Source organism: Sphingomonas sp. CCH10-B3 (assembly GCF_001556185.1).
Taxonomy (GTDB): domain Bacteria; phylum Pseudomonadota; class Alphaproteobacteria; order Sphingomonadales; family Sphingomonadaceae; genus Sphingomonas; species Sphingomonas aquatica.
In genome coordinates this window covers 1-55073 of record NZ_LSIJ01000046.1, presented here as the reverse complement: position 1 = coordinate 55073, position 55073 = coordinate 1, and the positions used below count along the sequence as shown (strand labels likewise).

The following is a 55073-nucleotide window of genomic DNA, read 5'->3' as shown; positions in this document are numbered from 1 at the left end:
CCCGCTTGCGGGAGGGGCCGGGGGTGGGCCGTTGCTCACCTCCAGCGATTCCGTGCGCGGCAATATGCGCCCCCACCCCCAACCCCTCCCGCAAGCGGGAGGGGGGAGACGAAGAGAAATGACCGACACCGCCCTCACCAACCGCAAGGCCGAGCTGCTTTCGACCAAGGTCGAGCATATCGACATTACCAGCTTCGATGCGCGCCCGATCATCGATTCGATGGGCAAGATGAGCTTTACCAGCCGCGACCTTGCGCGGGCGACGGGCATCTACAACCAGATGCTCGCCGATCCCGACTGCACCATTTGCCTGGTGATTGCGGGTTCGACGTCGGCGGGCGGCTGCATGGACCTTTATGCCGAGCTGGTTCGCTCGAACATGGTCGATTGCGTGATCGCCACGGGTGCGACAATCGTCGACATGGATTTCTTCGAAGGGCTCGGCCACAAGCACTATCAGGCGCTCGAAGTGCCCGACGACGACACGCTGCGCTCGCTCTACATCGACCGCATCTACGACACTTATATCGACGAAGAGCAGCTGCAGGACTGCGACTTCACGATCAACAAGATCGCCAACGAGCTCGAGCCCAAGGCTTACTCTAGCCGCGCCTTCATCCGCGAAATGGGCAAATATCTCGCCGAGCATGGCAAGAAGGACAACAGCCTCGTCAAGCTGGCGTACGAGCATGACGTGCCGATCTTCTGCCCGGCGTTCGTCGACAGCTCGGCCGGCTTCGGCCTCGTCAAGCATCAGGTCGATGCGATGAAGGCGGGCAAGCCCTATATGATGATCGACGCGATCGCCGATTTCCGCGAGCTGACCGACATCAAGATCAAGGCAGGCACCACCGGCCTGCTGATGATCGGCGGCGGCGTGCCCAAGAACTTCATCCAGGACACCGTCGTCTGCGCCGAGATCCTCGGCCATGAGGATGTCGAGGTGCACAAATATGCCGTGCAGATCACCGTCGCCGACGTGCGCGACGGCGCCTGCTCGTCGTCGACGCTGCAGGAAGCGGCGAGCTGGGGGAAGGTCAACACCGGGATCGAGCAGATGGTGTTTGCCGAAGCCGGATCGGTGATGCCGCTGCTGGCGTCGGACGCCTATCACCGCGGCCATTGGAAGACCCGCGCCAAGCGCGCCTGGGGCAAGCTTTTCGCCTGATCTTGCCTTTGCCTCGATAGCAACTAGCCTCTCCCCCGGAATAGACATTCTCGGGGGAGAAAATATGCACAGTCCGATTCTGGCGCCGATCGTGGCGCTCGTGGCGTGGACGCTGGTGGTGTGGGCGTGGATGTATGCCACCCGCATCCCGGCGATGAATCGCGCCCGAATCGATGGGACCAAGATCGTCGGCACGACCGGTGCGGGCCTGCGCGCCGATCTCGTTGCCGGTGGCGAGGAGCGCGCGAGCTGGGTCGCGGACAATTACAACCATTTGCATGAGCAACCGACCATCTTCTACGCGATCGCGTTCGTCCATGCGCTGATCGGGACCGGCGACGGCCTTAATCTCCAGATCGCCTGGGCTTATGTGGGGCTGCGCGTCGTTCACAGCCTGGTGCAGAACAGCATCAATCGGGTGCTGATACGGTTTTCGATTTTCGTGCTCGCGTCGCTGTGCGTGATTGCGCTGACGCTCCATGCGGCGATGGCACTCTTCGGGCACCACTGACACAGTCGCGAAGCGAGCAGAAGCCACCGCCCCGGACCAATTTGATCTTGCAAGACCAAAGGGTAACGCCATGATCTGTCATGATTGTGGCGTAGCTTCGCGTTGTTGGCGTCCCCCTTTTTGCCGGAGAGGATAGAGCATCATGCCCGCACTGCGCATCATCGGTAACGAACTGCTCGATCAGGAAGAGTTTGAATCCGGCGGCTATGCCGAAAAGCTGCAGTTCGACGATCATGAGAGCCGCACGCGGCTGACGGCGCCATCGCCGTTTGCAGTAGCGCCCGCCGATGGAGCCACGGCAACGCCATCACCCATGCCGACGGCGAGCGACGACATCACGCCGCTGCCTCCGATTGCCTTCGGCCAGCCGCTGACCGTCGATATCCGCCACGTTTACTCGGGCCGGATCGGCTACAAGGAGTTTCTGGGGCCGACGGGCGACATCGCCGTCGTCTCAGGGGTGAAGGACTGGAGTACGTTCAAGGCTTCTGCGCGGGCGCTCAATTTCGTTGCGCCGCGCACGGGGCAATTCGCCAATCTGACCGGCCCTTCGGCGCTCGACGACGGCAGCCGCATTGTGGCCTATCAAAAGGCCGTGGTCGCCCGGCAGATCAATGTCGGATTCGAACTTGTCGCCGCGCCCGGATCGAGTCCCTCGGTGCTGGAGCAATTGGGCTCGGCGTTCAAGGCCTCGGCCGGCGTGCCGCTGTTCCTGCCCTATGCTGGCGCACTGCTTGCAGCAGGCCAGATTTTGCCGTTTGTGGGCGACCTGATCGAGCAATTGTCGCGCCCCTCACCCTGGTCGTCGAATGTCGATATCAACTTCGGGTTGCCCGGCACCCGACCGACGCGCGCTGAATTTCAGGCCGTGGTCAAGAACAAGCAGGCGCTTGCCGGATACCGCTATGAAGACGGCAAGGGCATGGTCGACGCGAGCGGCAGGCCCTACACCGGCTCCGAGCCCTATATCGTGATCGCGATCTATGGCGGGTCGATGCCCGAACTCGAGTCATTTACGCCATCGGTAATGTCAGCCGAGCTGGCACAACGCTTTTATCAGGCAAATTCGGGGATCGGCGGCGCCTTTGACGATTTACTCGGGATCATCAAGGTCGCGTCCGATGTGAAGTATCGGCAGGACGCCGAGGCATTGCAGAAGCGCCTGAGCGGCCTGGATGCCGAAAGCGAAGAGGCGAAAAAGCTCGAAGCTCAGCTCAAGGCCGTGCTCGATAACATCATCGACCCGACGTTGCGGCCCAAGAAGCCAGCCTGACTTAGCCGAACAGCCGCGACAGGCTCTTTTCGAGCATCATCAATTGCCACAGCGTGCGGCCGTGCTCGGCGCGGCCCGCGCGGTGGTCGGCGGCGAGCCGCTCGATCGCGGGCAAGGCAAACCAGCCGGTCCCGGCCAGCACCGATGACTGCGCCAGCGCCGCTGCTTCGGCAGCCAGCGGTCCGCGGAACCAGTCGCTGATCGGCGTCACAAAGCCCATTTTCGGGCGATAGAGAATGTCCTGCGGCAAATGGCGTTCGAGCGCGTGTTTCATCACCCACTTGCCCTGCCCGCGCTTGATCCGCATCGACACGGGCAAAGTCGCTGCGAATTCGATCAGCTTGTAGTCAAGCAATGGCTCGCGCGCTTCCAGGCTGACGGCCATGCTGGTACGGTCGACCTTGGTGAGAATGTCACCCGGCAACCAATGCTTGAAATCGGCATATTGGGCAGCGTCGAGCGGTTCACGCGCCGGGGCATGGCGCATCGTCTCGATATAGCGGTGCTCGGCCCGGTGCCCACCGAGCGCGGTCCGCGCCGTGTCGCTGAACAGCAGATCGCGCAGGACGGGTGGCGTAACGCCGACCGAGCGCGCATAGGCCGTCGCGCCGTCGTCAGCGAGGCCGAGGAAGGTCGTCTTGGCGCGAAACGGTCGCGGCGCCCAATCAGCCTTGGGGTAATAGCGTCCCAGCGTCCCGAACAGCTGCGCGCGCAAAGTGGCTGGAATTAAGCCGCGCAGCCGTTCCTCGGCGACCTGAAAGCGATAGCGGCGATAGCCGGCAAAGGCTTCATCGGCGCCGTCGCCCGACAGCGCGACCGTGACAGTCTCTCGGGCGAGCTCGCATACCCGATAGGTCGCAAGCGCCGAGGCATCGGCAAAAGGTTCGTCGAATGCGGCCGCCAACGTATCGATGAGCGCGAAATCATCGGCGGCGACCACGCGCTCGCGATGATCGGTCGCAAAGCGCGCGGCGATCTGGCTCGCGTAGCTACGCTCGTCATGGTCAGCAGCATCGAACCCAATCGTGCAGGTCTTTACCGCGCGGCGCGATAGCTCCGCCATCAGCGCGACGACGGCAGAGCTGTCGACGCCGCCCGACAGGAACGCGCCCAGCGGCACATCGGCGACCATCCGCAAGCGCACGGCTTCACGCATATGGGCGAGCAGTTCCTCCTCGACCGCCGCCGCCGATGCCCGCGTGCGGTTGGAAAAATCGAGGTCCCACCACTGGCGCTCTGCCGGCACCGGCTTGCCACGCTCGACGAGCAGGAAATGCCCCGCGGCGAGCTTGCGCACGCCCGCGACGAGGCACATGTCGTCGGGGACATAGCCGAACGCCATATAATCCTCGACCGCGCGGACATCGGGCGTGCGGCGGACAAGGGGATGCGCGAGCAGGCCTTTCAACTCAGACGCGAAAGCGAGCCCGCCATCCGACAGCATGACGTAATGGAGCGGCTTCACGCCCATCCGGTCGCGCGCGAGGAACAGCCGCTTGTCGCGATCGTCGTAAAGCGCGACGGCGAACATGCCGTTCAGCCGATCGAGCATCGCCGGCCCCCAGGCCGCCCAGCCATGCAGCAGCACTTCGGTATCGCTGTCGGTGCGAAACTGCGCGCCTTTCGCTTCCAGCGCGGCGCGCACTTCGGCGAAGTTGTAGATTTCGCCATTAAAGCTGACGGTCAGCGTCCCGTCGGCGCTGTGCATCGGCTGCGCGCCGCCGCCGAGATCGATGATGGCGAGCCGCCGGTGTCCCAGCCCGATCCCGGGGGCGGTCCATACCCCTGCCCCATCCGGTCCGCGATGCGCCTGCGCGTCGGTCATCGCAGCGATCCGCGCCGGGTCGATCGGCTTGGGAGTGCCGGGGTAAAACAACCCCGCAATGCCGCACATCAGTGGATGCCCGCGCTGCGGTCCGCGACGCGGTCGACGGGGCCCAGCGCCGCAAGGAAGCGCGCGATCGCCGCTTCGCCACCCGGCTCCTCGGCTGATACATGGACCGCGACCGCCGCTTGCCGCCCACCGAGCAGCCGCGCGCGCAGCGTTGCCAGCTTCACCGCCACCGGACTTGCCGTCAGCGTGCCGCCGACGCGGTACCAGCTGGCAACGATGCGTTCGATCGGCCCGGGCGCCGTGATCCGCATCGCCGCGCCGCCAGCAATCGACGGCAAGGCCGATACGCGCACCCAACGATCCTCTTCGCGAAGCGGGCCGACGCCGAACGCAATCACTTCATGCCCTTCGCGCTGCGCTCCATAGACGGCAATGGCAAGATCGACCTGATGCCCCTGCGGATCGGCGTAGCGACCGATCAGGAAATGGTCAGCGCCCGGGTAATTGGGCGACCAAGCCGCGCGCGTGCTGGGCGGCATGTGCCGCCAGCCGGGTATTTCAGGCAAAGCCACGCGCGTGGGAAGCGTATCGACGCGCCCCGCCGTCAAGCTGCTCCACGCTGGAAATGCTGCCGCAATCGTCACGACCAGAGCCGTAGCGAGCCAGGGGTCAAGGCCACGGCGGGGCGCGGGCAACTGCGTTACATCGATCCACGCCGCATCGGGGTCACGATCGAACCAGCGCCAGCCGATCGCGAGCACCGCCGCCATCACGATCCCGAAGAACACCCAACCATAAACGATATGGTCAAACCCGGTCGCCGCCTCGACCGATGTCAGGTGCGCGGCATAGATCGTGCCGAACGCGCGCAGCCCGTTGGCGATCACCGGCACCACCAGCGCCATTGCCAAAAACGCTGCGCGTCGCGCCCAGCTCATGTAGCAGACATTGGCGACAAGCACGCCATAAGCCAGCATCGCGATCACAAATTTGGCGCCGGAACAGGCCTCCGCGACTTCGAAATAGCCATTGGGAATGGTGATCAGCACGCCATCGACCTGCGCGGGCACGCCCGCCAGATGCAGCAGCGGCAGCGTCATCGCGACCGTGACTTGTTGCAATGGTCGCTCCAGCCCCTCGCCGAACGGCACGCAGAAATAGGCATAGAGCAGCGGGAACAGCAGCCCGCGCGCAATCTGTGGCCCCAGCAGCGTCACCACCGCGCCTTGCAGCATCGTGACCAGCCCGAAATGCCGTGCAAGCGCGACTCCACCCGCCTCGCCCGCCAGCCACGCCAGCCCGCCGGCCGCGACGATCGTGAGGCCCGGCGCCCATGCGACAGGCGTTAGCGCCGCAAGCTCGCGGCGCCGCTGCCACACCAGCCAGCCGACGACGGGGCCAATGAACAGGCAGTGGCCAAAGGTCGTGCTTGTCCACCAGATCCGGATGAGATCGGCGGCATCGCGAGCGAACAGCCCGATGAGCAAGGCAAAAGTGCCGAGCAACATCGACAGTTGCCGCCGCCACGCCTGTGGCGCGGGCGCAAAATCGTCCGCCCTCAACGCAATGGTCATACCGCGCCCATGCGTTCCCTGACCGGGCCGAAGGACCGTCCCAGGATCGGATCGAGCGCCGCCAGCCGTGCCGGCCAGCCATAACGCTTCAACACCTGCGCGCGGGCCGCCTTGCCGAGCGCATGGGCCTTGGCCGGATCTTCGATCAGCGCCGTGATCTGGTCGGCCATCTCGCCTACGGTCGTGCCGATGCGGATCGTGTCGCCATGGTCGATGCCCTCAGCCGCTGCCGCCGATGCGACCAGCGGCCGCGCCATTGCCATTGCCTCCAGCACCTTGTTCTGCACGCCGCGCGCGAGCAGCAGCGGTGCGACGACGACATGCGCCGCCGCCAGCCAGCCGCGCACATCGGGAACTTCGCCAGTGACGATGACACCGGGCAGTCTGGCGAGCGCGCGGACCGCCTCATTGGGGTTGCGGCCGACAATCACGAAACGCGCGGCCGGATGCTTCACCTGAATATGCGGCAGCACCGTCTCGGCGAACCAGCGCACGGCATCGACATTGGGCCGATAGTCCATCTGGCCGGTAAAGACGATCAGCGACCCGGCAACCGTTTCAATGCGCTTGAAGTGCGCGCCGGGGTCAAAAAAGGCCGTGTCGATCCCGTTTTCGACGACATGGACGCGCTCGGCCTTGGTCCGTTCGCGGAACAGCGCGGCTTCGGCTTCGCTGACGAACAGGCTGGCGGCGGCACGGGCGGCAACACCGCGATCATGTTGCAACAGCAGATTGGCCTCGCGCTGCATCATCCAGCGCATCGGGCCGCGTGCATTCTGGGCATAGGCCGCAAATTTCGCCGAATCCATGTCGCAAAAGTCCATGACGACCCGGAACCGGCCTGAAGACGGCAGATATTGCGCCATCTGGCTCGAAAAAACGAAGATGGTGTCGATCGAATGACGCGAGATCACGTTCTGCACGGCTTCGGCAAAGACCCGGCTTTCGAACGCAGCCAGCGACACCGGACGCCGCCACAGCAGTGCCTGAAGTGCGGCGATCCACTGCGGCTTTGATCGGAAGATGATTGACCGGCTTGCCGTAAACGGCACCAGCCCGCCCTTGCGCTTTAGGTCATTGGATGTGTCGGCAAAGGCAATCAGGTGAACGCGGCTACCCCGCGCGAGATGCCTGAGCATGTGGAAGCCGCGAATCTTGTCGCCACGGTCGGGCGGAAAGGGAATGCGGTGCGCAAGGAAAAGGACGTCGCCCATTCAGCCGAGCCCGGCAGCGATCATCGGTCCCGCGCGGTTCGCGATCCACAATGGCAGCTTTTTCCAGCGCGCGATCTTGGCCTGGTAGCGCGGATTGAGCGGATTGACGTCGCGCGCGACCTGTCCGTCTGCGCTGCGCTTGAAATAGCGCAGCGGCACGCCCTCAAAACCCCAGTGATGTTTGTAGGCGGCAGGGCCAGTGCCGGTTTTCGACCGGCCAAAGTCGAACCGCGTGCAACCGCGCGCGCGGGCATGGCTCATCAGCGCGAAATACATCCGCTCATTTGCGCGCAGCGCACGCGCGGCAAAGGTGCCCCCGCCCCAATAGGGATAGGCCGTTCCGCCAAAATAGAGCGTTAAGACGCTTGCCACCGGCACCCCCTGCTGCAGCACGACGGCTATATCAGAGTCTGCGCCAAAATGAATGAGCGCTTCACGAAACAATTTCCGTGGAAAAACAGGCGTACCCAGATTTCGGACCGATTCGGCATAGACGGCGAAGTGCTGCGACTGTGCCCGGTCGTCGCGCGCGAACACGACTTCGAGGTCGGCAGCGAGCCCCTTGCGCACCTCCGCGCGGTGCTTGCGCGGGATGGCGGCAAGCTCTGCCTCGTCGTCGGCAGCCAGCGGCCGCGCGAAATTGAGATAGGTGGTGTCGTCGACCTGCCAGTCGTCCCCCGGATGCGGCCCGCCGCGCATTTCCATCGTCGGGCAGCCAAGCTTTTGCGCGAGCGACCAACCCGCTCGGGCAAGCGGCGCAATCGCGTCGTCGGTGTCGGCAAGAATACCTCCGCCGACCCCAAAGCCCGAAGACACCAGCGCGCGCCCGAACAGCATCGAGCGAATTTCGGTCAGCGGCAGGATGCCAGCGATTGCGCCATTCGCGCGCTCGGCGATCAGGCAATGCGCGCGCTGGCCGCAGCCGATCGCGACCGCGCGCTGCCATGCCGTCAGGTGAAAGGGAGTCGCCCCAGAATGAGCGCGCACGAAATCATCGATCTGCCCACACTCGCGCGGGTCGCCCAAATCGGCCATGCGAAGGCCGAGCGGCGTCGCGAGCAGCGGCAGCGTCATGCGCGCGCCGCTTCGGCGGCGACGACTTGATCGACGCGTCCCCATTCATGTTGCTTGATTAGCGTGCGCAGCTTGCCCGCCATCGCGCCGAGCCGACTGTAATGGCGCAGCCGCGACTTCAGCGGCGCCTTGGCCACGCGCGGCTGGCCCGGATCGATTTCCCAAGGGTGAAAATAGAAGACCGCCGGGCGCGCGGCGGCGTTGACCTGACGCACGGCCCAGCTCGAAAAGGCGCCGGGGAACAGCCGGAAAAAGCCGCCGCCGGTTGCGATCCGCTTGCTGCCGACTTCGGCGACCGTGACCGGCAATTCGATAAGGTCGCTGTCGCCGAGCGGGCGAAAGGCAAAGCGCGGCGCATCAGGCCAGCCATAATGATCATGCGCCAGCGGCGCGACACTCGACGAGTAGCGATACCCCGCCTCGGCGAGGATCGGGTGCGCCCAGGGCGTGCGGTGATCGATCGAAAAGCTCGGCGCGCGGTAGCCGGTGACTTCGGTGCCGCCCGCATCCTCGATCACCGCGCGCGCGCGGGCAAGATCGGCGCGGAACTGGTCAGGCGTCATCGTGAAGACGCGCTGATGATCCCAGCCATGGCTCGCAATCTCATGCCCGCCGTCGACGATGCGGCGGATCAACGCCGGGTAGCGTTCGGCCACCCAGCCAAGCGTGAAGAAGGTTGCCCGCACGTCGCTTTCGGCAAACAGCGCGAGTACGGCATCGGTGTTGCGCTCAACGCGCGGCGTCAGCCGGTCCCAGTCGGCCTTGTCGATCACCTTTTCGAAGGCGCCGACCTGGAACCAGTCCTCGACATCGACTGACAACCCGTTGAGCATTGCCACCTCCTTAACCAGCGAGGCCGCGATACGCCGCCAGATCAGGCCGGTGGCTGTCGCTCTCGATCCAGTCGATCAGCAGCGTCAGGATACGCCGGAGCGCGGCCTCCTGCTCCTCGATGCGCGCTTCAAGCGCGGCGATGCGGGCATCGGTTGCGGTTTGCGCATCGCGATCCCGTCGCGCGTCATCCGCGACGGCGGTGATCCGGTGTCCTTGCAGCGCAACGAGTTCGTCCAGACTCGCGATCTGGTCTGCCAGCCGGGCGATTTCCGCATCGCTGACGGACGAACCCGGGGCGGCCGCGAGGTCGGGGCGCGGTGCCTCGGAGTCGCGCACGACCGCACGGACAATGGGCAGCGGCAGCGGGGGCGCCGCTTCCGGTTCAACCTCGGCAGGAGCAGGCTCATTGGCGGCAGGTGCAGCAGGCACCGGCGCCTCGGCGGCGGCCTTGATCGCCGCATCGCCATTCATGTCGGCAACCACGAGGTCGACTGTGGCGCCATCGATCAGGTCGAGCTGTTCGATTGCACCGTAGAGCATCACGCGCCCGGCTAGCTGGTTCAACCGCCGCGGCACACCGTCCGACCCGGCATAAAGCGCGGCATAGGCATCCTCGGTAAAGCTTGGCCGGCCATGCCACCCGACAATCCGGAGCCGGTGCTGGATATAGGCAGCGACTTCGCTTGCGCCCATCGGGTCGAGATGATGCGTCGCGATCACGCGCTGGCGCAACTGCTCGAGCCGTGCCGAACCCTGCAACCGCTCGCGAAACTCAGGCTGGCCGAGCAGGAAAATCTGGAGCAGCGCATGGCCGCCCGCCTGAAAATTGGACAGCATGCGCAGTTCTTCGAGCGCATTGGTGTGCAGCGCCTGCGCCTCGTCGACGATCAGCAAGGTGCGGCGCCCGCCGCGGGCGACCGCGTGCAACCCGCGCTCGATCGCACTCAGCAGTTGCGCCTTGACCATATCGGTCGGATCGATGTCGAGCCCGCTTGCCACCATGCGGAGCAAGTCGTCGGCCTCGATCTGGGTCGACACAATCCGGATCGCATGCAACCGCTCGCGATCGATCGTCGCCATCAGATGCCCGACCAGCGTAGTCTTACCCGCGCCGATATCGCCGGTCACGACGATGAAGCCTTCACCCTGGCTCAGCCCATAGCCAAGATAGGCCATCGCCTTCTTGTGCGTGGCCGATTCGAACCAGAATTTGGGATCGGGCGTCAGCTGGAACGGCCGGCCGCTCAATCCATAATGCTCATCGTACATCGTTACCGTCCCGTCCCGGATACGCCGGGTCGTCAGAAGGAATAGCGGCCACCGATCAGCGCCTGAATCGACGTGATCGACGGTGCCTGATCCTGCCCGAAATTATAGATGCCGACCGAACCAAAGGCATTGAACCGCCCGAACTGCCGGTTGATCGTGCCCGTCGCACCGACATTATAGACGCCAATCTGCGTGCCGATCCCGCTCTTGTAGTAATTGGCGAAGATGTTGCCGTCGATCGACGTCCGCGTATCGAGCTGATGGTTGATATACGCCTGAACGTAATAGCTTTCGTCTTCAAAGCCGTCGATCGTGAAGCCCGGCCCGGCGTTTGACGCCAGGTAATCGCGGTTCGCATAACCCGCACCGACGCCGAAATTGGTGCGACCGCGCGTGACCGACACCACTGCATCAACGCCACGCGACCGGAAAGCCGAGGTCGACACCGATTGCAGCGCGCTGTTCAGGCAATTTCCGGCCGCGCCGCCTTGCGCGCCGAACACGCAACCGTTGAAACCTTGGCCGATCGTGTTGCTGCCCGGATTGAAGCTGGTCGGGATGTCGCTCAGGCTGCTCTGGAGTTGGCGACCGAAGGTCTGGATACCGTCATAGCCCGACACGCGCACGGCGACCGTTTTGGACGCCTGATAGGTCAGGCTGCCGACCGCGCTGAAGCTGCCATAGCGTTCGCCGGCATGGACTTCGAGCTGGGTGCGCTGATTGGGCCGCCAGACCACGCCCGCGTCGTAATAGAGCCCGTCGAAATCATAATCGATCCGGCGCTGGCCATTGGGATCGATCTGGAAGCGACCGCGATTGTCGACCACCGGCTGACCGGCGGCATCGAACAGCGCGTCGCGGTGCGAGATGTTGATGTTCTCATAGCCGACGCCCGCCGTCAGCGCGAGCGTGCGGCTGACCGGATAGAGCACGTCGAGCCGACCGAATTTGCCTTCATAGACCTGATCGAGCTGGCTCGCATCGTCGCGCGACCAAGCGCCGCTCAGGGTGATCCCGACCGGCAGCACGCTGCCCGACTTCAGGTTCAGGCTGGCCTGGGCCTGCTGGCTGCGCGAATCGTCGAAAACGTCGAGCCGCTGGCCATTAACTGGGCTGACGATGCTCGGCGCCTGTACCTTGGTATAGCCGAAGCGATAACCGCCGCTGACGCCGAGTTCGCCGATGTGCGAGCCGAACGTCGGCCCGGCATAGACGGCATAAAGCTGGCTGATATTGGCGACATTGCCCTGCAGGACGCCGGGCGCCGCGCCGCGAATGTCCGAGCGGGTGCGGGTCGCGAGCGCACCGCCTTCGATCGTCAGCGGTTTGGCGACCCGGACGGCGGCACGCAGCAGGCCGCTGTGGATATCGGTGTCGGCCAGCCGGTCGTCATAGGCAAAGCGATGTTCGTAGCGATAGCTAGCCTGCACCTGCACACGCCGTGTCTGCACCGTCGCGTCGATGCCCGCGGCGAGCGTGGTGTAGGTCAGCACATCGTCATTGGTGAGATCAGCCGTCACGATCTGCGACGCCTCGATATAGGGCGTGATCTGCCTTTCGCGCGCAGCGGCAGGCACGGCGAGCATCGCCGTCCCCACTGCCGCCCCGATCATGAGCTTGCGCATCATGCGTCCTCCATCCCGTAATAGCTGCCGAAGCGGCGCCCGCCGGGGGCATGGGCGACGGCGTTGAGCACCAGTTGAATTTGTTCGCACCCGTCGAGCAGGGCGACCGCTTCGCGCAGGTCGCTTTCGCTGGTGCGGTCGGCGCGGACGACCAGCATGATCTGTCCGACATGCAGCGCGAGCGTGGCCGCGGGCGATGCAGCGAGCGCGGGCGGCGAATCGAACACGATGATGCGGCGCGGATCGGCCGCCAGAATGGCGTCGAGCAGCTGCGGTGTGCGCGCGCTCGCCAGCAGTTCGGTATCCTGGTTCGATCGCGTCCCCGCGGGCAGCAAGCTGAGCTGCGGCACATTGGTGCGGACGATATAGTCCTCGACCTCGGCAGTCGGGTCGGCGAGCACATCGAGCAGCCCCGGGCGATCCTCAAGACCGAGCCGCGCCAGCACATCGGGCTTGGCGACATCGGCATCGACCAGCACCACTTCGATCTCGCGTTCGGCAGCAAGGCTGAGCGCAAGGTTGATCGCGCAATAGGTCTTGCCCTCATGCGCATTGGCGGATGACACGAGGACCGCACGCGCGCGCGTGCCGTGCGAGGCCGCCACCGCGCGTGCGGTCAGCAACAGCTGGCGCTTGACCAGCCGGAATTCCTCGGCGAGCGCATTGACCGGCGCACCGGGGACCAGCAGCCCCTGCTCGGCGAACCGTGCGGGGTCGATGGTTACAACCGGCTTGGCAGCGCTGGCAAAGCGCGGCGCTGCCCGCGGATCAGCGGGCGGTGTCACCGGGGTGGCCGGCTCGGTGACTGCACGCAGCTCGGCTTCGCTCACGGCATCGGCCGGGATCGGTCGCGGTCCAACATCGCGCGTGCGGAAAGCGGCGTCGAAATCATACACGTTCGCCGCGCGTTCGAGCAGCGACGGGCGACGCTGAGTGGCCGGATCGCTCATGCCGTCAATCCCCGCTGAATGAATTCGACCCCGATCAAGCCGACAAAGGCAACGACGAGCCCGGCCGTGCCGCTGGCGAAATACAGCAGCCGCTGGCGCCGCACGACGCGCTCGGCGCTGGTCACCATTTCGCTGATCGCGCCAATCACCGGCAGGCCGGTCGCGCGTTCGAGCCGGGAAGCCGTCGAAAAAGTTGTCTTGAGCTGGCCAAGCGCAAAGGCCGCGCCGACACCGGCGCCGATGCCGGCGATCAGCACACCGGTCAGCAGCAGCGGGCGATTGGGCGCCGACGGCGCACGCGGCGCCGCTGGCGGATCGATGACGCTGAACTTGACGGCATTGGTCTGGTTTTGGACCTGGCCGCGCAACTTGATCTCCTCGCGGTCGGCGAGCAGCTTGTCGTATTGGTCCTTCAGCACCTGATAGTCGCGCTCGAGCTGCGCTTGCTCGGCGGCTGCCGTGGGGTCGCCAGCGAGCTTCGACTGAAGCTGGTTGAGGTCGTTCTGGATCTGCGCCTTGCGTGCGCTGAGCGCGGCGACCTGCGCCTGCTTGTCCGCCTGCAGCGACCGCAGCGATGCATAGATCGGATTGGGTGTCCCTGCTCCGCCCGCGCTCAGCGGCTCGTTGCGGGCGGCTGCCTGCGCCACGGCAAGTTGGCTCTTGAGCGCGACCACATCGGGATGCTGGTCGGTCCAGCCCCGTCCGCGTGCCTCGGCCAGCTGGCCAAGGATGGCGTTGACCCGCGCGCGCGCCGGCCCGGCCGCACCGCCCGCCGCGCCCGGCGTGTTGGCCGACTGCCCTGCCATCTGGCTGGTCAACGCCGCGAGGCTGCTTTGCGCTGCGGCAAGATCGGTTTCGACCTGCGCCATCTGGCTGCGCGCGGTCGCGATGCGATCGTTGAGCGAGCCGGTACCCGGCAGCGACCCGAGATAGCGGTTCTGGAAATCGGCGCGCTTGGCTTCCGAATCCTGCAACTGTTTCTGGCGCTGGGCTAGCTGACCGTCGAGGAACTGCAGCGTCGAGCTTGTCTCGTCACGATCGCCCGTCAGATTTTCCTCGACGAAGATATCGATCAGCTTCTGGACGATCTGCTTGGCGAGCTTTGGGCTCGGCGCGGTTGCCGAAATCTCGACGAGATTGTCTTGCTGCGCGACGACCTTGATCGCCGCTTGCAGCGCGGCGACGCGGTCGGCGACGTCGCGATCGGTTGCGACGCTGTTGGCCATGTCGGTGCCACGCACCACCTTGGCGAGGTTGATTGCCGAGGTCAGCGTCTGGCGGACCCGGTCGAGGTCCTTGGCCTGTTCGTCGGGCGAAATGCCGATCTTGCCCGGGAGCAGCGACTGGACCTGGATCGAAACGCGCGCCTTGGCGGTATAGGTCGCCGGGATCTGGGCGACCGCGAACCAGCCGAGCACGCACACCCCCCACGCAACCGCGAGCGCCAGCCAGCGCCGCAGCCAGATGCCGTGAAGGACGATCCGGATTTCGTCGTAAAGGCCGTTCATTTCATCAGGCCCCAATCAGAACATGCTTTCCGGGATGATGATCACGTCCCCGGGTTGCAGTTTCACATTCGCGCGCGAATCGCCGTTCTTGAGCAGGCTCGACAGGCGCAGCGCATATTCCTTCTGCTTGCCGGTCGTGCGGTCATAACGGATCAGCTTGGCGCGGTTGCCGGCGGCGAACTCGCTCAGGCCGCCCACCGCGATCATTGCGTCGAGCAGCGTCATGTTGGCGCGATAGGGAATCGAGGCAGGCTTGCCGGTCGCGCCGACGATGCGCACCTGCTGGCTGAAGGTCCCCGAGAAATTCTCGACGATGACCGAGACGATCGGATCCTTGATATACTCGCCGAGCGCGAGCTTCAGGTCGTCGGCCAGCATCGCCGGCGTCTTGCCGACCGCGGGCATGTCGTTGATCAGCGGCGTGGTGATGCGACCGTCGGGACGAACCTGCACCTTCGCGGACAATTCGGGATTGCGCCAAACAAAGACGTTGAGCTGATCGAGTGGCCCGATGATATACTCCTCGCCCGGTGCCTCCTGCGTCGCGACATAAGATGCCGGCGGCAGTTCGGGCCGCCCGCCACCACCGACGCAGCTCGACAGCAGGGTGAGCGACAGCGCCGGAGCGGCGCCGAACTTGGCAAGCAAACGCATCTGCATCACTGCAAAACCTCCTGTCTGCGCGCGCGACCGGTGACGTCATCCGATCGGGCGTGCAGCTACAGGCTCGGCTATGCGATCAAGAGGTGAAGATAGCGTTAGGATTGTCTGAAGAACCGGCCACAATCTCGGCTGGGGCGGGGTGCCCCAGAAACGCCGTCGGGCTCGCCGAGCGGCCATAGGCACCAGCGAGGAAAATCGCCACGACATCGCCGATTTCGGCTTTCGGCAGCGCGATCTGATCGCCCAGCCGGTCGAGCGGTGTGCACAGGCAGCCGACGATGCTGACCGTTTCGGCCGGTAGCTCGCCGAGGTGATTTGCCAGCGCAATCGGATAGTTACGGCGCACTACCGTACCGAAGTTGCCACTGGCGGCGAGTTGGTGATGCAGCCCGCCGTCGACGATCAGGAAGGTCTCGCCCCGGCTGACTTTGCGATCGACGATACGCGTCAGATAGACGCCTGCCTCAGCGACCAGCCAGCGCCCGAGTTCGATCGCAAACCGCGCGCCTTGCAGGCAGGCGGGCAGTGACGTCATGGCGTCGCCCAGCGCCGCGCCAATTGCTTCGACATCGACCGGGCGATCGCCGGGGAAATAGGGCACACCGAAACCGCCGCCGATATTGACCAGCGGCGGCACGACGCCGATCGCCTCAGCCAATCGCACGGCGAGCGCAAGCGTTGCCGCCTGGGTGTCGATCAGCGCCTGAGTGTCGAGCGCCTGCGAGCCAGCGAAAATGTGGAAGCCGCGCCAATCGGCACCACTGTCGAGGATGGCGCGTACCAGTGCGGGCACTTCCTCCGGCTCGACGCCGAAGGGCGAGGCGCGCCCGCCCATCTTCATGCCCGAGCCGCGCAGCTCGACATCGGGATTGACCCGAACGGCGAGCCGCGGCTGCACGCCGATATCGGCACCGATCGCGATCGCGCGTCTGGCTTCGCCGCTGGATTCCAGATTGATCGTGACACCCGCCGCGATCGCTGCGCGGAGTTCGTCATCACGTTTCCCGGGACCCGCGAAACTCACCGGCTTGCCGGGCGCGGCCGCCTGCACCATCGCCAGCTCGCCCGCCGAGGCAATGTCGAGACCGTCAACCAGCGGCGCGACCGTCCCAATCAGCGCGGGATTGGCCTTGACCGCATAATGGATCGCAACGCCCGACGGCAACGCGGCGCGCAGCCGCGCGACACGGGCAGCGACGATCGCAGAATCATAAACGAACAGCGGCGTATCGCCAGCAATCTCAATCCATTCAGCAGCACTCTTCCCGGCAATTCGTAACTCACCCCGTTGCTCAGCGAATTCGGGCGGGATCGGTCCCATCGGCTTCATGGCGCAATCTCCTGCCGGATCGCCGCGCGATCGAGCTTGCCATTGGCGTTGTGCGGCAAGGCGTCGCGCCAGTCATAACGGCTCGGCTGCATGAAGTTGGGCAGTTCGGCGCGCAGCCGTGCCCGGATTGCGGTTTCGGCCGCCGTGGCATCACCTGCCGCACGCGCGACCACCACGATCGCTTGCCCCAGGCGCGGGTCGGGCACGCCGACGGCGACCGCTTCAGCCGCTTCACCGCCGCGCAACACCGCCTCTTCGATCTCGGTCGGGCTGATGCGGTTGCCCGCACTCTTGATCATCTCGTCATCGCGGCCGACGAAGCGGAACAACCCTTCAGCATCGCAAACAACAGTATCGCCCGACCACACCGCTGTGCCGCCATAGCGGCTCCACGCCGGCGCGGGGCGAAACCGCTCGGCCGTCCGCGCCGGATCGCGCCAATAGCCTTGCGCGACCAGCGGACCGGCGTGGACAAGCTCGCCGGCTTCCCCCGCCGTGGCCTGCGTGCCGTCGGGTCGGACCGCCATGACTTCGGCGAAAGGAATGGCACGACCGATCGACTCCGGGTGCGTGTCGACCAGCGACGGCGGCAAATAGGTCGAGCGGAACGCTTCCGTCAGCCCGTACATCGGATAGAGATCAGCCGCCGCGAACCGGGCGCGCAAGCCGCTGATCAAACTTGGCGTCAAGGCGCCACCCGAATTGGTCAGCCGCCGCAGCCGCGCCGCAACATCATCGGGCCACGCTGCCTCGAGCAACTGGACCCAGAGCGGCGGCACGCCCGCCAGCGTCGTGATGTCGTGCCGCTCAACCGCCTTGATGACATCACGCGCGGTCAGGAAATCAAGCGGAATGATGCACCCACCCGCTGCCCAGGTCGAAAACAGCTGGTTTTGGCCATAATCGAAGCTGAGCGGCAGCACGCACAGCGTCCGATCTGCTGGCATCAGGCCGAGATAGTGCGCGACGCTGATTGCGCCGAGCCACAGATTTGCGTGGCTGAGCATCACCCCCTTCGGCCGCCCGGTCGATCCCGACGTATAGAGGATCGCGGCAAGGCTGTCGGGGGCAGCGTTCGACGGCGGCATGACGTCATCGCCTGCGATATCGCCTTCATCGACAAGGTGGCAATCTGCGGGCACATCGCCTGCCTCCAGCGTCGCGGCACGCGCCGACTGCGTAACCAGCATCGCCGCGCCGCTGTCGTCCAAGATATGCGCCACCTGCGCTCGCTTGAGGACGGGGTTGATCGGCACATGCACCAACCCCGCGCGCGGCACCGCCAGCGGAAGGATGCAGGCCGTGCGCGTCTTGGGGAGCCAGCTTGCGATGCGGCTGCCCGGCGGCATGCCCAATGAGGCGAGCCACGCCGCCGTCTGTCCGACCCGCGCTTCCAGTCCGCCGAAATTGAGCGTGCCGTCGCGATCCTCGATTGCGACGGCATCGGGCATGCCGTGAGCCGGCAACGTATCGATTGGTCGCGGCACGGGATCGAGCAAAATCATGACGCCTTGATAGTCGGCCTGCCCGCCAAGGGAAGAGTCTTGACACAATGCCGCACCAGCCAGCGCAATGCGGCGGGTTGGCAGCAGGCCACCGAGTGATTAGGTCACGCAACCGTCATGTGGCGTCGGGGGGCAGGGTTTGGAAACGATTGTGCAGGTGGAAACGGTAGTGCGCAACGTGCTGAGCGATGTGCTCGGGATCAGTGCCAGCCGTGCGGCCGCATTCAACGCCGACACCGGCCTGTTCGGCGCGCTGCCCGAATTTGATTCGATGGCGGTCATGTCGGTCCTGACCGAGATCGAGGACCGGCTGGGAATTTTGATCGAGGATGACGAGGTCGATGGCGAGATGCTCGCGACCTTTGGCGGGCTGACCGCCTTCGTCGCCGCCAAGCAGTCGCGTTGATCGAGCATTATGACTGGCGCGGCGGACGCGAGGCGATGCTCCGCTTCGGTCCCGTTGCAGGCCCGGTCGTCATCCTGCTGTTGCCGCTGTTCGACGAGCATAACCGCACCCGCACTTTTGGCGTGGCAATCGCGCGCGCCCTTGCCGAGGCCGGGATCACTACGGTGCTGCCCGACCTGCCGGGTCAGGGCGAAAGCGACGTGCCGACCGAGCATGCTACGCTGGAAGCGTGGCAAGAGGCCCTGCAGGCGATCGTGGCGGCGCAGGGCGCTGTCCGGCAACCCGATCTGGCGGTGATGCGCGGAGCGGCAGTGCTGGACAGCGCCTTGGGCGTCAGCAGCGTCTGGCGGTTCGCGCCGATCCCGGGTCGCGCCATGCTCAACGATCTGCGCCGAGCCGAGGCGGTGAGCGGGCGCAAGGATTGGTCGGGTTTCGGGCTCGACAGTCCACCCGCCAATCTGGTCGGCAACGAATTGGGCTGGCCACTCTACGCTGCGCTCGACGCGCACACGGCGCTGGAGCCACGCGACGTACCGTTGCGCACCGTCAGGCTCGAAAGCGATCCCGCAGTCGCCAACCTGAAAGTTCCCGGACCCCCGCTCTGGCGTCGCGCCGAGCCAAGCCACGATCCTGCGCTCGCGCTCCGACTGGCGCAGGACCTTGCAGAATGGGTGCGCCAGTGCGCCGATTGATTGCCTTCCCTTGCGGCGGCGAGACGTTGGTCGGCTCGCTTGATGAAGCGGCAGAGTCGACAGGATTGCTGATCGTGTCGGGCGGCAACGAGATCCGCTGCGGCGCGCATCGCGGCATGGCGGCGCTGGCGGCTCGACTGGCGGCCGACGGCGTGCCCGTGTTCCGGTTCGACCGGCGCGGGATCGGTGATTCGACGGGAGAGAATGGCGGCTTCGAAGGCTCGGCCGAGGATATTGCGGCGGCAGTGGCGACCTTCCGCGAGCACTGCCCCGCGCTGAATCGGCTGGTCGGCTTCGGCAATTGCGATGCAGCGAGCGCGCTGGCCATGTTCGGGCGTGACGCCGGGCTCGACCGGCTGATCCTTGCCAATCCCTGGATCATCGAGGCAACCGATGATCTGCCGCCCGCGGCCGCCATTCGGGCGCGCTATGCCGATCGGTTGCGCGATCCGGGCGCGTGGCTGAGCCTGCTGCGTGGCGGCGTCGATTTCGGCAAGCTTGCGAGTGGCTTGCGCAAGATTTTTCAAACAGGCTCGAAAGAATCCAGCGCGCTTGAGCAAGCCGTTTTCGCAGGCCTCGCGATCCACGACACAACCATCATCCTCGCCGAACGCGATGCCACCGCAATCGCCTTTCGCGCAGCGGCACGGCGGCGGCGCTATGCAGGTGCGATCGTTACGATCGACACCGCATCGCACAGTTTTGCCGGCAGCGCCGACAAGGCCGCGTTGTACGACGCTATCCGTTCGGCGCTGAACTGATTATTCGGCCGCTGCTGCAAGCTCTTCGAAGTCCGCCTCGGCAAGGAATCGTTCGGCATCGAGCGCCGCCATGCAGCCGGTGCCTGCCGCCGTAATTGCCTGGCGATAGATTTTGTCCATCACGTCGCCGCAGGCGAATACACCGGCCACGCTGGTGCGCGTGGTGCCCTTCTCGACCTCGATATAGCCGTCATCGTCGAGCGCGACATGGCCGCGGAACAATTCGGTCGCCGGATGATGGCCGATCGCGACGAACCCGCCCTCGACATCGAGCCGCGATGCCTCGCCGGTCACACGGTCGAGCAGGTCGATCCCGACCAGCCCCTCCGGCGTCCCGCCGCCGACGAAGCTCCGGACCTCCTTGTTCCACAACACCTTGATCTTGGGATTGGCGAATAGCCGGTCCTGCAGGATCTTTTCGGCGCGCAGCGAATCGCGGCGATGGATCAGCGTTACATCGTCGCTGTGGTTGGTCAGGTACAGCGCTTCCTCGACAGCGGTGTTGCCGCCGCCGATCACCGCGACCTTCTTGCCGCGATAGAAAAAGCCGTCGCAGGTCGCGCAGGCGCTGACGCCCTTGCCCTTCATCAGCTCCTCGCTGTCGAGGCCCAGCCACTTCGCCTGCGCACCGGTCGCAATGATCAGGACGTCGCCTTCATAGATGTCGCCGCCGTCGCCGATCAGCCGGAAGGGACGCCGCGACAGATCGACCTCGACGATCGTATCGTACATCAGCCGGGTCCCGACATGTTCGGCCTGCGCCGACATCTCGTCCATCAGCCATGGGCCTTGGATGACGTTGCGAAACCCGGGGTAATTCTCGACATCGGTGGTCGTCATCAACTGGCCGCCCGGCTGGATGCCCTGAACGAGGATCGGCTGCATCCCTGCGCGCGCGCCATAGATAGCAGCCGACAGTCCGGCCGGGCCGGAGCCGATGATGAGCATGCGAGTCGAATGAGTGGTCGGCATTACGGTGTCCTGTTGGCGCGTTGGCAACCGGATGTAGGGATGCCGGTGGCTCGCTGGCAACATCATGTTCGCGACAGGACGCGCAATCGTTACAAGCGCACCGATTGCAGTGGCAGTCGACCGGGCGCTCTGATGGTCAATCGAGGTGGTAGCGAAGGAGGGACTTGAACCCCCGACCCCAGGATTATGATTCCCGTGCTCTAACCAGCTGAGCTACTTCGCCCCAATCGGCTCGCCGCGAAGGCGAGCGGGCCGCATAAGGGCTGGCGCGCGGCGGGTCAAGACGCGAACATGTGGCGCGACAGCGGCTCCCATGGCCCGCCGCGATACCACCAGCTCGCCAGCCCCGTGATGGCAAGCGGGCGCGGCGCAAATTCCGCCGAGAGCTTGGCGAGAAGCGCCTTCGCTTCGGCCGGTGTCACTTTATTCTGGATCGTCACATGCGGTCGCCAGCCCGCGCGGTCCTGCGGCGTCAGCATGGTGACGAAGGCATCAGCGAGTCGGGCGCGAACAGCCTCCAGCTCGGGCGATTCGATGCGGAAGGCGACACCCTGCCCGAGATTGATCAGCCCCGCGATGCGTGCGCGGGGTGCCGGAACACCGCGCGTTTCCGCCGCCAGCCGCTGTTTGAGTTCGGCGGCAAGATCGGGCGCAAGATGATGGAACATCGTAAGATGTGCCGCGATCACATTGCGTTCGGGTGGGAAATGCGTACGCCGAAGCCCGTCCAACCAGGCGAAGTCTGGGGCACCGAACAGCGCCGAGACGATGATCGGCGCCCTGCCCTCGGTCAAATCTCGACCTGGCTGCCGAGTTCGATCACGCGGTTGGTCGGCAGGCGGAAAAACTCCATCGCGCTTTCGGCGTTGCGCAGCATCCACGCGAACAGCTTTTCGCGCCAGATGCTCATCCCCGGCTTTGCCGACGGCAGCAGGGTCTGGCGCGCGAGGAAGAAGCTGGTGTCCATCATCCGGAAATCGGCGCCGCAGCGGTGCACGTTGGCAAGCGCTGCCGGGACATCGGGCTCCTCGACAAAGCCATATTGCAGGATCATCCGGTGGAAGCCGTGGCCGAGATCCTCGATGCTGCACCGCTCATCGGCGGGCACGGTCGGCACATCGGCGATCTTGACCGTCAGCAGGATGATGCGGTCGTGCAGCACCCGGTTGTGCTTCAGATTGTGGAGCAGCGCGTGCGGCACGCCAACCGGGCTTGACGTCATGAAGACAGCCGTCCCCGGCACCCGGGTCGCGGCGGTTGCAGCAGACCGGATGAAGACGCTCATCGGCATCGCCGTCTCGCGCATCCGCTCGACCATCAGCTTGCGCCCCTTCGACCACGTCGTCAGCACCACGAAGATCGAAAGGCTGACGGTGAGCGGGAACCAGCCACCCGCGGGAATTTTGGTCAGGTTCGCAGTGAAATAGGCACCGTCGACAATGAAGAACAGCCCGAGCAGCGGCACCGCGCGCACCATCGGCCAGTTCCACAGCCGCGTCAGCACCACGGCCAGCAGGCAGGTGTCGATCAGCATCGCGCCGGTTACCGCGACGCCATAGGCCGACGTCAGCTGCGACACGCTGCGGAACAGCAGCACCAGCAGGATCACCATCGTCAGCATCGCCCAGTTGATCAGCGGCACATAAATCTGGCCGAAGGTGTCGGCATTGGTGTGATCGATCCGCAGCCGCGGCATGAAGCCAAGCTGGATCGCCTGCTGCGTGACCGAGAAGGTCCCCGAAATCACCGCTTGGCTCGCGATCGTCGCGGCCAGAACGGCGAGCACCACCAGCGGCAATTGAAGCCAGTCGGGCGCGAGCAGGAAAAAGGGGTTGTGGAGCGCGGGCGCCCCCTCGCGCATCAGCAGCGCCCCCTGCCCCATGTAATTGAGCAGCAGCGCCGGCAGCACGAAGAACAGCCACGACACCTTGATCGGATTGCGCCCGAAATGCCCCATGTCGGCGTACAGCGCCTCGGCGCCGGTCACCGCCAGCACGACCGAGCCGAGCCCCAGAAACGCCCGAACCGGCTCGCTGGCGAAAAAGGCCAGCGCATAATGCGGCGACAGTGCCCAGAGGATCGTCGGGGTCTGGACGATGCTGGCCGCACCGAGCGTGCCGATCACTACGAAATAGACGAGCATGACGGGGCCAAACAACATGCCCACGCGCGCGCTGCCGCTCCGCTGGATCGAAAACAGCAGGACAAGGATCGCCACCGCGAGCGGCAGGACCCAGCCTGAAAAGCCGGGTGCGGCGACGGTGATGCCCTCGACTGCGCTCAGCACCGACACGGCCGGGGTAATCATCGCGTCGCCATAGAAAAGCGCGGTTGCCAGCACGCCGAGCAGCACGATGCCGGTCGACCAGCGCTTGGTCTTGGTGCGGCCCGAAACCAGCGCGAGCAGCGCAAGGCTGCCGCCTGCTCCGCGATTGTCGACCCGCATGATGACGCCGACATATTTGAAGGTCACCACGATCATCATCGACCAGAAGATCAGGCTGACGACGCTCATCACATGGAAGAAATCGGGCGTCAGCGGATGATGGCCGGCGAAAGTCTCGCGGAGCGCATAGAGCGGGCTCGTGCCGATGTCGCCGAACACGACGCCCATCGCGCTGATCGCGAGTGCAGCCGCACCGCGTTTGCCGCCGGCCTTCGGCGGGGCCACCGTCGCGCTGTCGGGGGTGGTGGTCACCGGTGGATCGGTCCGGCCGAGGAAGCAAAATCGGTCATTGACGGTGCGTTGCGAGCCCCAAGGTCACTGGCGGCGCGCCTAGCACTTGCGCTTGCCCCCCGCAACGGGACATTGGGGCCAAGCGCGGCGCTGGACCGTGCGCGAGTCTGCAGTTGGAGTGGATGACAATGCGAGTCGGTGTCCCCAAGGAAATCAAGAATCACGAATATCGCGTGGGGCTTACCCCGCCGTCGGTCGCCGAACTTGTGCGTGCCGGGCACGAAGTCGTGGTCGAAACGCGCGCCGGCATGGGCATCGACTTCGAAGATGCCGACTATGTCGAGGCCGGCGCCCGCATCGTCGGCACCGCAGCGCAAGTCTTCGCCGACTCGGACATGATCGTGAAGGTCAAGGAGCCGCAGCCGGTCGAGATCGCGCTGCTCGAAGCACGCCATACGCTGTTCACCTATCTCCACCTCGCGGCCGACAAGCCGCAGGCCGAAGGGTTGATGAAATCGGGCGCGACCTGCATCGCCTATGAAACGGTGACCGCGCCCGATCGCTCGCTGCCCCTGCTCAAACCGATGAGCGAAGTGGCAGGCCGCATGTCGGTGCAGGTCGGCGCGCATTATCTGGAAAAGGAACAGGGCGGCCGCGGTGTCCTGCTCGGTGGCGTCCCCGGCGTGGCGCCGGCGCGCGTCGCTATCCTCGGCGGCGGTGTCTCGGGTGTGAATGCCGCGCAGATGGCAGTCGGCATGCGTGCCGACGTAACGATCTATGACATCAACAACGCCCGCCTTGCCGAACTCGACATGTTTTTCTCAAGCCAGATCAAGACCGCCTATGCATCGTCGGCGGCGATCGCAGCGGCGGTGCGTAACGCACATCTGGTGATCGGCGCGGTGCTGGTGCCGGGAGCGGCTGCGCCCAAGCTCGTCACGCGCGAGATGGTCAAGACGATGAAGCGCGGGTCGGTGATGGTCGATATCGCGATCGACCAGGGCGGCTGCTTCGAGACCAGCCACGCGACGACGCACGAGGACCCGGTGTTCGAAGTCGATGGCGTGATCCATTACTGCGTCGCCAACATGCCAGGCGCCGTCGCCCGCACCTCGGCGTTCGCGCTCAACAACGCGACGCTGCCGTTCGCGCTGAAACTCGCCAATCTGGGCGCCGAGGCCGCAATGGCCGCCGACCCGCATCTGGCGAACGGCTTGAATGTCTCGGGCGGCAAGATTCGGCACCAGGCCGTGGCTGATGCGCTCGACTTGCCGATGAACTGAGGTGGGACGAGCCGGGGTGGATGAGCTTCCCGAGTATCGCACACGTGCGTCGCTGCGTGAGGATTTGCACCGCATCGGCCTGCGCGGGGGCGATACCGTGCTGGTCCATGCGGCGATGCGCCGGGTGGGGCCGATCCTCAATGGGCCAGATACTCTGACACACGCGATGCTGGACGTCGTCGGTCCCACCGGCACGATCATGGTCTATACCAGTTGGGAGAGCCGCCATGAGTATCTGCTCGACGAGGAGGGATGCGTGCTGCCCGAATGGCGCGATCATGTCCCGCCCTTTGATCCGGCAACCGCGCGGGCCATCCGAATCAATGGCGCGATCGCCGAATGCCTCAGGACAACCCCAGGCGCATGCCGCAGTTCTAACCCGAGCGCCTCGATGGCGGCAATCGGCGCGCGGGCCGACTGGCTGACCGCGGATCACCCGATGGACTATGGCTATGGTCCCGGATCGCCACTTGCCAAGCTGGTTGAGGCCGGCGGACGAATCCTGATGGTCGGCGCACCGTGGAGCAAATGCACGGCAATTCACTATGCTGAACACCTCGCCCGCCTGCCCGCCAAGATAGTGGTGCGTTTTGAAGTCCCGCTCGCCACACCTGCTGGGACGCAGTGGCGCTTCGTCGAGGAGTTTGAAACCGATGATCCGGTGAGCGATGCGTTGCCTGCGAATCACATTCACGCGATTGTCTCGGCCTTTGTCGAGCGCGGTAACGGTTCACGCGGGACCATTGGCGCTGCGCCGTCGCTGTTGATGGAGGCGCCGCTGCTGGTTCGCTTTGCGGTCGATTGGATGGAGGCCGCGACCGGCTCCGCCTCGGCCTAGCTGCGGCCAATCCGGATCTGGCGAGCGGGTCGCATGTGTCGGGCCGCAAAATCCGGTCTCAGTGCGTCGCGGAAGCGCTTGATTTGCCGATGAACTAGAAGAATTCGTCGAACAGGAGGTGGAGCTCGATCTTCTCGCGATCGGGCGCCACGCCATAAGCCTCGAACATGGCCTCGGCGAGACCGAGATCGAACTCGCGCAGACTGTTCCACAGGATCGCCAGGTCTTGATAGCGGTCCGCGACCCCGACGCGGCCCACATCGAGGCATCCGGTGACCGTGCCGTCATCGTCGAGGAAGATATTGTCGAGCGAGAAGTCGCCGTGCGTAACCACCGGATCGGCATCGAGCAGCAACAGGCGCTGAAAATGGTCCCACAACTGCTCTGCGGACCAGCCTTCGCGCTCGGGATCGAGGTCATCGAGATCAACCCGGCCCGCGACGACATTCGCGGCTGCATCGGCGCTGCGCAGGTCGAGGCTCGCGTCGAACGGGCAGGTCGCAATTGGCTCTGCGTGCATCAGACGCAGGAACGCTGCGATTGAGCGCATCGCAGTTTCGCGACGGTCGGGATGGTCCTCGAGCCAGCCATAGGCCGCACGGCCGGGCAGCGCGGTCGTCAGCAGCCACGCGCCAGCTTCGGTCTCGGCATAGCCGACGATCGCGGATACCTGCCAGCGCCCCTGAAGCCAGCGCAGCCGGGCATATTCGTCGACGATGTCGGTGGCGACCCGGCTACCGCCTTGCTTCAGGAAGAGCACCGGACGTCCAACAGCATCGAGCTGGTGGATCACGGCGCCAGATTCGCCTACCAAACTGGGATTCGCACGATAGCCCGCAACAATTTCCGCGAGCGACGATGGCAGTTCCACGCCGCGCGCGCTCAGCCGCGGCCGATCAGCCGCTTGGCGATCATGTCCGCCACGGCCGCTGCGGGCTCGCCGCTGCGGTCGCTTTCGTCCCAAACTTCGTTGAGCCGGTCGGGGATCTTGTGGATGCGCGCTTCGACTTCGGCGCGGTCGCCCTGCCCCATATACTCCAGGCAGACGTTGATGATCCCGCCCGCGTTGATGACGTAATCGGGGGCATAGGTGATGCCGCGTGCGTGCAGCCGCCAGCCATCCTCGGGCGTCGCAAGCTGGTTGTTGGCGCCGCCTGCGATTACCTTGGTTTGCAGCGCCGCGATCGACGTTTCGGTCAGGATGGCACCGAGCGCGTTGGGGCTGACGATATCCGCCTCGATTCCCAGAATCTCTTCGGCGGGCACGACCGCCGCCCCCAGTCGCGCCGCGAGCGCCTGCGCGCGCTCAGCATCGACATCCGCCAGCGTCAGCCGCGCGCCATCCTGCGCCAACAGCTCGGCAAGCCCGCCCCCGACCGAGCCGACGCCCTGGATCGCGACGTGGACATCCTGCATGCGGTCAGCGCCAAGCCCGCGCAACGCCGCTGCCTTGACGCCGAGATAGACACCAAGCGCCGTCGACGGCCCCGGATTGCCGCCCGCACGCCCCGACGCGACCGGCAGGCCAGTGACGTACTTGGTCTCGCTCGAAATCGTGACCATGTCCTTATCGGACATGCCGACGTCTTCGGCCGTGACATAACGCCCGCCGAGTGAATCGATCGCGCGACCAAAGGCCTTCAGAAGCGCATCGGTCTTGGTGCGATTGGCGTCGGCGAGCACCACAGCCTTGCCGCCACCCATTGGCAGCCCCGCCATCGCGTTTTTGAAGCTCATCCCACGCGACAGCCGCAGCGCATCGGTGATCGCTTCGTTGCTGTCGGCATAGTGCCAGAAGCGCACGCCGCCGCCCGCCGGCCCGAGTTTGGTCGAGTGAATGGCGATCACGGCCTGCAGCCCCGATGCCGGATCAGTGACCAAATGCACGCCTTCGTGCGCGTCGAAATCGGGGAAACCCCAGCGGTTAGGCACGCGTGACCCCCCAAGGGTGCGGAAAGTGGGGCGACCGACGGGACTTGAACCCGCAACTTCCGGCATCACAAGCCGGCGCTCTAACCAATTGAACTACGGTCGCCATGAAGGCCGCGCCACTAGCGGTCCCAACGGGGCAGCGTCAACCCTATCAAAAACGCCCTTCGACCGAAAGCCGGTAGCCGTCGTTGTCGGCCCGAAATCCACTCGCGACCAGCCGCTCGGTCACGGCCGCATCGGTTGGCGCGACGAGCAGTTCGGCGCGGTAGCGCCCGTCCCCCTGCACCAGCAGCCGCACCCGCTCATTGCCAGAGGCGCTGGCGAGCGGCACCAGCAGCGCCCCGCCCTCGCAGCGCGCATTGCCGCTCATCCCCTGCGCCAGCGCGAGCCCGGCCAGACCACCGCCCAGCTCGGCCTTCACGCGACCGTCGGCTTGCTGGCAGGCGCCATTTTCGAAGCGAACGGTCACGTCGCCAAGATCGAGCTTGGTCACCGGCAACGGCGCGAAGACATCGCCGGGCGCGACGCTGGCGGTGACGTCATCAACGCCGATGCTGTGCCGCGACACGCTGATCCCGGCGCGCAGCGCTTCGCCCGCAACCGGCGGCGGCCCGGTAAGATCGACCCGCGCGCGCCCGACGAACAATTGCCATGGCGACAGAAAGGCGTGGACATCGCCGAGCTCGACGTTGCCGAAATGCACTTCGCGCAGCGTCGCGAACCATACCGGTCCGACTGAAGACCGTGCCGAAAGCCCGGCATTGCCGAGCCCCGTCAAGGCAAGCGCCAAGCGCATCGGAAAGGTCGCGATCAGTGCCACGACGAGCATCGCCCCGAACAGCACCAGCGGCTTGGTGGTCAGCCGGATCCGCATCAGATGCCCCGCAGCTTCCAGGTGATCTGCGCCGAGATCGTGTGGTCGCCATTGTCGGTCGTCGACAGCGAATCGACGATGAAGCCGTCGCGCTCCATGTCGGCGATCCAGCCGAACAGCGCCGCCGGCTTGGCAGAGGCAATGCCGATCAGCAGCGCATTGTTGGTCTGCGGCGACACCGTCGTCAGCACGAAGCCGGCCTGGGTCGCACGGTCACGCACGGTTGCCTCAAGCGTCCCGGTCATTGCCGGCGCGCCGGCCTGGAGCAGCGGCTTGAGCGCCGCCATCTGGCTTTCGGTCGCGGCCAGCCGCAGCACGGCGGTGGTGTGGCGCGATTTGGCGCCAGCAAGGGCGTCGTTCACCGGGCGGATCACCGCAAACCAAATGAACGTCAGCACGGCCAGCACGGCGGCCGTCAGTACCAGCCATTTTTCGCGCGGGCTCAGCCCTGCAAACCATTGGCGCTGGCTGGCCGTCATCGCGGGGTCACCGTCAGGTCACCCGACACGCGACCATTGCCACCCGAAAAAGTGCTCGGCGTCACCACCAGCCCGCGCGCGCGGATGCGGTTGATCAGATCGGTCACTTGCCCCTCATTCTGCGTCACCAGCGATGCGCGCATCTTGCCTGCCGCATCGAACGACAGCGCGCGAAGTTCGCTGCCCGGGACACTGCGGATTGCGTCGAAAACGATTGCCGCTGTTGCGCTGAAACCGATCCCGCCGCCGCGCAGCCGCACGAGCCGGGCATCGAGCTGGCGGCCGGCATCGTTGACCGTCTCGCCACGCGGCAAGCCGCCGCGCGCGATCAGGTCGCTCTTGCGGGTGAGTTCGTCGGCGGCAAAGCTGTAGCGCGCGATTTCGACCAGCGCGATTGCAAGCGTGACCAGCAGGATCGCCGCAACCAGCCAACCGGCGCGACGCGCCACACCCCAGTCGAACGAAATCGCTTCGCGCCGGGCAAAGGCACCCTGGCGCAGATCGAGCGCGGGTCGCGCGATTGCCGCGACCACGGCCTTTTCGAGCGCGTCACGATCGATCACGCTGGGCGCGACACCGCCGGTGACGATCTTGGTCAGGCCGGGTTCGTCGGCAAAGCCGCTCGCCGGGCCGCGCACGACCCCGTCACCGCCGAAATCGGCACGGACATAGCCTTCGGTCGGGCGCGGCAACAGCATTGGCGCCGGGATCATGGCCTGCGGGTCGAGCCCTCGCTCGGCGAGGCCCGCCAGCCAGTCGCGCATCCGCTGCGACGCCACGACGCCAATCGGTTTGTCATCGGTCCCTTCGTCGCCGACCGCGACATGCAGGTCGGTGATGGGCGTCGCACTCGCATCGGTGACGAGCAGTCGCGCCGCCGCCACCGCTTGCGCGGTCGATCGCGCCGGCACGTCGGCCCAGTGCAGCGTTACGTCTTCGGCGGGCACGATCACCGTCAGCGGTACATCGTCAGCCTCCGGCACCCCCTCCCCGCGCGCGACAATGGTGTCGCCATCGATCGCGATCCAGCGGTGCGAGGCTTCGGACGAGCTCGGCAGGAACAGCGCGCGCGCCATCACGACGGATCGCTCCACGCGCGCGAGACCAGCCGAACCGGCGGCTCGGTCGCGTCGATGAGCGCGGTTTGCGTCAACTGCGTGCCCCCCAATGCCACGTCGATCTTCAAGCCGAACCACTGCGTGGTTACTGCCGTCTGCTGCTGCACTTCGGGGCCTGCCGTCGTCCCCTTCAGCGCCGCCCCCTGCCAGAAGGCAACCGTGCTGGTAAAGCCCTGCGGCGGCCGTTCAAGCAAAACCGCACGCGCCCGCCCGATATCGAGCGTATCGGGCAGCAGCATGGCGAGCAATGGCGCCTGTTCGGGCAGCAATGTGTTGACGTTGATCCGCGTCGGCTTGGCGACCGGCAGCGCACAGACCCACGGCCGCAGCTTGGCATAGATCGCCGGGCTCATTCCTTTCACGGCGCGCAATTCGCTGGGGTCGGCCATCATCGCATTCGCTGGCAGATAGCGCGGGATGAAGCCCGAATAATCGGAGTCCTCGCCGCCATCGGTCTGGCGGATATTGTCGGTGTCGATCCAGTCGGCGGCTGCGGCGGCAATCTCACGCGACTGCTGATCAGGGATGCCGATCAAGCGCATCAGCCGACCGAACTGGTCGACCGACGCCGGCCGCGTCACCAATGTGTCGACATCGCTCTGCTGGACAAGGCCGTTGAGGTTGAAGCAATTGCCGCCATCGGTCGCCGTCGCAGTGGCGATGCCGCCGGGCACCGGCAGCGGATAGGGCTTGCCCGCCCAATCGCCTTGCAGCGTCACGCGCGCCGCATCGCGGGCGAGCACCGAATTGATCCGCACCATCGCCGCGGTTTCAGCGGCCATCGCAAAGGCGCGCGCCTGATCAATCGCCACGCTGTTCGCGCCGAGGCGAGTCGCCAGCCGCATCCGCTCCAGCGCATGTCCGGCCAACACCGCGATCACAGCAACGAGCAGCAACACCGTCAGCAGCGCGGCGCCGCGTTCATGCGGGGGCGTCCTATTGGCCACTGCCCGGTCCTTCGGGTAGCGGCGGCGCATAGCCGGTGCCGACCAGCATCACGAGCCGGTAGCGACGCCCGTCGCGCCGGCCGATCTGCATTTCGAGCGCTTCGGGCAGTGGCGCCTCGGGCTTCGACTGCCAACGATCACTCCAAGCACCATTGATGCGGAAGCGAAGCGCGACCTGATCGACGCCACCGAGCAAGACGGCAGGCGGCAGTGGATCGGCACCGTCGAGCATGGGATAGGCAACCCGCTCGATCGCACCACCGCGCAGCCGATATTCGACCTTCTGCACATCGGGCCGCGGCGCTTCGTCGAGATTGGTCCAGCCGCCGCGCACCACCGCCAGCACCGGATCCCCCACGCCGCCTTCAAACGGCAGCTGCGGGCCCCCTTGCGGATTACGGGTGGCGCGCGGCAATGCCTGGGCAAGATCGGCAGTGAGGATGGCGTTGAGGCGGCTGAAGGCGGCGATGTCGTCGAACTTCGCTTGAGTGACCCCCTGCGCGCGGACGCTGAACGACAGCACGGCAACCCCGGCCGCCGCGAGCAGGCCGAAGATCAGCAGCGAGATCATGACTTCGACTAGCGTGAAGCCGTTTTCGGCGGAACGCCGCAGAGACTTGAAGCCGTGTTCGGCGGAACGCCGAACGGGCGTGAAGCCGTGTTCGGAGGCGCGACGGGTCACGTCCGCCCTCCCGGTGGCGGCTGCTGCCCGGGGGGCAGGCGCGGCTTGCGGGGCGCCGTCGCAGGCGGGCGGATCACGGTGAGGCGCCCTGCGGCGCTGCCATCTGGATCTGTGACGGTCACGTCGATCCGCATGGCGCCCTGATCACCGATCGGTGCCGCCAGCCGCTGCCAGCGCCATACCCGCCCGCCGTTGGTTTCGGTGCCCGCAATCGTCCCGCGCGTCGGCGGGCGTAGATCGGTGAGCGCCTCAACAGCGACGTTACGCGCGACGATCTGCGCCATCAGCGTATTATCGAGGATCGCCGCGCTGCGAATCGTCGCCCCTTCCAGCCGGATCAGGGCAAGCCCCGCAAGGCTGAACACTGCCAGCGCCACCATCATTTCGATTAGCGTGAAGCCGTCTACGGCGGAACGCCAAAAGGGCGTGAAGCCGGGTTCGGCGGGGCGGCGCTCAGCCATCGATCGCCACCGCTCCGTCGATGCCGATCTTGACGGTGGTCGTCGCGTCGCGCCCGCGCTGGAGCCGGATCGTCATCGGCGTGCTGCCGAGCCCGGTTGAATCAAAGATCACGCGGTCGCGCCCCGATGGCGCCGTAATCTGGGGGCGGATGCCGTCACCCCAGCGCGTCACCTGGAACGGCTTTTCGCTCACCGGCGTCCATGCGCCCGCCGCCCGCTGGTCAAAGCCATAGCCGCCATCGCTGACCCACACGCTGACCGACCGCCCCTCGACGATCGCCAGATCATGCGCGGCACGCACCCGCGCGGCAAAGCGTTCGGCATCGTCGCGCAGCCGCCCGCGCGGATCGGGCAGCGACAGCACCACTGCCGCCGACACCAGCCCGATCAACGCGATGACGATCATCAGCTCGACCAGCGTGAAGCCGTGTTCGGCGGAACGCCGACGGGGCGTAAAGTCGTGTTCGGCGGAACGCCGAAGTGGCGTGCCCCCCTCGCCGCGATGCCGTGACGCGTTATTGCCAGCTGCCAATATCGGCATCGACGCCCTCGCCCCCTTCGCGGCCATCGGCGCCATAGCTCCAGATATCGATCTGCCCGTGGGTGCCCGGCGACGAATAGAGATAGTCGCGGCCCCAGGGGTCCTTGGGCAGCTTCTTGATATAGCCGCCCTTCTGGTAACGCGACGGATCGGTCAGCGACGCCGGGGGCGACACCAAAGCCTGCAACCCGTCCGACGTGGTCGGATAGGTAAACTGCTGGAGCTTGTAGACTTCGAGCGCCTGCTCGATCGTGGCGATGTCCGACTTCGCCTTCTGGACCTTGCCCTGATCGCCGAGCGGGATGACGTTGAGCGCGACGATGGTCGCGAGCAAGCCGAGAATGACGATCACTACCATCAGTTCGACGAGCGAAAAGCCCTGTTCTCGGGAACGCCGGCCCGTTCGGCGGCAGTTGGGATTGGGGCGCTGTACCATGATACTCCTCATTGCCCGGCCAAAGTGTTGAGCTGCAGGATCGGCAGCAGGATCGATAGCACAATCGTCGCCACAATGCCGCCCATGATGATGATGATCGCGGGTTCGAGCATCGACAAAGCCGTGGCGGTAAAGCGGTCGAATTCACGTTCGAGATAATCGGCCGCGCGCTCCAACATCTCGTCGAGCCGCCCCGCAGCCTCGCCCGACGCAGCCAGATAGGTCAACAGCGGCGGAAACACGTTCGAGCGGCGCATCGCCGCCGACAGGCTGCCGCCCTGGCGGATCGAATCGGTGATCTCGTCCGACGCCTGCCGCAGCCGCGCATTGTGGATCGTGCCCGAGGTAAGCGCGAGGCCTTCGAGCAGCGGCAAGCGGCTCGCGACCATCGTCGACAGCGTCCGCGCCATCCGCGCAGCGTGGAGATCGCGCAGCAAGCGCCCGAGCAGCGGCAGCCGCAGCAGCCAGCTGTCGAAGGCGAGCTTGATCTGCGGCTCGCGCAGCGCCTGGCGGAACCCCAATGCCGCGACGATTGCGAACAGGATGATCGCCCACCAATAGCTCGCCAGGAATGCCGACAGCGCGATGACGATGCGCGTCAGCAGCGGCAATTGCTGGCCAACCGTGTCGAACTGCTCGACCACCTGCGGCACCACGAAGATCATCAGGGCCGCGACAACGGCCATTGCCACCACCGCGAGCACGGCGGGATAGGCCAGCGTCGTGATCATCTTGCCGCGAATTTCTGCCTGCCGCTCGAGCAGCACCGACAAGCGTTCGAGGATTGTCGGCAGCGCGCCCGAGCTCTCGCCTGCCGAAACCATCGCGCAATAAAGCGCCGGAAAACTCTTGGGTTCGCGCGCCATCGACTCGGCGAGTCGCCTTCCCTCGACCACGCCGAGATGGACGCGCCCGACAATGTCGCGGACATGCGGCTGCTCGGTCTGGCGGACGATCGTCCGCAGCGATTCTTCGAGCGGACTGACCCGGTTGAGCGTTGCCAGCTGGCGCGTAAACAACGTCAGGTGCTTGGTCGACATTCGGGGGGTGCGGCCGAGCTGCGCCATGATCGACGGCGAAGCGGCGGGCTTGTCGGCGGTGCTCGCCGGATCGATCCGCACGACATAGAGTTTGCGGGCGTCGAGTGCGGCTTGGGCGCGTTCGATCGTATCGGCCTTCACCGCGCCGCGCTTCTCACGCCCGCCGGTGTCGATGGCGATGTAATCAAAGTCGGCCACGGGGGTGCTTACGCCTCGGCCATGTCGCTGCGCGACACGCGCACGGCTTCCTCGGGCGTGGTCAGGCCGTCGCGGACCATCTGCCGCGCCGCCGATCCCAGATTGGGCGCGTTGATGAAGGCGTGGCGGGCGATGATCGCTTCGTCGCCGCCGTCGTTGATCAGGCGGCGGATCGTCTCGTCGATGCGGATCGCCTCGAACACGCCAATTCGACCCTTGAAGCCGGTGCCGCCGCACTCGTCGCAGCCGACCGGTTCATAGACGATCGCCCCCGGATCGAAGCCGAGCAGCGAAGACACCGAGCCTTGCGCCTGCACTGGCCGCCGGCACGACGGACACAGCCGCCGGACCAGCCGCTGCGCGATCACGCCGCGCAAGGTGGAGGCGAGCAGGAACGGTTCGACCTTCATGTCGCGCATGCGGGTGATCGCACCAATCGCGTCGTTGGTGTGGACCGTCGACAGCACGAGGTGGCCGGTCAGCGACGCCTGCACGGCGATTTCCGCCGTCTCGCGGTCGCGGATTTCGCCGACCATCACGACATCGGGATCCTGGCGCAGGATCGCGCGCAGCCCGGCAGCAAAGGTCAGCCCTACCTTGGGGTTAACCTGCGTTTGTCCCACCCCGTCGATCGCATATTCGACCGGGTCCTCGACCGTCAGGATATTGCGCGTGCCATCATTCAGCAGCCGTAGCGCCGCATAGAGCGTCGTCGTCTTGCCGCTGCCGGTCGGCCCGGTCACCAGCACGATGCCGTTCGGCTCCGAAATGGCGGTGCGCAGCATCGTGTTGATCGCCGGGCTCATGCCGAGCACGTCGAGATTGATGCCGGCATTGTCCTTGTCGAGGATACGCAGCACCACGCGTTCGCCTGCGCGGCTCGGCAAGGTCGACACGCGCACGTCGAGCAGCTTGCCGCCGAGCGACAGCCCCATGCGCCCGTCCTGCGGCACGCGACGTTCGGCGATGTCGAGGCGCGCCATCACCTTGATGCGGCTGACGACGACGGGCGCGACATGCGGCGGCATCCGCAGCGTCTCGCGCAGCACGCCGTCGATTCGCATACGCACGACGAGGCCGCTTTCATAGGGCTCGATATGGATGTCCGACACGCCGTTGCGCGCGGCATCGGCGATGATGCCGTTGATTAGCCGGATCGCCGGCGCATCGTCGGCGGTGTCGAGCAGATCCTCCGCTGTCGGCAGATTGCCGGCAAGCAGATCGAGCTCGTCGCCCAGCCCGAGGGAGCCCGCTGCTGCTGCGGCTGCCTGCCCGTCCATCGCATAGCGATCGGAGAGCATCCGGTCGAAATCCTCCGGACTTGCGAAAGTGACGTCGAACGGCCGCGCGAGATGACGGCGCAGTTCGAGCAGCACCTTGGGGTCGGCACCTTCGCGCAAGGCGACCGAGAAATGCCCGGCCGCGCCGGGTTCGAGCACCACCCCGAAGCGGCGGGCAAAGGCATAGGGAATGCCGACCATCGGCTCGCTGACGGCAGCCGCGTCGGCAAGCGAGATCACCGGCCCTTGCGCGTCTGATGCAGTTCCCGGCCGCAGTGTCACTTGGGAGCTCCATTCTTGCGCGACAGCGGGTCGGTCGCGCTCGGCATCATTGGCACGGCAATCCGCGGATCTTCGATACTGCCCGCCTTGGGCGCCGCCGGCAGCGGCGGCTCGGCGCCCATATAGTCACGCACGAGCTGGTCGATGCTGGGCTCGGCGTTGGGGTTCTGCAGCCCCTGCTGGAGACGCAGATAGCCGTAACGCTGTTCGGTAACCCGCCGCGAATCCTCCGCCGTGCGCAGGATGGTCGGGCGGATGAAGATCATCAGATTGGTCTTGTTGCGCTGCTTCGCCTTCGACCGGAACAACTGGCCGAGCGCCGGAATATCGCCGAGCAGCGGGATTTTCTCGATCGTGTTGCGCTCCTCGTCCGACAGCAGCCCACCGATCACGGCGATCTGCCCGTCGTCGACCGTCATCGTCGTTTCGACTTCGCGCTTGTTGAGGATGAGGTCGCTGTTGTCGCTCGAAACCGGCCCCGAAATCGAGCTTACCTGCTGGCGAAGGAACAGCTTGATCGTGCCGCTCGAATTCACCTGCGGCCGCACTTCGAGCTGGATGCCGACATTCTCGCGCTGGACGGTGCGGAAGGCATTGTCGAAGTTGTTGCTCAGCGCCTGCCCGGTGGTGATCGGGATTTCTTGACCGACCAGAATACGCGCAGGCTGGTTGTCGAGCGTGGTGACATTGGGCGCCTGAAGCAGGTTCGACGTCGAATCACTCTTCACGGCATTGATGATGCCCGCAAACACGCCGTCCTTGCCGATCGTGGTGCCGAAGCCGCCGAGCCCGCCCGTCGTCCCCAGGATCGAGCTGATTGCCGATTGCGCTAGCTGGTCGCTGACCGCGCTGTTGGTGGTCGTCGTCGTCGTGTTGCCGTTGATTGTCGTGGTCGCAGTATTCAGCTGACGCGCGGCGACGGCACCGGCAATGGTCAGCAGATTGGGGGCTGTGTTCGAAAAGCTCGACGAGACGATCGGCACATTGCCGCCCAGACTGCCGAGCAGCAGCTGCACACCGAGCCGGTTGGCGGTTGCGTCCGACACTTCGGCGACAATCGCTTCGACCAGCACTTGCTCGCGGCGCGTATCGAGCTGGCGGATCACTTCGGAAAGCTGGCGCTGCACCTCGGCAGGCCCCGCGATCACGATCGCATTCGCGCCGGAAAAGCGCGTGACGACGGCGGCCGTCCGGCCACCTTCGGCCACGATCGCCGGCTGGGCATTAGGATTGACGCCGCTGCCCGAGGATATTGGCGCGGCATTCTGCGGCGGCACGATGTTGCGCGCGTTGGCACTGCCCTGATTATTGCCGCCGAACGCCGATGTCTGCTGGGACAGCTGGGTCTGCTGCGGCGCCTGGGTCGGTTGCTGGCCGACGAGTTCCTGCAGCACCGGTAGCAATTGCTCGGCATCGGCATTCTGCAGGAACACGACCTTGATCTCGGTGCCCGCCGAGGCCCGGCGGTCGAGATCGGCGGCGACTTCGGCAAGGCGGGCGACGGTGGCGGCATCGCCGCGCAGCGCCACTGCGTTCGAGCTGTTGACCGCGACCACCGACACGCCCTGCACGCCGCCGCCGGCCTGGCCATTTCCTGCAAGCGCCGTCAGCGCCGTCGCAATCTCGCGCGCGCCGGCATTTTTCAGGGCGACGATCCGCGTCGAGGCGCTATCGGCGTCGATGCGCGACAGCACTTCACGGATGCGACGAACATTGTCGGCGAAATCGACGATCACAATGGCATTGCCGGCACGGTTGGCGCTCAGCGACCCCTGCGGGCTGATCAGCGGCCGAATCGTGTCGAGCGCGCTGGTCGCATCAATCGCGCGCAGCCGGATGATCTCGGTGACATAGCTGTTGCGGTTCGCGGTCGCGCTGCCGCCGACCCGGTTCGGCTGCGCCGCGGCACCGTCGATCGGCTGGATGCGGAAGGCGCCGTTGGCGGTCGGCACCGCAACCAGCCCGTTGGCGCGCAGGGTCGACAGGAAAATCTCGAAATATTCGGACCGCGACAGCGCGCGGTCGGTCACGACCGTCACTTTGCCCTGCACGCGGCTGTCGATGATGAAGGTGCGACCCGTGACTTTCGCCGCGTCACCGATAAAGGCGCGAATGTCGGCATCACGCACGTTGAGCGTGGTCTGCGCGACCACCGGCGCGGCGACCGCGAGCGCGATCAGCGCGGCGACGCGGGGAGCAAGGCGCTTCACTGGCCGCTGACCGTGATCACGAGCGGCAGCACTTCGGCCCCGCGCTCGACCGTGATCGAGATGCTGCCGCCCTTGGCGAATTGGCCTGACAATGCTTCGATGTCGCCCGGCCCGGTGACGGGACGTCCCCCGATCTGAGTCACGATATCCCCCTCTTTCAATCCGATTTTTCTGAATGTCGCGCCCGATCCCTGCGGCCGGACGACCAGCCCGGTCACCTTGCCGCCGTCGATGCGCGGAATGAAACCAACGTCCGAGCGGACCTGCGCCAATGTCACGCCTGCGCCGTCGGCGGGTGGTGACCCGGGGGCGCCCGTTGCGCCCGGCTGCGCGCCCGGTCCGGGCATTGCATCGGGCGACCCGGTCCGGCCCGACTGGTCGAGGTAGAGAGTCTCGTCGCGCCCGCTGCGGGTGAGCACGACGTGGTCGAACGCGACCTCCTTCAGCGTTACACCCGGCTGGACTTCCTCGCCTACGGCATAGCTTTTCTGTTCGCCGTCGGGGCCGGCGATAATGGCGCCGCCGCGCCCGGTCGCTTCGTTGATCCGGGTGCCGAAAAGCGTCAGCTGCAGGCTTGTGACCACATCGGCCTGCGCCTGCGCAGGCGCTGCGGCATCGAGCCGAAAAAAGGGATCGAAGCCGTGCAGCATTTCGCCCGCACCGGCTCCCGCGCTTGGCGCTGGCAGCCGCCAGGAGCCGACCGGATCGACCGGCGTCACCAGCGTCCAGACCAGCCGCGCTCCCTGCCATGCCAGCAGCGCCATCAGCACGAGTTCGACGACGCTGTAGACGCGCGTCAGCGGAACCAGCCGCAGCAGGCGGCGCACACGCGCATCGATTTCTAGCTGCATGTCGAAGAACTCCCGCCAGGGCCCTGCTAGGGAAGCCGTGTTACGATTAGATGTCTTTTATGTGAAGCTTTTGCGGCACGTGCGCAGCCACGCGAAGGGGCTGGCGATCGGTGCGCAGCTTTGGCAGATTCATTGCCTATGGCCAGCTCCGCTTCTTCGCTCGCGCTCCCTCCGCCGGGTTCGGGATTTCCCGCCGAACCGGTCATTGCGCATGTCTCCGCCCAGCCCGGCGTGCAGAAGGTGCCAAGTCCAAAGCTGACACTGTTCCTAAAGCGTGGCTTCATCGACGCGGCGCTTTGCGCCGAGCTGATCACGCGGATCGACGCCGAGCGCCGCCCGTCGACCGTGTCGGACTTCAACGGCGACGCTGCCTTTCGCACCAGCGAGACTTGTGATTTCCGGTTCGAAGAGCCGTTGTCGCAGCTCATCAACAGCCGGATCGCCGATTTCATGCACCTCGATCAGGCGCATGGTGAGCCGCTGCAGGGGCAACGCTATGACGTCGGGCAGGAATTCAAGGCGCACACCGATTACTTCGATCCGCAAGGAATCGATTTCGACCGCTTTTGCAGTGTCGCGGGCCAGCGAACCTGGACCGCGATGATTTATCTGAACGAACCCGGCGCGGGCGGCGCCACGCGCTTCAAGGCGATCGACAAGCTGGTTCAGCCCGAAACCGGCAAGCTGCTGATGTGGAATAATCTCCGCCCCGACGGCAGCGGCAACCCTTCGACCATTCACCATGGCATGAAGGTGCGCTCGGGCACCAAATATGTGCTCACCAAATGGTTCAGGATGCGCCGCTGGGGGTAGCGCGGCGCCCGGCACCCCCGCCCAGCGGCGCGCGCGATTGACCTACCGCGCACCAGCGATCGAAGCGTTGCCCACTGAAACATTTTAGTCATTTTAATGACCCTTAACTGTCATCAATATCCTATCCGCGTGTAACTTAGCGTTTCTACAGCAGCCCCGGACGAAGGCGCGAGGGGGCGATCCGACTCGCGGCGGCATCGTCGTGGCAACGACCATAAGTCGGTCAGAAAACACGCTGGAGACAGGGAAATGATGAATTCCAACTTCCGTCGCATGCTCATTGCGACAACCTCGCTCGTTGCGCTGAGCGGCTGCGGTGCCAACGACATTGCTTCGCCGGGCACCGGCGGCAACGTCACGATCAACAACAACACCACCAACAACACCACGACCCCCGCGCCGTCGCCCACGCCGACGCCGACCCCCACCCCGACGCCGACCGTTGCCCTGGTGACCCCGGCTGCCGGTTGCCCGACGATTTCGAACACCGCCAGCCCAGGCACGCTGCTCACCGACGGCGGCACGATCAGCGGCCCGACCGGCACGTACCGCGTCTGCACCCTGCCGTCGGTCATCACGGCGAACGTGACGCTGCCGCGTCTGGCCGGCGTGCTGTATCAGATGAACGGTCGCGTCGACGTCGGCACCGATCGCGGTGCGACCACCACCGGCACTACCAACGTCGTCCTGACGATCGAACCCGGCGTCATCCTTTTCGCTGGCACCGGTGTTTCGTGGCTCGCCGTCAATCGTGGTAACTCGATCCAGGCCGTCGGTACGGCGACCCAGCCGATCATCTTCACCAGCCGCGACAACGTTCAGGGTCTGAACACCGACGCGTCGACCGGCCAGTGGGGCGGCGTCGTGCTGCTCGGCCGCGCCCAGATCACTGACTGCGCCGCATCGGCAGCCACCCCCGGCACCACCGGGTGCGAACGCCAGACCGAAGGCGCGATCGACCCGGCCGTTTATGGCGGCGCGAACAACACCGAAAGCAGCGGCCGGATGAGCTTCGTCCAGATCCGCTATTCGGGCTTCATCCTGTCGGGCAACAACGAGCTTCAGTCGCTCACCACCGGTGGCGTCGGCAGCGGCACGGTCCTCAACAACATCATGTCGTTCAACAGCTCGGACGACGGCGCCGAATTCTTCGGTGGTCGCGTCAATCTGCGCTACTTCATCTCGGTCGGCGCCGAAGACGACAACCTCGACACCGACACGGGCCTGAAGGGCAACTTCCAGTATGTGCTGGTCGCCCAGCGCGCCGGCAGCGATTCGCGCGGCACCGACACGATCATCGAAGCGGACTCGGACAACGCTGTGGACGGCAACACGCCGCGCCAGAACGTCATTCTGTCGAACTTCACTTTCCTGCACCGCGTGAACAACCAGTCTGGTCGTACCGCCATTCTGCTGCGCGGCGGCACTGACTACACGCTGCTCAACGGCTTCGTTGTCGCGCCCAACTCGCCGTCGTGCCTGAGCATCAGCCGCCCGCAGACGATCCAGCAGGCGGTCAGCGCTGCAATCGACGAACTGGGCGCGCCCGTGTTCCGTTCGGTGCAGATGCAGTGCGGTGCTGCTCCGTTCCTCGGCGTCAACGGCGTGACCAATCAGCAGGTGTCGGACGCCTTCGGTGCGGGCTTCGCTGGCAACAGCGCGACCTACACGCCGAGCTTCACCAGCACGTTCATCAACGGCACGACCGAATCGGCGGTTCCGGCCTTCAACCCCAGCAACCTCCACGCCGCGTCGGGCATCCCGTCGGGCACCGGTGGGCTGGGCGGCCAGCCTGCCTTCTTCGACGCCGTCACCTACGCGGGTGCCGTCCGCAACGCGGCCGACACCTGGTACACTCAGTGGACCTGCAACAGCAGCACGCTGAACCTCGGCACCGGCAACACGGGCCTCTGCACCTCGCTCCCGACGTTCTGATCGCGGGACTGAAGACTTGGGGGCGGGGCGTCGCCTGTTGGCAGCGCCCCGCCCCATTCGGATTTGAACAAGGGGGTAGACGATGTCGAGGCCGTTCGAGCTTGCGAGCCTGTTGCTAATTTCAACCGCATTGGTGGCCCCTTCGGTCGCCCGCGCCCAGTCGGCTCCGGCCCCGTCCGCTCCGACGCCGTCGGCACCTCCCCAGACCACGAGCGATCAGACGGCACCGACCGATCCGGCGGCGCCAGTTGATCCCACGGCAGGCGAAGTACCGCAGGAAGAGGCACCCGAAGTCTCGGTTCCCGGCGGCACCGAAGTGGTCGTGACTGCGCGCCGCGGGTCATCGAACATCGCCAAGACCAGCACCCAGTCGCTGTCGATCCTTTCCAGCGCCGATATCGCGCGCACCGGTGAAGGCGACATCGCCGGCGCCCTCGCCCGCGTGACCGGCCTCAGCGTCGTCGGCAACGGCTTCGTTTATGTCCGTGGCCTTGGTGATCGCTATTCGCTGGCACTGCTCAACGGCTCGCCGCTGCCCAGCCCCGAACCGCTGCGCCGCGTCGTCCCGCTCGACATTTTTCCGACCAGCATCATCGGTTCGACGCTGGTTCAGAAGAGCTATTCGGTCAACTTCCCCGGCGAATATGGCGGCGGCGTCATCAACCTGACGACCAAAACCGCACCCAAGCAGCCGTTCCTCACGGTCAGCGCCAGCATTGGCGCCGACTCGGTGACCACCGGCCAGCTCGGCTACACCTATTTCGGCAGCTCCAGTGACTGGACCGGCTTCGACAACGGGGCTCGTGACATTCCGCCGGCGCTCGCCAGCTACCTCGCCAGCGGCCAGCGCATCAGCCAGGGCACCGTCAATACCCAGGCGATTGCGTCGCAACTTGTCACCGGCAGCAATGCAATCCTGCAGCGGAACACCGCGCTGCCGCCGAATTGGTCGCTGACGCTCGAAGGCGGCAAGTCGTGGGACATCGGCGACGACACGCTCGGCCTGATCGCGACTTTTGGCTATAGCAACAAGTGGCGCACGCGCTCGACGACGCAGCAGACGGCCGCCTCGCTCGATCTGTCGCGGCGCGAACTCGACTTCCAGCGCGTCATCACCGACAATCGTCTCGTCGTCGATGGTCTCGTCGGCCTCACCTATGATTTCGGTCCCAATAAGGTGCGCTGGACGACGGTCTACATCCGCGACACGCTTAAGCAGGCGCGCCTTGGACAGGGTACCCGCACCACGACCTCGGTCACCGCAACGCTCCAGCAGCAGGACACTGCGTGGTTCGAGCGTCAGTTGATCGATACGCAGCTTGTGGGCGAGTTCCGGCTGACCGATCAGCTCCGGCTCGATGTGCGTGCAGCCTATGCCAATTCGCGGCGCGAAGCCCCCAATGAGCTCAGCTTCGAATATTTCCGCAGCAACGCAGCGTCGGATCCGCTGGGGCCGTATTTCGTCAACCAGCTGAACAACGGCACGCGCGGCACGGCCTCGACCGCGTTCTCGAATCTGCGCGAAACGCTGTATTCAGGCGGCTTCGACTTGTCCTACAAGTTCACGCCGGAAATCACCGCGACGCTGGGCTATGCCTATCAGGATACGTTCCGCCGGACCGAACGGCGCGAATTCCTGTTCACCGCAGGCGGCAACTTCCCGCCTGAAGTCGGACTTTTCCGGCCCGATCTGCTGCTCCAGCCATCGGTTATCCGTGCCTTTGGCATTTCGCTGGTCGATACCAACGAAGGCAATCCGGTGTTCGGCGCCAGCCTCGTCGTCCATGCCGGCTATGCACGCCTGCAATGGGACATCAACGATCGCCTCAACCTCGATACCGGTGTGCGTTTCGAAACGGCCCAGCAGCGCGTCGATGCGATCCAGGTATTCAATACGCCGTCGGTCTCGCTGGCTCGGACCTCGCTCAACCGGGATTATTTCCTGCCGGCGATCACGCTCACCTTCAAGCTCAACCCCGAGATGCAGTTCCGCATCAGCGGCGCAAAGACGGTCGCGCGCCCGCAGTTCCGCGAACTCATCTTCCAGAACTATTTCGATCCGGATGATAACCGCCAGTATCGCGGCAATCCGTTCCTGGTCGATACCCAGCTCTATAATGCGGAAGCGCGCTGGGAATGGTATTTTGCGCGCGACCAGCGTCTGACGGTCGCGGGTTTCTATAAGCGGATCGAAAATCCGATCGAAACCTTCGCCAGCTTCAGCGACAACGCCGTCACGACAAGCTTTGCCAACGCACCGCGCGCAACGCTCTATGGTGCCGAAATCGAAGCGCAGAAATACTTCAAGCTCGACAATATTTTCGGGGATGGCAAGTTCTGGTCGTCGCGCCGCGCAGTGGTGATTGCCAATTACACCTTCTCGCAATCCTCGATCGAAGTCGGTGCCAATGATCCGGCCCGCGTGTTCGGCCTTTCGGGCATCACTCTTGCCAACCAGCTGTTCCGCAATGGCGTGCCGCTGACCGGGCAGTCGGACCATCTCGCCAACCTTGAGATTGGTTTCGAGGATCAGAGCAGCCTGTCGCAGCAGACGTTCCTGCTGAACTACGCCAGCCGCTGGGCAACCATTCGCGGCGGTTCGGGCCAGCCTGACATCTACGAATATCCTGGCTTCCGCCTCGATTTCGTCGCGCGTCAGGGGGTCAAGATCGGCGGCGTCAATACCGAGCTGAAGCTCGAAGTCCGCAACATCACCGGTACGCGTTTCCAGGAATTCCAGGAAAGCGGCCCGAACCGGATCTTCTACAACCTTTACAATCTCGGCACAACCGCCACGCTCGGGCTGAGCGTGAACTTCTGATCGTCCGTCGCCGCCGGATCCTTGCGGTCCGGCGGCGCACTGGCCCAATCTTCAGCGGCGGTGGACGATCTCGCCGCCCTTCATCACCAGATCAACGGTTCGGATCGCGCCAATGTCGCGCGTAGGATCGCCGTGCACTGCAACGAGATCGGCAACCATCGTCGGCCTGATCACGCCGAGCCGATCATTCACTCCCAGCACCGCCGCATTGCCGGACGTCGCCGCGACCAACACATCGGCAGGCGCCATGCCCCATGCCACCATCAGTTCGAGCTCGCGGGCATTGGCGCCATGGCTGAACACGCCCGTATCGCCGCCGACGCACAGCGTCACGCCGGAAGCCCGGGCAGCCGCAAAGCTTGCCCGCTTCGCCACGATCGACGCCGGCTCGGGCGACTCGCCATTCCAGCCGCGATAGCGCTCGATCGCGTCACCCGCTGCAAGCGTGGGACATAGGGCCACGCCGCGCGCCTTCATCATCGCAAAGATTTCAGCGGTGCCGCCATCGCCGTGCTCGATCGTATCGACCCCGGCAAGCACTGCCCGCCGCATCCCTTCGACACTGCTGGCATGTGCCGCCACCTTACGACCGGCAGCATGGGCTGCCTCCACGACCGCGCGGATTTCCTCAGCGGAGAAGGTCGGCCGGCTCGGTTCGCCCGGACCCCAGCGATAATCAGCGTAGAGCTTCACGACATCGGCGCCGCGACCAATCTGGCGCCGCGCTGCGGCCACGAGGGACGGACCGTCAGCTTCCTCGGCGCCCTGCGGTACGTCGAACCCGGGGTCGAACCCCTTTGGTCCATAGCTGCCGCTGGCGACCAAGGCGCGCGTCGCCACCAACATGCGCGGGCCGGGCACGATTCCTTGAGCGATTGCTGCCTTCAGCCCGACATCGGCATAGCCCGCACCTTCGGTGCCGAGATCGCGCACGGTCGTAAAGCCGGCGATCAGTGTCGCACGTCCATTGGCGGCTGCCCGCACCGTGCGCAGCGCGAGCGGCTCCTTCAGAACCTGATCATTCCAAGGCGCTTCGTTATAGGGATGCAGAAACAGATGGACGTGCGCGTCAATCAATCCGGGCATCAACGTCGCCCCGGGCAGCACGATCGTCTCGGCATCCGCGGGCGCCGTGACCTCGGGGCCGACGGCCACGATCGTCTCACCGCGGACAAGCACGCGCCAACCGGCGTGGCGGAGACCATCACGGCCGTCGAAGACCGCATCGGGCACCAGCAGCAGCGATCGTCGCGGGGTTGCGGCCCAGCCGAGCGCGGGCATCGTCATGGCGAGCCCGCCCGACAGCATCGCCAGCAAATCGCGTCGCCGGATCATCCCCTTCGCTCCCATGGTGATCGCGGCAGCACCACCGTCATAATCAGTTCGACGCGCGCAAATCGACGCTCCAGATCCGCCAATCGCGCTTATGCTCGACGGGATCGTTCGGATCGGTCGAGCGGCGCAGCGCGACACTGCCCTTGCGCTCGGCTGTCTTGCGAGTCTTGCGGTTTTCGACATGCGCGCGCGCCGCAACGATGATGTACTGCACACCCCCGCGCGCCCGAATTTCGCTTGGTGCACCGGCTTCGGGCTCGAACTTCGAATAAGGCGCAAAAGTCACGGCGAAGGCGTCGACCGAACCGCCGCTGTCTTTGCCGTCGTTGCCCCACAGCCGATAGGCGGCGGCATAGTCCTTCTTCTCGATCGCCGCGAAATAGCGCTCGACCGTCTCGCGCGCGGCCTTTGCGCTTGCTGAATCGGCGGGTTCGTCGCCACGCTGCCCCGGCGCTGGCTGTGCTAGATTGCTGGACGCCGCAGCAGCATCGTTGCCGTCGCCTTCTTGCGGCGCGCAGGCAGCAAGTCCCATGAGCAGAAGGAAAAGGATCGGTCGCACGCAAAACCTCGCTTGCTGATGGAGACGCTCCCCTTGCCCCAGCCGCAAGCCCCGATCAACCATGCAAGCCCAACCCTCGATTTCAGAGTAAGTGCAACGAAAAAGGCCCCGGAGCAATGTCCGGGGCCTGATCGATGGTGGGCGCGGCAAGGATTGAACTTGCGACCCCTGCGGTGTGAACACAGTGCTCTACCACTGAGCTACGCGCCCGAAACATGGTTCGGGAAACAAATCGGGCGACAGTTACCCGCCGCCCGCTTGTGATTCCTTTAACAGCCGCGCGTCGCTTGTCCAGCCCCGTGCGGCCTGACGCTTAGTTGACGGCGTCCTTCAGCACCTTGCCCGCCTTGAACTTGGGCTGCGAGGAAGCCTTGATCGTCATCGGCTCGCCGGTGCGCGGGTTGCGACCGGTCGATGCCTTGCGCTTGCTCACCGAGAAGGTGCCGAAGCCGACGAGGCGCACTTCGTCGCCCTTCGTCAGCGCGGCCGAAATGGCGCCGAACACGGCCTCGACGGCCTTGCTTGCATCGCCCTTGCTGAGGCCCGACGCGTCGGCGACCTCCCCGATCAATTCCTGCTTATTCATCCCTGGGGACCCCCTTAACGATTATGACGACTGTTATTCGCTTGAGTCGCGACCGTAGCCGGAGGCGTAGTAACGCGATTCAGCCTTGGACTGTCAAAACAAATCCGTCACATTTCTCCCGCGCGGTCGAAAAAAACCGCCAAATACCTAGTGATGCACCTCGGCGCTGACCGGCGGCACCCCGGTTGGCGGCAAGGCGGCAAGCTCATCGGCTTCGCTCCAATCGATCGCTGTCAGCGGCTCGGTGAGCGCGAGGCGCAGCGCCTCGTCGACGTGACGGATCGGAATGATCTCCAATCCTTCGCGGATATTGGCCGGGATTTCGGTCAGGTCCTTGCGGTTTTCCTCGGGGATCAACACGGTCGTGATCCCGCCGCGCAGCGCCGCCAGCAGCTTTTCCTTCAAGCCCCCGATCGGCAACACGCGCCCGCGCAGCGTTACTTCGCCGGTCATCGCGACATCGCGACGCACCGGCACACCGGTCAGCGTCGAGACGATCGACGTCACCAGCCCGATGCCCGCCGACGGCCCGTCCTTCGGCACCGCGCCTTCGGGCAAGTGGATGTGGATGTCCTTGCGCGCGAACAAGCTGGGCTTGATGCCATAGGACGGCGCCCGCGCCTTGACGAAGCTCATCGCCGCCTCGACCGATTCCTTCATCACGTCGCCGAGCTTGCCAGTGGTCTTGATCCCGCCCTTGCCCGACACAGTGACGCTTTCGATCGTCAGCAGTTCGCCGCCGACCTCGGTCCAGGCCAGCCCGGTCACCGCGCCGATCTGATGCTCTTCCTCGCTCATGCCGAAGCGGTACTTCTGCACGCCCGAGAATTCCGACAGATTGTCGGGCGCGACGACAACGCGCGTGTCCTTGCCTTCGAGAATGCGCCGCAGTGCCTTGCGCGCGACCTTGGCGATTTCGCGCTCGAGCGTGCGCACCCCGGCTTCGCGCGTGTAATAGCGGATCAGGTCGCGCAGCGCCTCGTCCGAGAAGTGGAATTCCTCGTCCTTCAGGCCATGCGCCTCGATCTGCTTGGGCAGCAGGTGCTTCTTGGCGATCTCGACCTTCTCATCCTCGGTATAGCCTTCGAGGCGGATGATCTCCATGCGGTCAAGCAACGGCTGCGGCAGGTTCAGCGTGTTCGCGGTGGTGACGAACATCACGTCGGACAGGTCGACGTCGATCTCCAGATAATGGTCTTGGAACTTGTTGTTCTGTTCCGGATCGAGCACCTCGAGCAGCGCCGATGCCGGATCGCCGCGGAAATCCTGGCCGAGCTTGTCGATTTCGTCGAGCAGGAACAACGGATTGCTGCTCCCGGCCTTGCGCAGATTGGTGACGATCTTGCCCGGCAGCGAGCCGATGTACGTTCGCCGGTGGCCGCGGATTTCGGCCTCGTCGCGCACGCCGCCGAGCGACTGGCGCACGAATTCGCGGCCGGTCGCCTTGGCGATCGACTTGCCGAGACTGGTCTTGCCGACGCCGGGCGGGCCGACGAGGCACAGGATCGGCCCCTTCAGCTTGTTGGTGCGCGCCTGCACCGCCAGATATTCGACGATCCGGTCCTTGACCTTTTCGAGCGCATAATGGTCCTCGTCGAGCACGGCCTGCGCGGCGGCGATGTCCTTCTTGAGCTTGGACTTCTTGCCCCAGGGCAGCCCGAGCAGCACGTCGAGGTAATTGCGCACGACGGTCGCTTCGGCCGACATCGGCGCCATCGTCTTGAGCTTCTTGAGCTCGGCCGTCGCCTTGCTGCGCGCTTCCTTCGACAGCTTGAGCGTCGCGATCTTCTGGGTCAGCTCGGCGATTTCGTCGCCCTCGCCTTCCTCGCCCTCGTTACCGAGTTCGCGCTGGATCGCCTTCAGCTGTTCGTTGAGGTAATATTCGCGCTGGGTCTTCTCCATCTGGCGCTTCACGCGGCTGCGGATCTTCTTTTCGACCTGCAGCACGCCGAGTTCGCCTTCCATGAAGGCCAGCACCATTTCCAGCCGCTTGCGGGGGTCTTCCTCCATCAGCAGCGCCTGCTTGTCGGCGACCTTGACCTGGATATTGGCGGCGACCGAATCGGCGAGCCGCGAGGGTTCCTCGATCTCGCTGAGCTGCACGGCGGTTTCGGCCGGGAGCTTGCGGTTGAGCTTGGCATAGCTTTCGAACTGGTCGATCACCGACCGTACCAGCGCGGTGACTTCGCGGCTCTGCGTCTCGAGATCATCGGTGCCTGCGTCGCCGGCGAGCACCTCGACTTCGGCGAGCAGATGGCCATCGCGGCTCTGAAGCGCGGTCAGTCGCGCGCGCTGCTTGCCTTCCACCAGCACGCGGACGGTGCCATCGGGCAGCTTCAGAAGCTGCAGCACCGTTGCCGTAACACCGATGTCGTAGAGATCATCACGCTCGGGATCGTCCTCGCTCGGATCGAGCTGCGCGACGAGAAAAATCTCCTTGGTGTCGCTCATCGCCGATTCCAGCGCGGCAACCGACTTGTCGCGCCCGACGAACAACGGCACGATCATATGCGGAAAAACAACGATGTCGCGCAAAGGCAGGACGGGGAAAATGGTGTTCATGGAGTCTCCGGCGGCGCCCGATCGCGGCACCAATCCCGCTTTATATGGGAAGCTTGCTTGCGCCATCAATCGCTGTTTGGGTCAGCGCGGCAATTGGTGCGCCAGCTTGGCGGTCGCCGCGCTCTCGCCGCTGCTGCTCGCAGGCGCACCTGCACCCGAAAAGGGCCAGCCGCCGCTGACCGCGCAGACACAAAGGTCGGGCGGTCCGGTCGACCCCGAACAGGCGGCGCTGAGCTTCGACAGCGCCGACCTCGCGATCGAAGTCTTCCCAGAGCGGCAAGGCATCGCCGCGACCGCTACCCTTGTCTTCACGGCGCGGGCGCCGCTCGCCCGGCTCTTGCTCGACCTCGATCGCAACCTGCCGGTCGAGCGCATCCGCATCGACGGCACAACGCTCGCACCCGCCGCCTGGCGCAATCCCGAAGGCAAGCTCGCGATCACGCTGCCGCGCGCGGTGGCGGCGGGTGATCGGTTCACCGCCGAAATCCGCTATGGCGGCACCCCGCATGTCGCGGTCAATGCGCCTTGGGATGACGGCTTCGTCTGGTCCAAGACCAAGGACGGCAAACCATGGATCGCCTCGACGGCGGAGGGATATGGCTGCGACTTGTTCTGGCCTTGTCTCGATTTCCCGACCGGCGAGCCGGGGCGCGTCGATCTTCACATCACGGTGCCCAAGGGACTTTCGGCGCCATCGAACGGCGTGCTGATCGGCACCGATCGGCTGCCGGGTGGCCGCTCGACGTGGCATTGGCGCGTCAAGCACCCCAACAGCTATGCAATCGCGCTCAACATCGGCCCCTACGAGGCGATTTCGGGTAGTTACAAGAGCCGCTTCGGCAACACCATCCCGATGTCTTACTGGTATCTGCCCGACGAAAAGGCAAAGGCCGAGGGTCTGTTTGCCGAATTCGCTCCCACGCTCGATTTCTTCGAACGCGTGATCGGCCCCTACCCCTTCGGTGATGAGAAACTCGGCGTGGTCGAGACGCCGCATCTCGGGATGGAGCACCAGACGATCAACGCCTATGGCAATCGTTATGCCAAGGCAGCCGAAGGCTTCGACTGGCTGTTTCACCACGAGCTGAGCCACGAATGGTTCGGCAACCAGATGACCGCCGCCAATTGGGACGATTACTGGCTGCACGAGGGCTTTGGCCAATATATGCAGCCGCTGTACGGGCGCTGGCGCGAAGGCGAGGCCCGCTATGCGACGATGCTCGACGCGCAGCGCAACCGGATCGAGAATGGCGCGCCGCTCGTCTCCGGTCGCGTGCTGACCGAGGAAGAAGTGTACGAAAGTGCCAAGGGCGGCCCGGCTAGCGACATTTACTACAAAGGCGCGTGGACCCTGCACACGCTGCGCTGGCTGATCGGCGACAAGGCCTTTTACGATAGCGTTCGGCGGCTGGTCTATGGTCGCCCCGACCCGCGCCCGGGCAATTTCACGCCGCGCTATGGCTCGACCGCCGAGTTCGAGCGCATTGTCGCCGAGGAAAGCGGGCGCGACCTGCGCTGGTTTTTCGACACCTATCTGCGACAGGCCGCGCTGCCCGAACTGGTCGCGACCCGGCGCGGCGACCGGCTCGCGCTCGCCTGGAAAAATCCGATCCCCTTCCCGATGCCGGTCGAAGTGCAGATCGACGACCGTATCGTTCGTGTCGACATGCCCGGTGGCGCGGGTGAGATTGAGGCGCCCGAAAGCGCACACATCGTGCTCGATCCGGCTGCACGCATCCTGAAGCGATCGGTTGCGGTTGAGGAAATGCAGGCTTGGCAGCGGCAAGCGCGACGCTGACGCTTGTCGGCCTGATGCTTGAGGCGCAGAATACAGCCGTGAGGTCCCCCCGATGTTCATGCGTTATCCCGTCGGCCTCCCCGGTCTGATCGCTTTCGGTATCGGTGGGCTGCTGTTCTTCGGCGCACTGTTCGCTGCGTGGCAACGCGGGCGACAGGCACCCAAGGTCGGCGATGGGCAGCGGGACCGGCGTTCGATTATCTGGATCGCGTTGCAAGCCGTGGGTATTGGCCTGGCAGGTGCCGGCCCAGTCCGGATCGACATCGCGCCTGATGCGCCACTGGCATTCAGCCAAGGCGCAGTCGTGCTTGCACTGATGCTTGGCGCGGCGGGCCTGTTCGACCGGTCGTCGCGGACGATGGGCCGCAACTGGGCGCTGGTTGCCCGTACGCGCGAGGATGCGACGCTTGTCACTACCGGCCCGTTCGCCTTGGTGCGCAATCCCATCTATGTCGCGCTGGCGATGTTCATGGTGGCGATGGCGATTGCCTATGGCCGTGCGGCCAATCTGGTTGTCGCCTTCCCCGTCTATGCCTTTGCAACCTGGATGCGCGTCGCGAGCGAGGAGAAGGTACTGCGCGCGCAGTTTGGCGCTGCTTATGATGCCTATGCGCGGCGGGTGGCGCGTTTCGTGCCCGGCATCATCTAGCAGGTGACGGGGCAGGCAACGGCGACTACATCGCGGCGATGCCCGTCCGTGCCAAAATCTGCGGCCTTTCCACGCCCGAAACCATCGATGCCGCGATTGCGGGCGGCGTGAGCCACATCGGTTTCATGTTCTATGCCCCCTCGCCGCGTCATCTCAGCTTTGAGCGTGCATCGGCGCTGGCGCCGCGCGTGCCCGGCCATGTCGGGCGCGTGGGCGTCTTCGTCGATCCCGACGACGAGCTTGTCGATCGGGCGATCGCGGCGGGGGCGCTGACAGCGCTGCAGCTTCACAAGACCGCGCCCGGCCGCACGGCGCGGCTGAAGGCGCGAACCGGGCTCGACATCTGGAGTGCGGTTGCCGTCCGCGAACGCAGCGACCTGAATGCAGCCGCCAACTATTTGAGTGCTACCGATCGCATTCTCTATGACGCGAAGACGCCCGATGGCGCGCTGCTCCCGGGTGGGATGGGCGTGCGCTTCGACTGGACGCTGCTGCGCGATCATTGCCACTCGCTGCCCTGGGCGCTGTCGGGCGGGCTGACGGCGGACAATGTCGCCGAAGCTGTGCGGATCACCGGCGCCGAGCTGGTCGACGCCTCCTCGGGGCTGGAGACGGCACCCGGCATCAAGGATGTGGACAAGATCGCCGCGTTCCTTAAAGCCTTGTCGCACTTATGAACGCACCAAATTCCTTCCGGGCCCAGCCTGATGATCGCGGCCATTTCGGCCAGTTCGGCGGCCGCTATGTCGCCGAAACGCTGATGCCGCTCGTGCTGGAACTTGAGGCCGAGTATAAGCGCGCCAAGGCCGATCCGGCGTTCCACGCGCAGTTCGACGATCTGCTCGAACATTATGTCGGCCGCCCGAGCCCGCTCTATTTTGCCGAGCGGCTGACCGAAGAACTGCGCAAGGATGCGCCCGAAGGCATGGGCGCGCAGGTCTGGTTCAAGCGCGACGAACTCAATCACACCGGCGCGCACAAGATCAACAATTGCATCGGCCAGATCCTGCTCGCGATCCGCATGGGCAAGACGCGGATCATCGCCGAGACCGGCGCGGGCCAGCACGGCGTCGCCACCGCCACCGTCTGCGCGCGGTTCGGGCTGCCCTGCGTCATCTACATGGGCGCGCGCGACATCGAGCGGCAGCAGCCCAATGTGTTCCGGATGAAGCTGCTCGGTGCCGAGGTCCACCCCGTCACGAGCGGCGCGGCAACGCTGAAAGACGCAATGAACGAAGGGCTGCGCGACTGGGTCGCGAACGTCCATGATACCTTCTACATTATCGGGACGGCGGCGGGCCCCCATCCCTATCCCGAGCTGGTCCGCGATTTCCAGAGCGTCATCGGCCGGGAAGCCCGCGCGCAGATGCTGGCGCGGGTCGGTCGCCTGCCCGACCTGCTGGTCGCAGCGATCGGCGGCGGATCGAACGCGATCGGGCTGTTCCACCCCTTCCTCGACGACCCGGAAGTGAAGATGCTGGGCGTCGAAGCCGCCGGCCACGGTCTCGACAAGCAACATGCCGCGTCGCTCGTGGGCGGCTCCCCCGGCGTGCTCCACGGCAACAAGACCTATCTGCTCCAGGACGAAGACGGCCAGATCACCGAGGCGCATTCGATCTCGGCGGGGCTCGATTACCCGGGGATCGGTCCGGAACACGCCTGGCTGCGAGACATCGGCCGCGTTGATTATGCGAGCGCAACCGATGGCGAAGCGCTCGATGCGTTCCAGCTGCTCTGCCGCACCGAAGGCATCATCCCCGCGCTCGAGCCTTCGCATGCCATCGCTGCCGTCGCCAAGATCGCCCCGACGATGCGCCAGGACCAGATCATCCTCGCCAATCTCTGCGGCCGCGGCGACAAGGACATCTTCACCGTGGCGGAAGCGCTGGGAACGGCCATTTGACGCGCGCCCTTCCCCCTACACCCCACCGTCATGCTGAACTCGTTTCAGCATCCACCGCGCCACAATGGCTGTCGTCGCAGGCGGCGAAATGGACCCTGAACCAAGTTCAGGGTGACGCAAGGATTGGTTATCGACGCGGCGACAAGGACATCTTCACCGTCGCCGAAGCGCTGGGGACGGCGATATGACGACCCATTGCTGTGACATGATGCGGTTGAATGTTGAGAATAACTGCGATCAACATCCTGACCGACGAGAGTGTCCGGATTGCTTGGTCGATTATTGGCCCCAAAGCGACACCTATGGGCTGATCGTCCACGACGGTGGGAGCTCGGTCATTGCGATCGCATTTTGTCCCTGGTGCGGAGCAAAACTCCCGCAGCAAAGTGAAGTTGCCAATGACTAGCCGCCTCGCCGCCGCCTTCCCCGCCGATCGCGCTGCGCTCGTCACATTCGTGACGGCGGGCGACGGCCCTACGCCCGCCATCCTCGACGCGCTCGTCGAGGGCGGCGCCGATGTGATCGAGCTCGGCATGCCGTTCACCGATCCGATGGCCGATGGCCCCGCAATCCAGGCGGCGAACCTCCGCAGCCTTGCCGCAGGGACGACCACTGCCGACATCCTCCAGATCGCTGCTGACTTCCGGACGCGCCACCCAAGCATCCCGCTCGTGCTGATGGGCTATGCCAACCCGATGCTGCGGCGTGGCCCTGAGTGGTTCGCGAGCGCCTGCGCGGCAGCGGGCGTCGACGGCGTGATCTGCGTCGATTTGCCGCCCGAGGAAGACGAACTCGCCGCCGCTTTGCGCGCCGCCGACAT

Annotated in this window: 50 protein-coding genes and 3 tRNA genes; 17 read left to right on the top strand and 36 right to left on the bottom strand. The window is 65.3% G+C overall.

Features of this window, described 5'->3' with window-relative positions; all coding sequences use genetic code 11:
* Nucleotides 1-118 precede the first annotated feature (118 nt).
* From AX672_RS08330 to AX672_RS08320, 3 genes are all read left to right on the top strand, one after another.
* Complete coding sequence (locus AX672_RS08330) at nt 119-1168, top strand: 1,9-bis(guanidino)-5-aza-nonane synthase (RefSeq protein ID WP_066650684.1); 1050 nt, start codon at nt 119-121, stop codon at nt 1166-1168.
* A gap of 64 nt (nt 1169-1232) precedes the next feature.
* The gene (locus AX672_RS08325; RefSeq protein ID WP_066650683.1) at nt 1233-1679 is read left to right on the top strand and encodes an MAPEG family protein; all 447 of its coding nucleotides are present in this window, start codon (nt 1233-1235) and stop codon (nt 1677-1679) included.
* A gap of 142 nt (nt 1680-1821) precedes the next feature.
* On the top strand, nt 1822-2952 hold the full coding sequence (locus AX672_RS08320) for a hypothetical protein (RefSeq protein WP_066650682.1): 1131 nt from the start codon (nt 1822-1824) through the stop codon (nt 2950-2952).
* 1 nt (nt 2953) lies between these two features.
* Here the strand turns inward: AX672_RS08320 and AX672_RS08315 are convergent, their stop codons facing one another.
* The 12 genes from AX672_RS08315 to AX672_RS08260 all read right to left on the bottom strand — a co-directional run bounded on the left by AX672_RS08315 (nt 2954) and on the right by AX672_RS08260 (nt 18332).
* A complete protein-coding gene (locus tag AX672_RS08315; protein WP_066650681.1) occupies nt 2954-4846 on the bottom strand; it encodes an XrtA/PEP-CTERM system amidotransferase in 1893 nt (630 codons plus the stop codon).
* A complete protein-coding gene (gene xrtA, locus AX672_RS08310) occupies nt 4846-6360 on the bottom strand; it encodes an exosortase A (protein WP_066650680.1) in 1515 nt (504 codons plus the stop codon). Before xrtA ends, AX672_RS08315 begins: the two co-directional genes overlap by 1 nt.
* A complete protein-coding gene (locus tag AX672_RS08305; RefSeq protein WP_066650679.1) occupies nt 6357-7574 on the bottom strand; it encodes a TIGR03087 family PEP-CTERM/XrtA system glycosyltransferase in 1218 nt (405 codons plus the stop codon). Before AX672_RS08305 ends, xrtA begins: the two co-directional genes overlap by 4 nt.
* The gene (locus tag AX672_RS08300; RefSeq protein WP_066650678.1) at nt 7575-8648 is read right to left on the bottom strand and encodes a FemAB family XrtA/PEP-CTERM system-associated protein; all 1074 of its coding nucleotides are present in this window, start codon (nt 8646-8648) and stop codon (nt 7575-7577) included. It lies immediately after the preceding gene.
* Nucleotides 8645-9481 (bottom strand): XrtA system polysaccharide deacetylase, encoded by an 837-nt coding sequence (locus AX672_RS08295; RefSeq protein ID WP_066650677.1) that lies wholly within the window; start codon nt 9479-9481, stop codon nt 8645-8647. Before AX672_RS08295 ends, AX672_RS08300 begins: the two co-directional genes overlap by 4 nt.
* 10 nt (nt 9482-9491) lie before the next feature.
* Nucleotides 9492-10751 (bottom strand): ExeA family protein, encoded by a 1260-nt coding sequence (locus AX672_RS08290; protein ID WP_066650676.1) that lies wholly within the window; start codon nt 10749-10751, stop codon nt 9492-9494.
* A gap of 32 nt (nt 10752-10783) precedes the next feature.
* Nucleotides 10784-12379 carry a hypothetical protein gene (locus AX672_RS08285; protein WP_066650675.1) on the bottom strand — a complete coding sequence of 532 codons (1596 nt, stop codon included), beginning with the start codon at nt 12377-12379 and terminating at the stop codon, nt 10784-10786.
* Nucleotides 12376-13326: an AAA family ATPase gene (locus AX672_RS08280; protein WP_066650674.1), complete on the bottom strand. Its 951-nt coding sequence runs from the start codon at nt 13324-13326 to the stop codon at nt 12376-12378. Before AX672_RS08280 ends, AX672_RS08285 begins: the two co-directional genes overlap by 4 nt.
* Complete coding sequence (locus AX672_RS08275; protein ID WP_066650673.1) at nt 13323-14834, bottom strand: XrtA system polysaccharide chain length determinant; 1512 nt, start codon at nt 14832-14834, stop codon at nt 13323-13325. The genes AX672_RS08280 and AX672_RS08275 overlap by 4 nt, the downstream gene beginning before the upstream one ends.
* A gap of 15 nt (nt 14835-14849) precedes the next feature.
* Nucleotides 14850-15494: an XrtA/PEP-CTERM system exopolysaccharide export protein gene (locus AX672_RS08270; RefSeq protein ID WP_066650672.1), complete on the bottom strand. Its 645-nt coding sequence runs from the start codon at nt 15492-15494 to the stop codon at nt 14850-14852.
* Nucleotides 15495-15573: 79 nt separating this feature from the next.
* Nucleotides 15574-16827, bottom strand: coding sequence for a pyridoxal-dependent decarboxylase, exosortase A system-associated (locus tag AX672_RS08265; protein WP_066650671.1), 1254 nt, complete (start codon nt 16825-16827; stop codon nt 15574-15576).
* On the bottom strand, nt 16824-18332 hold the full coding sequence (locus AX672_RS08260) for an AMP-binding protein (RefSeq protein WP_066650670.1): 1509 nt from the start codon (nt 18330-18332) through the stop codon (nt 16824-16826). Before AX672_RS08260 ends, AX672_RS08265 begins: the two co-directional genes overlap by 4 nt.
* A 139-nt stretch (nt 18333-18471) precedes the next feature.
* On the opposite strand from AX672_RS08260, the gene AX672_RS08255 reads away from it, so the two are divergent.
* From AX672_RS08255 to AX672_RS08245, 3 genes are read left to right on the top strand one after another with little or no spacing between them, the layout of a single operon-like run.
* Nucleotides 18472-18738: a phosphopantetheine-binding protein gene (locus AX672_RS08255; RefSeq protein ID WP_066650669.1), complete on the top strand. Its 267-nt coding sequence runs from the start codon at nt 18472-18474 to the stop codon at nt 18736-18738.
* Complete coding sequence (locus tag AX672_RS08250) at nt 18735-19430, top strand: hypothetical protein (RefSeq protein WP_066650668.1); 696 nt, start codon at nt 18735-18737, stop codon at nt 19428-19430. The genes AX672_RS08255 and AX672_RS08250 overlap by 4 nt, the downstream gene beginning before the upstream one ends.
* Complete coding sequence (locus AX672_RS08245; RefSeq protein WP_066650691.1) at nt 19418-20191, top strand: hydrolase 1, exosortase A system-associated; 774 nt, start codon at nt 19418-19420, stop codon at nt 20189-20191. Before AX672_RS08250 ends, AX672_RS08245 begins: the two co-directional genes overlap by 13 nt.
* Here the strand turns inward: AX672_RS08245 and trxB are convergent, their stop codons facing one another.
* From trxB to AX672_RS08225, 4 genes are all read right to left on the bottom strand, one after another.
* Nucleotides 20192-21163: a thioredoxin-disulfide reductase gene (trxB, locus tag AX672_RS08240; protein WP_372587575.1), complete on the bottom strand. Its 972-nt coding sequence runs from the start codon at nt 21161-21163 to the stop codon at nt 20192-20194. It abuts the gene before it with no gap.
* A 146-nt stretch (nt 21164-21309) separates the two neighbouring features.
* Nucleotides 21310-21386: transfer RNA gene (locus AX672_RS08235), tRNA-Met, on the bottom strand.
* 55 nt (nt 21387-21441) lie between these two features.
* A complete protein-coding gene (locus AX672_RS08230; protein ID WP_066650666.1) occupies nt 21442-21957 on the bottom strand; it encodes a 2'-5' RNA ligase family protein in 516 nt (171 codons plus the stop codon).
* Nucleotides 21954-23861: a potassium transporter Kup gene (locus tag AX672_RS08225; RefSeq protein ID WP_372587574.1), complete on the bottom strand. Its 1908-nt coding sequence runs from the start codon at nt 23859-23861 to the stop codon at nt 21954-21956. Before AX672_RS08225 ends, AX672_RS08230 begins: the two co-directional genes overlap by 4 nt.
* Before the next feature lie 167 nt (nt 23862-24028).
* Between AX672_RS08225 and ald the strand changes: the two genes are divergently transcribed.
* Complete coding sequence (gene ald / locus AX672_RS08220) at nt 24029-25123, top strand: alanine dehydrogenase (protein WP_066650665.1); 1095 nt, start codon at nt 24029-24031, stop codon at nt 25121-25123.
* A gap of 16 nt (nt 25124-25139) precedes the next feature.
* Nucleotides 25140-25961 carry an aminoglycoside 3-N-acetyltransferase gene (gene aac(3) / locus AX672_RS08215; protein ID WP_066650664.1) on the top strand — a complete coding sequence of 274 codons (822 nt, stop codon included), beginning with the start codon at nt 25140-25142 and terminating at the stop codon, nt 25959-25961.
* Nucleotides 25962-26055: 94 nt separating this feature from the next.
* On the opposite strand, the gene AX672_RS08210 is transcribed toward aac(3), so the two are convergent.
* The 15 genes from AX672_RS08210 to AX672_RS08140 all read right to left on the bottom strand — a co-directional run bounded on the left by AX672_RS08210 (nt 26056) and on the right by AX672_RS08140 (nt 39292).
* The gene (locus AX672_RS08210) at nt 26056-26832 is read right to left on the bottom strand and encodes an APH(3') family aminoglycoside O-phosphotransferase (RefSeq protein WP_066650663.1); all 777 of its coding nucleotides are present in this window, start codon (nt 26830-26832) and stop codon (nt 26056-26058) included.
* Between the two features lie 11 nt (nt 26833-26843).
* Nucleotides 26844-27893, bottom strand: a complete 1050-nt coding sequence (locus tag AX672_RS08205; RefSeq protein WP_066650662.1) for a Glu/Leu/Phe/Val family dehydrogenase — start codon at nt 27891-27893, stop codon at nt 26844-26846.
* A 26-nt stretch (nt 27894-27919) separates the two neighbouring features.
* Nucleotides 27920-27996, bottom strand: a tRNA-His gene (locus AX672_RS08200).
* Nucleotides 27997-28044: 48 nt separating this feature from the next.
* Nucleotides 28045-28767, bottom strand: coding sequence for a type II secretion system protein N (gene gspN, locus AX672_RS08195; RefSeq protein WP_231731222.1), 723 nt, complete (start codon nt 28765-28767; stop codon nt 28045-28047).
* Entirely contained in the window at nt 28767-29246 is a 480-nt protein-coding gene (gene gspM / locus AX672_RS08190; protein ID WP_066650660.1) for a type II secretion system protein GspM, read from the bottom strand. Before gspM ends, gspN begins: the two co-directional genes overlap by 1 nt.
* Nucleotides 29243-30322 (bottom strand): type II secretion system protein GspL, encoded by a 1080-nt coding sequence (gene gspL, locus AX672_RS08185; protein WP_066650659.1) that lies wholly within the window; start codon nt 30320-30322, stop codon nt 29243-29245. The genes gspM and gspL overlap by 4 nt, the downstream gene beginning before the upstream one ends.
* Nucleotides 30322-31311, bottom strand: coding sequence for a type II secretion system minor pseudopilin GspK (gspK, locus tag AX672_RS08180; protein ID WP_066650688.1), 990 nt, complete (start codon nt 31309-31311; stop codon nt 30322-30324). The genes gspL and gspK overlap by 1 nt, the downstream gene beginning before the upstream one ends.
* On the bottom strand, nt 31301-31993 hold the full coding sequence (gene gspJ, locus AX672_RS08175; protein WP_231731220.1) for a type II secretion system minor pseudopilin GspJ: 693 nt from the start codon (nt 31991-31993) through the stop codon (nt 31301-31303). Before gspJ ends, gspK begins: the two co-directional genes overlap by 11 nt.
* On the bottom strand, nt 31990-32454 hold the full coding sequence (gspI, locus tag AX672_RS08170) for a type II secretion system minor pseudopilin GspI (RefSeq protein ID WP_066650658.1): 465 nt from the start codon (nt 32452-32454) through the stop codon (nt 31990-31992). The genes gspJ and gspI overlap by 4 nt, the downstream gene beginning before the upstream one ends.
* A complete protein-coding gene (locus AX672_RS08165; protein WP_231731219.1) occupies nt 32447-32995 on the bottom strand; it encodes a GspH/FimT family pseudopilin in 549 nt (182 codons plus the stop codon). Before AX672_RS08165 ends, gspI begins: the two co-directional genes overlap by 8 nt.
* Entirely contained in the window at nt 32970-33431 is a 462-nt protein-coding gene (gene gspG, locus AX672_RS08160; protein WP_168727393.1) for a type II secretion system major pseudopilin GspG, read from the bottom strand. The genes AX672_RS08165 and gspG overlap by 26 nt, the downstream gene beginning before the upstream one ends.
* An 8-nt stretch (nt 33432-33439) precedes the next feature.
* On the bottom strand, nt 33440-34669 hold the full coding sequence (gspF, locus tag AX672_RS08155) for a type II secretion system inner membrane protein GspF (protein WP_066650655.1): 1230 nt from the start codon (nt 34667-34669) through the stop codon (nt 33440-33442).
* An 8-nt stretch (nt 34670-34677) separates the two neighbouring features.
* Complete coding sequence (locus tag AX672_RS08150; RefSeq protein WP_066650687.1) at nt 34678-36150, bottom strand: GspE/PulE family protein; 1473 nt, start codon at nt 36148-36150, stop codon at nt 34678-34680.
* Nucleotides 36151-36227: 77 nt separating this feature from the next.
* A complete protein-coding gene (gspD, locus tag AX672_RS08145) occupies nt 36228-38441 on the bottom strand; it encodes a type II secretion system secretin GspD (RefSeq protein ID WP_066650654.1) in 2214 nt (737 codons plus the stop codon).
* The gene (locus tag AX672_RS08140; RefSeq protein WP_066650653.1) at nt 38438-39292 is read right to left on the bottom strand and encodes a type II secretion system protein N; all 855 of its coding nucleotides are present in this window, start codon (nt 39290-39292) and stop codon (nt 38438-38440) included. Before AX672_RS08140 ends, gspD begins: the two co-directional genes overlap by 4 nt.
* A 138-nt stretch (nt 39293-39430) precedes the next feature.
* Here AX672_RS08140 and AX672_RS08135 point away from each other — a divergent pair, with 138 nt between their 5' ends.
* The 3 genes from AX672_RS08135 to AX672_RS08125 all read left to right on the top strand — a co-directional run bounded on the left by AX672_RS08135 (nt 39431) and on the right by AX672_RS08125 (nt 44861).
* The gene (locus AX672_RS08135; protein WP_066650652.1) at nt 39431-40105 is read left to right on the top strand and encodes a prolyl hydroxylase family protein; all 675 of its coding nucleotides are present in this window, start codon (nt 39431-39433) and stop codon (nt 40103-40105) included.
* Nucleotides 40106-40354: 249 nt separating this feature from the next.
* Complete coding sequence (locus tag AX672_RS08130) at nt 40355-42040, top strand: hypothetical protein (RefSeq protein WP_231731217.1); 1686 nt, start codon at nt 40355-40357, stop codon at nt 42038-42040.
* Between the two features lie 82 nt (nt 42041-42122).
* Nucleotides 42123-44861 carry a TonB-dependent receptor domain-containing protein gene (locus tag AX672_RS08125; RefSeq protein ID WP_066650651.1) on the top strand — a complete coding sequence of 913 codons (2739 nt, stop codon included), beginning with the start codon at nt 42123-42125 and terminating at the stop codon, nt 44859-44861.
* 51 nt (nt 44862-44912) lie between these two features.
* Here AX672_RS08125 and AX672_RS08120 read toward each other — a convergent pair whose 3' ends face one another.
* The 5 genes from AX672_RS08120 to lon form a co-directional block, all read right to left on the bottom strand.
* Entirely contained in the window at nt 44913-46196 is a 1284-nt protein-coding gene (locus AX672_RS08120) for a metal-dependent hydrolase family protein (RefSeq protein WP_082730449.1), read from the bottom strand.
* 43 nt (nt 46197-46239) lie between these two features.
* Complete coding sequence (locus AX672_RS19030; RefSeq protein ID WP_231731215.1) at nt 46240-46755, bottom strand: hypothetical protein; 516 nt, start codon at nt 46753-46755, stop codon at nt 46240-46242.
* A 135-nt stretch (nt 46756-46890) separates the two neighbouring features.
* A tRNA-Val gene (locus AX672_RS08110) sits at nt 46891-46965 on the bottom strand.
* A gap of 103 nt (nt 46966-47068) precedes the next feature.
* A complete protein-coding gene (locus tag AX672_RS08105) occupies nt 47069-47341 on the bottom strand; it encodes an HU family DNA-binding protein (protein ID WP_066650648.1) in 273 nt (90 codons plus the stop codon).
* A gap of 147 nt (nt 47342-47488) precedes the next feature.
* The gene (gene lon, locus AX672_RS08100) at nt 47489-49903 is read right to left on the bottom strand and encodes an endopeptidase La (RefSeq protein ID WP_066650647.1); all 2415 of its coding nucleotides are present in this window, start codon (nt 49901-49903) and stop codon (nt 47489-47491) included.
* Between the two features lie 106 nt (nt 49904-50009).
* Between lon and AX672_RS08095 the strand changes: the two genes are divergently transcribed.
* The 6 genes from AX672_RS08095 to trpA all read left to right on the top strand — a co-directional run.
* Nucleotides 50010-51701 (top strand): M1 family metallopeptidase, encoded by a 1692-nt coding sequence (locus AX672_RS08095; protein WP_066650685.1) that lies wholly within the window; start codon nt 50010-50012, stop codon nt 51699-51701.
* 52 nt (nt 51702-51753) lie between these two features.
* On the top strand, nt 51754-52350 hold the full coding sequence (locus AX672_RS08090) for a methyltransferase family protein (protein WP_066650646.1): 597 nt from the start codon (nt 51754-51756) through the stop codon (nt 52348-52350).
* Nucleotides 52351-52388: 38 nt separating this feature from the next.
* The gene (locus AX672_RS08085; RefSeq protein WP_066650645.1) at nt 52389-53027 is read left to right on the top strand and encodes a phosphoribosylanthranilate isomerase; all 639 of its coding nucleotides are present in this window, start codon (nt 52389-52391) and stop codon (nt 53025-53027) included.
* Complete coding sequence (gene trpB, locus AX672_RS08080) at nt 53024-54253, top strand: tryptophan synthase subunit beta (RefSeq protein WP_066650644.1); 1230 nt, start codon at nt 53024-53026, stop codon at nt 54251-54253. The genes AX672_RS08085 and trpB overlap by 4 nt, the downstream gene beginning before the upstream one ends.
* A 184-nt stretch (nt 54254-54437) precedes the next feature.
* A complete protein-coding gene (locus tag AX672_RS19265; RefSeq protein ID WP_082730447.1) occupies nt 54438-54659 on the top strand; it encodes a DUF6980 family protein in 222 nt (73 codons plus the stop codon).
* The coding region (trpA, locus tag AX672_RS08075; RefSeq protein ID WP_168727390.1) for a tryptophan synthase subunit alpha at nt 54652-55073 on the top strand (422 nt) is incomplete at its 3' end. The genes AX672_RS19265 and trpA, both read left to right, overlap by 8 nt.

Bases quoted from the DNA above. Each gene is read 5' to 3' on its own strand.
- AX672_RS08330 (WP_066650684.1), top strand. From the start codon at position 119: ATGACCGACACCGCCCTCACCAACCGCAAGGCCGAGCTGCTTTCGACC.
- AX672_RS08325 (WP_066650683.1), top strand. From the start codon at position 1,233: ATGCACAGTCCGATTCTGGCGCCGATCGTGGCGCTCGTGGCGTGGACG.
- AX672_RS08320 (WP_066650682.1), top strand. From the start codon at position 1,822: ATGCCCGCACTGCGCATCATCGGTAACGAACTGCTCGATCAGGAAGAG.
- AX672_RS08315 (WP_066650681.1), bottom strand. From the start codon at position 4,846: ATGTGCGGCATTGCGGGGTTGTTTTACCCCGGCACTCCCAAGCCGATC.
- xrtA (WP_066650680.1), bottom strand. From the start codon at position 6,360: ATGACCATTGCGTTGAGGGCGGACGATTTTGCGCCCGCGCCACAGGCG.
- AX672_RS08305 (WP_066650679.1), bottom strand. From the start codon at position 7,574: ATGGGCGACGTCCTTTTCCTTGCGCACCGCATTCCCTTTCCGCCCGAC.
- AX672_RS08300 (WP_066650678.1), bottom strand. From the start codon at position 8,648: ATGACGCTGCCGCTGCTCGCGACGCCGCTCGGCCTTCGCATGGCCGAT.
- AX672_RS08295 (WP_066650677.1), bottom strand. From the start codon at position 9,481: ATGCTCAACGGGTTGTCAGTCGATGTCGAGGACTGGTTCCAGGTCGGC.
- AX672_RS08290 (WP_066650676.1), bottom strand. From the start codon at position 10,751: ATGTACGATGAGCATTATGGATTGAGCGGCCGGCCGTTCCAGCTGACG.
- AX672_RS08285 (WP_066650675.1), bottom strand. From the start codon at position 12,379: ATGATGCGCAAGCTCATGATCGGGGCGGCAGTGGGGACGGCGATGCTC.
- AX672_RS08280 (WP_066650674.1), bottom strand. From the start codon at position 13,326: ATGAGCGATCCGGCCACTCAGCGTCGCCCGTCGCTGCTCGAACGCGCG.
- AX672_RS08275 (WP_066650673.1), bottom strand. From the start codon at position 14,834: ATGAACGGCCTTTACGACGAAATCCGGATCGTCCTTCACGGCATCTGG.
- AX672_RS08270 (WP_066650672.1), bottom strand. From the start codon at position 15,494: ATGCAGATGCGTTTGCTTGCCAAGTTCGGCGCCGCTCCGGCGCTGTCG.
- AX672_RS08265 (WP_066650671.1), bottom strand. From the start codon at position 16,827: ATGAAGCCGATGGGACCGATCCCGCCCGAATTCGCTGAGCAACGGGGT.
- AX672_RS08260 (WP_066650670.1), bottom strand. From the start codon at position 18,332: ATGATTTTGCTCGATCCCGTGCCGCGACCAATCGATACGTTGCCGGCT.
- trxB (WP_372587575.1), bottom strand. From the start codon at position 21,163: ATGCCGACCACTCATTCGACTCGCATGCTCATCATCGGCTCCGGCCCG.
- ald (WP_066650665.1), top strand. From the start codon at position 24,029: ATGCGAGTCGGTGTCCCCAAGGAAATCAAGAATCACGAATATCGCGTG.
- gspN (WP_231731222.1), bottom strand. From the start codon at position 28,767: ATGCGGATCCGGCTGACCACCAAGCCGCTGGTGCTGTTCGGGGCGATG.
- gspM (WP_066650660.1), bottom strand. From the start codon at position 29,246: ATGACGGCCAGCCAGCGCCAATGGTTTGCAGGGCTGAGCCCGCGCGAA.
- gspL (WP_066650659.1), bottom strand. From the start codon at position 30,322: ATGGCGCGCGCGCTGTTCCTGCCGAGCTCGTCCGAAGCCTCGCACCGC.
- gspI (WP_066650658.1), bottom strand. From the start codon at position 32,454: ATGGCTGAGCGCCGCCCCGCCGAACCCGGCTTCACGCCCTTTTGGCGT.
- AX672_RS08165 (WP_231731219.1), bottom strand. From the start codon at position 32,995: ATGCCGATATTGGCAGCTGGCAATAACGCGTCACGGCATCGCGGCGAG.
- gspG (WP_168727393.1), bottom strand. From the start codon at position 33,431: ATGGTACAGCGCCCCAATCCCAACTGCCGCCGAACGGGCCGGCGTTCC.
- AX672_RS08150 (WP_066650687.1), bottom strand. From the start codon at position 36,150: ATGGTCGGCATTCCCTATGCCTTTGCCCGCCGCTTCGGGGTGGTGCTC.
- AX672_RS08140 (WP_066650653.1), bottom strand. From the start codon at position 39,292: ATGCAGCTAGAAATCGATGCGCGTGTGCGCCGCCTGCTGCGGCTGGTT.
- AX672_RS08135 (WP_066650652.1), top strand. From the start codon at position 39,431: ATGGCCAGCTCCGCTTCTTCGCTCGCGCTCCCTCCGCCGGGTTCGGGA.
- AX672_RS08130 (WP_231731217.1), top strand. From the start codon at position 40,355: ATGATGAATTCCAACTTCCGTCGCATGCTCATTGCGACAACCTCGCTC.
- AX672_RS08125 (WP_066650651.1), top strand. From the start codon at position 42,123: ATGTCGAGGCCGTTCGAGCTTGCGAGCCTGTTGCTAATTTCAACCGCA.
- AX672_RS08120 (WP_082730449.1), bottom strand. From the start codon at position 46,196: ATGATCCGGCGACGCGATTTGCTGGCGATGCTGTCGGGCGGGCTCGCC.
- AX672_RS08105 (WP_066650648.1), bottom strand. From the start codon at position 47,341: ATGAATAAGCAGGAATTGATCGGGGAGGTCGCCGACGCGTCGGGCCTC.
- lon (WP_066650647.1), bottom strand. From the start codon at position 49,903: ATGAACACCATTTTCCCCGTCCTGCCTTTGCGCGACATCGTTGTTTTT.
- AX672_RS08090 (WP_066650646.1), top strand. From the start codon at position 51,754: ATGTTCATGCGTTATCCCGTCGGCCTCCCCGGTCTGATCGCTTTCGGT.
- AX672_RS08085 (WP_066650645.1), top strand. From the start codon at position 52,389: ATGCCCGTCCGTGCCAAAATCTGCGGCCTTTCCACGCCCGAAACCATC.
- trpB (WP_066650644.1), top strand. From the start codon at position 53,024: ATGAACGCACCAAATTCCTTCCGGGCCCAGCCTGATGATCGCGGCCAT.
- AX672_RS19265 (WP_082730447.1), top strand. From the start codon at position 54,438: ATGACGACCCATTGCTGTGACATGATGCGGTTGAATGTTGAGAATAAC.